The following is a 56518-nucleotide window of genomic DNA, read 5'->3' on the forward strand; positions in this document are numbered from 1 at the left end:
GTTGTACCAGATTTCTATATATTCAAACACAATTAACGCTGCCTGCTCTTTATTGATGAATTTATGCTGATACACGCACTCTGTTTTCAGCGATTTAAAAAAACTCTCAGCAACTGCATTATCCCAACAATTGCCTTTGCGGCTCATACTCCTACTGACCAATGGATTGGCGTCTAAAAGGCCCTTAAAATCGCTACTGGCATATTGAACACCTCTGTCTGAATGAAATATTAACGCTTCTGTTACAGGTCTGTTCTTTTCTGCCATTTTCCAGGCAGGTATAATAGTGTCAATAGTTTTCATAGTCGTGCTTAACGCCCAGCCAATGACTTGTCTGTCTCCCAGATCCAGCACTATCGTCAGGTAGAGCCAGCCCTGCTTTGTTTTAATGTAAGTAATGTCTGACACCCATGCTATACTTATATTTACTGGATTAAATTGCCTGTTAAGTTTATTTTCAACAACCGGGTATGTATGTTTGGAATCAGTAGTAACCTTGAATTTTTTCTTCACGATGCTCCTAATCTTAGCTTTCTTCATCAGTCTTGCAGCTCTGGGCCTGGATATTTTTATTCCCTGACGATTCAGTTCCTTCGTAATCCTGGGGCTACCATATCTTTTGTCGCTATCCTGATAAGCTTTCAGGATTTGTTCCGTAAGGTTTTGATTTTCAACACACCTAACAGACAAAGGACTCTTTAACCAGGAATAAAAACCACTTCGGCTTACTTCAAAGACCTGACACATCTTCCCAATGGGAAATAACGGGTGATGTTCTTTTATGAACCCGAATATTTGCCATCGTTCCTGGAGAAGATGCTTACAGCCTTTTTTAGTATATCACGTTCCAGCTGAGTTTCCCGAAGTTCTCTCTTCAATCGGGCCAGCTCTTGCTCTGCTGCGCTTAAAACAACATTACCATTCCCTGGAAAACTGCTCTCCTGTTTCACTGAAAATTCTCGCCTCCAGCGATACAATAACGATGGTGGAATATCCAATTCTTTTGCAAGAACTGCCAGGTCGCTACGTTTGTTACTTAGTTCAACGCTCATCAGCTTGAACTTCTTGTCATATGACTTTCTTTCTCGTGACATAATGTTAAGGTATTGTTTTTTCTCTTAACTTCCTGTCCTCTCAAATGTAGCAACTTCAATTTACGAGATATAGCTATAGCGCTTGTTAGTATTTGTGAATTGTTAATTGATCCTAAAAAATAGGAAGAAATTAAATGCAGTACTGCACTATACTGGAATTTAGTCTGTCGGCGATTCGATTAAAAACATATGCAATTATTGCTGTTAATAGGGCAGCCCCCAAAAGAAGATTGCGAAATTATTTAACGACATAGATAATGCTTGGGGTTAGGAATAAGGTTAGCTAATATAGTTTCATCCTGAATGTGGGTATTTATTAACTAATGTAGATTCTGCGATTTATTTTTATTCGACCACCATACCCAAACGAGAAAGCCGCAAACACTTTATTGTAAAGTGTTTGCGGCTTTCTATCTGTAGCGAGATCGATAGATATGTCTAACCGGTTTACACAGGCTGTAATTAAATTTAACAATATATAATCGATCAGCAATTCAGCAACTATCTTAAACTGCTAATAAGTATTCTTCAAATTGTGTCATATCAGCAAATTGGAGTTCCCTTAACTCACTGTTAAGTTCTCTCCTATTATTCTGATTATATTGGGTGCGGGATACTGCGTTTAATATATCTACTATTTGTTTGTTCTCGTTTTCCAATTTAATATCTTTCTTTACATGAAGTTTCCAGTTGGTTTTGAGCCGATAAAACTCATCTGCAAAAGATCTAGACATAAAATCTACATCCGTAAAATCCAATATAATGGTTGATTGGGTAAAGCTACCTTGAAGAAAGTTAAATAGCTTTATCGCTTCATCCCTTGAATTCAATGTGGAGCCATCAATTTTCCTTATATCAATTCTAACGTAATCCATATTTATAATTTAATTAAAAATAATAAAAAGACCAAAAAAATAAAATTAATTTGATAATCAATTACTTAGCTCCAATAATCGGCGGCATTGAAACCTGAAATATTGGCAAATGGAATTCGCAATGTAACAATTGTCCCTAGCCAGGATAAATTATTAGGAATTACTCCAATACCAGAGTTCGTCAATGTTTCGATCAGTATAGCGGAACCTGAAAGCAACGAATATTTTCCTCTTAAGCCGTTGATTAGCATATTACGAGAAGTACTGATGCCGAACCCCCTATTTTCTGCATCTGGAAGATTTTTGGTACTGACACCAATAGAGGCTTTCTTTATTGCATCCCGATCTGTTGTTATACTGGTATTATTATTTATTTGATAAGAACCAAGAATACTAATCCCGCAATCCGCAATACAAACATCTAGATACCCGTTAGCTGAATAATATTGAGCCATTATATAGCCTCTGGCCTCCCTTGAATGATCCACGATATTGTTAACAGCTTCATCTATCAAATACATGACAGCTGTTTTAAGTTGTCCTGTTAGTTGAACCTGTGAGGTGAGAATATTATTTACAGCACTTAGAAAACTATCTCGGATTTCGGTATTGTTATTGAATCGGTCTGCAGGAAAATCGAGAATAGGGATGTAAGTCTTACTTCCATATTCATTCATCAATTGCAGATAATTGTCATTTGCAAGGTTTTCTGGTTGTAATCCAGAATAAAAATGAGTAAAATGCAGATAGCTTGATAGTCCGGTGTGCGTGGGTGGTGTAATTATGATCTCCCTGTTCTTGCGCTCTTGTTTTATCAATAAGAAAAAAGGAAGCAAAAAAAGAGGCGTTAAGAAGGTACAACAAGACATATCAAACGTAATCGCTTCTTGGGTGTCCAATCGTTTCACTTTTTCCAGAATAGAAAAAAAGTGTCGAAGACCATCACCAAAGTTGTCTGTAATTCTTCCAGGTAGCTTAATTTCTGCCATTTGATTAAAAAATTTTCGAATCAAAAGTTACAACTATTTAGATAGTTAAATACCAGATCTAATGGAGATAAATTAGAAAGGTGAAAGCTGGAGAAAGTCTAAACAATAAAAAATCGAAAGGCTTTCAAGCGCCTGCCTGAAAGCCTTTCGATCGTAGCGAGATCGGGAGTTGAACCCGAGACCTTTGGGTTATGAATCCAACGCTCTAACCACCTGAGCTACCTCGCCATTTCCCGTAACGGGAGTGCAAAGATAAAGGCTTCTAAATGAAAATTCAAAATGTTTTTCTATAATTTTTTTTCTTCATCTCCTCCGGAAGTCCATTTCCGTACTACTTCTGCGTCCACGGACTTAATGTGCAGGTCCCGCTGTGGATAAGGCAGATCAATACCGGCTTTATTGAGGGCATCATAAATGAAAGTGAGTACATCACTTTGCAGGGTGCCCGCATTGCCAAGGTCTGAGATCCAGAAATATACGCGGAAGTCAACGGAGTTATCACCAAACTGGTAAAGCTGTACGATCGGCGCCGGTACTGTAAGTACGCCTTCGCGGTTCACAAAAGCACTCAGGATGATGTCATTTACCTGCTGTATATTACTGCCGTAAGCCACGCCCAGTGTAAAGTCTACACGACGGGTACGGTCTCCCATGGTACGGTTGATGAGTTGTTGCGAAATAAGATCCCCATTGGGAACCACTACCACTGAGCCATCATAGGCGGATATCTTGCTGGAGCGTATACCTATCTCTTTCACTACACCACTGCGGGTTCCCAGCTCTATTACATCACCTACTTCTATGGGTTTTTCAAAGGCCAGAATGATGCCGGATACGAGGTTATTCACAATATTCTGAAGACCAAAGCCAATACCAACACCCAATGCGCCGATCACGATCGTGATCTTGTCCATTGGGATGCCGGATGCGGCAAAGGCCAGCAGGATGCCACCTGCGAGTACAGCCAGGCGCAGCAACAGCAGCGCAGATCCGAATTTGGTTTTCTTGGCGGGCTCGGTACTCTGACCAGTATTGCCAAACAGGTAAGCGATCGTCTGCGATGCAACGAACGCTATCCATATCATTAATATGAAAATGATAACGCTGCTGAAGGTGAAATCGGAAGTTCCCAGGTGATGTTTCTCCGACAGAACCTTGCCGAAGCCTTCATAGAGGAAGTCGTAGATATACATGTTGCGGGCGATGATGACCACCCAACCCGCTGTGCCCAGCACGGTCAGGAATGTTTTGAGCTTGCGCTGTACATCCTGGTAGTCCATGAAGGAAATGAATGTGCTGGAGTTCTTTTTGGCTTCCACCTGGAGGTATACCGCTTCAAGCATAATCTTGACAAAGACAAAAAGATTCATTGCCATAGCCGTGCTCACCACAGCAATGGAACCGAGTATCTTGGCGCCACCCATACTTGCCTGTAGCACCATCAGCAGCGAAAGTGCACTGGTAATGATGAATAGTTTTATCACCAGCCGGGTCCACTTAGGCTTCGCAAAAGTCGTGAGGGCTGTTTCTTTCAGCAGTTTTCTTCCAAGTATGAGACACAGGACAGCAGCGATCAGTAAGCCCCATTGTTCTGCGTAGGTAACTTCTATCAGCAGGTTGCTGACGCTGTAAACAAGCAGCAGTCCCATTAACATCAGCCAACTCCTGAACAGTGTTTTAGGTAGATGGGTATAGAAAACATAGGTCAGCGCGAGCATCGATAATGCCCAGGTGATCTCAGTATAAAGGATAGGATAACGGATGGATAATACAGATGATAAAGTGGTGATGAATATGACAGTGCATGCAATCGGAAACCGGTATACATAGCGGGCATGCTGTAGTATGGTTTCTCCTTCCTGTTCCGGATGATTGCGCCTGATCCGCCTGATATTGGTTCTTATCCACCAGGTAAATAATCCTGCCAGCAGTATCCATAGAATAAAAATAGGCCATTGTATGGCGAAGAAAACCGTTAGTACCTGTGCACTTTTATGTAGCGAATTTCTCAGGACCGGAAAAAACTCCAAAGGGTTAATGCTGTCCCGATGTGGTTTCCAGATGTACCGGTAGTCTTTTGAAAACATGTGCGGCGAAAACTGTTCCAGCCGGTAGTTCATGTCTTCCAGCAGGTTGGATACTTCGATATACCGGTTGGCTACCTGATTTTGCAGCAACCCTATCTTCACGAGGTTGGCCTTGTTGGCGCTATCCACGGCTCTGAATTTATGTACCAGTCGTGTAAGCTGACCTACATAAAAGCCATACAACTCACTTTCAGCAGGTATGGAACGCATGGCAGTATCCCGCCTGACACTGTGAATCGTATCATCAATCTTGACCAGTTTATCATAGTAGGAGAAAAGATCAGTCTGCCAGTAATCCAGCTGGCGTTGCAGCTGGTCCAGCATCACTTTATTGGTGTAGATATCATTGATGTTAGGTGTGCGGCTCAGTCCTGCGATATTATACTTCACAAGCTGGAGAGAGGTATCTACCAGCGGCATGCCGGCAACGATAATGCTGGTGTCGAAGCCGCGTTTAAGCGACGTCATTACATCATTCAGCATGAGTGTATAATTCTCAATGCGACTGATGAGTGCTGCTACTGCAGTATCGGACTTAATAATGTGTGTGGAGTCTTTGGCCAGCTGTGTGAGTCTCTTACTGATAGCGGCACTGTCTATAGCAACCATGTGGATGGTGTCAGCCGTTTTGGGTGTCTGTACTTTCGTGCTGTGCCGCTGTGCCTGCGTACTGATACACAGTAACAGCAGGATAGGCAGTAACAAACGTTTGTATCTCATTATAACCTGAATGGACATATGTATTTAAATATTGGCCAGGAAGAAAGATCTTACTTCAGCAACATTTTCTGTGCCTGAATGTTTCATAAGCATAAACTTTTATCTTCTTCACCCAACATATCTGATGGTTGAATATACGATATTCAAATCTTACTTATGAAAAGAGAGGAAATTGTTGCTGCATTGAGAAAAGATCTGGACCCCTGGGATATAGTAGTGATCGGCGGCGGCGCCACCGGACTGGGAGCCGCACTGGAAGCGGTTACCAGGGGGTATCGTACGTTGTTGCTGGAACAGGTCGATTTTGCAAAATCCACTTCCAGCAAAAGTACCAAGCTGGTACACGGGGGGGTACGCTATCTTGCGCAGGGCAATGTAGGGCTGGTAAGAGAGGCCAGCGTGGAGCGTGGCCGGCTGGCACATAATGCACCGCATCTGGTGCGTAATCTGTCTTTCGTGATCCCTACTTTCAGTCTCTGGGAAAATATAAAGTATACCGTCGGCCTCAAGATGTACGACTGGCTGGCTGGTAGCCTCAGCCTTGGCAGATCGGAGCATATCTCCCGCGAGGCCACCCTGCAGGAGCTGTCCACATTGAAACAGGATAAGCTCGCGGGCGGCGTACTGTACCATGATGGTCAGTTTGATGACAGCCGTCTGGCCATTAACCTTGCACAGACTATTGTTGACAAAGGAGGTACCGTCCTTAATTATATGCGTGTTACCCGGCTGGTGAAAGATGAAACCGGAAGTATCAGTGGTCTAACGGTAAAGGATACACTATTGGGGGGAGAGGAGCTGCACATCAATACCCGTGCGGTGATCAATGCTACCGGTGTTTTTGCAGATGATATTCTGGAGATGGATAATCCGCAGGCGCCTAAGTCGATCGCAGCCAGCCAGGGCATACACCTGGTGCTGGATAGTAGGTTCCTCCCCGGGCACAATGCGCTGATGATTCCATCCACCAGCGACGGGAGGGTATTGTTCGTGGTGCCCTGGCATAATAAAGTGGTGGTGGGCACAACGGATACCCCCATCAATCATATCAGCCTGGAACCACATGCATTGGAGGCAGAAATTGATTTTATCCTACGTACGGCGGGGGAATACCTGGTGCATGCCCCGCAGCGTAGCGATGTGCGCAGTGTTTGGGCTGGCCTCCGTCCGTTGGCGGCCGCCAAAGCAGAAGGCCATAAAACAAAGGAAATATCCCGTAGTCATAAAATAATCGTTTCCCGCTCCGGGCTGGTTACTATCATTGGTGGAAAATGGACTACCTACCGCCGCATGGCGGAAGATGTCATTTTGCAGCTGGAGAGGGCATTGCGATGGAAGGAAACAGTATCGGTTACACACCACCTGCGCATTCACGGAGCAGTAGATCGCGTCAATTGGGAAGACCCCTGGTATTTTTACGGTACTGATGCTATGCATATTCATCAGCTGGTAGCTACGGAACCGGAATTGCAGGAAGTGCTCAGTAAAGAGTATCATGTGCTGAAAGCCCAGGTTGTATGGGCGGTGAGAATGGAGATGGCCCGAAATATTGAGGATTTTCTGGCCCGCAGGGTGCGCCTCCTCTTCCTGGATGCGAGGGAGGCGCTTCGTATAGCCCCTGCCGTGGCTGCGATCATGGCGGCAGAACTGCAAAAGGATGAACAGTGGATAGCCGCACAGATAAGCAGTTTTACAGCAGAGGCCGAAATCTATTTATTAAAGAACTAAAGGCAGTTTACATCCATTTTACTTTTTCTGATAAAGGTTTCAGGCGTTTGCCTGCCTGCACCGGTTCATCAGTATAGCCCAGGTAGAAGAATCCCAGTACCTGATCTTCTTCACCCAATCCTAAATATTCTTTCATGGCCGGCTGGAAGGTCATTCCACCGGAGCCCCAGTAGGCGGCAATATTGCGGGCAGTAGCTGCCAGCCACATGTTTTCAACGGCGCAGGAAACAGCTGCGATCTCTTCTATTACAGGGATTTTCGGGTTGTCGCCCCGTTTCATGCAGATGGCAATTACATGGGATGCCAGGTTTCCCTGATCTTTCAGTTTATCGTAGTTGCCGGTTATGAATTTATCGGCCGGTGTAACGCGTTTGTACAGGTCGGCATGGTCAGTGCAGAATTGTTGCACTTTATCCCCGCTGTATACAACAAAGTACCAGGGTTCAGTGTAGCCGTGCGTGGGGGCCCAATCGGCAGCCTGTAGCAGCTGCTGTACTGTTTCATCAGCGATCTTCTGTCCGTTCATGCTGGTGGGCTTTACGGTGCGTCGCGCTGCTATTATTTTTTCCACTTCAGTGGTTGTTGTTGTCATCTCCATAACTATTATTGGTTATTTATGTTGTTATCCTCCGAGGGCAGTCTTCATGGCTGGAGGCAGTTTTACCACCTTACGGTTCTTATAATCGAAACATACCATGCCTGTTTTGGCCTCCGCAATGGTGATTGTCTGTCCGTCACGTTCTGCCGTGATCCGGTAGAATAGTTCAAAACCCAGGGCGTTGAATTCTCCGGCTGCTACTTCTATTTTAAAAATATCGCCATGAAAGCCTTCTCCTTTGTAGGTCATGGCTACATCGATCATAATCAGGCTGGTGCTTTCATGATCCACTTCTTTGAAACCGATACTGGACAGATATTGTATGCGTGCTTCATGTAATAAAGATACCAATGCATCATTACCAACATGGCCGCCATAGTTAACATCCTGGATACGAACGGGAATACTGATGCTGAAAGGAAAAACTGCCGGTAAATCTATCTTAACTCTTGCCATTATGTTTTTTTAGATGGATGCTATTCGTTTATTTTCTTTTGCAGGAATCCGATGAATTTCTCGAATGCCCTGGCCCGATGGCTGTATTGATTCTTTTCGTTCAGCTCCATCTCAGCAAATGAGCGCTCTGCGCCATCCGGGAAGAATATGGGGTCGTAACCGAAGCCGTTGTCTCCATGTATTTCGGTACTGATGTGGCCCTTGCTGGTTCCTTCAAACTGGTATTCCTTTCCATCCAGGATAAGCGACACTACAGTACGGAATTGTGCGCCGCGATTGGTAGCCCCCTCCATTTCATGCAGCACTTTCGCAATGTTGTCGGCAGCTTCCTTCTGTTCTCCTGCATACCGGGCGGATAATACGCCTGGTGCGCCGTTGAGCGCTTCTATTTCGAGGCCGGTATCTTCCGCAAAACAGTTCTGGCCTGTCATCTGGTGGATAGTGGATGACTTTTCCGTTGCGTTGGCTTCCAGTGTGTTATGTGGTTCCGGTATGTCAATATCTATACCTGCTTCCTGTAGTGTGATGATTTCGAACTGATCTCCCAGCAGTGACCTGAACTCCTTCACCTTATTCTTATTGTTCGTAGCAAATATCAGTTTCATATAGTCGTTTAAGTGATGCGTTTATTGTATCAGATGCCTAATAATTGTTTCAGCCCTGCCCAGAGCTTTGCTTTCAGCAGTTTATCCGTACCTATCTGTTGTAAATCATCAGAGAGGAGGAGCGTGGTACTGTTTACGGTTACCAGCTGATAAGCAGGCACATCTGTAATGCCGAGTGCGGCGGGGGCCTCGCCGAAGATCACTGCCCGCTCAATTTTCATTGCTGACTGCCAATCGGGAAAGCCCAATTGAGGATAGGACGAGGTATTAATAAGGCATACATCCTGCATGCCTAGTTTACAGGCATTTAATATATTGGTGAGGAGGTTGAATAATTCCTCATTTAAATACGCTTCATTTTCATTTTGTATGAATAGCGCAATGTTTTTTTGATTTTCTCCTAAATATTTGACTTTAGGTACGGCTTTTTGCGGGGTTGCAACAGGGACGCTTTTTCCGGGAATGATCGGCTGGGTAAAGATTTTAGCCAGAAAGTACGGGTCAAATTCCAATTGCTGAAGCGACATGTTTATTTCGATTTATTTTAATATGAAAATCCCGCGTGGGGAAAAATCAGTTTATTTGCACAGTCGTTCTCCCTTGAGGACAGCGACGCACAGCGATGAAAGTGTAAAAATATTGAGATAAAATTGATTAACCATGATGGTAGCAGCAAAATCAACAGTTAAGGAAGAAGCTTTAGAGAAGATTAAGGTTACAAAAACCACGCGTAGCAGATTGAGCGAGGTGGATTTCAACAATCTTGTGTTTGGTAAGATGTATGCCGACCATATGCTGGTGGCAGACTTTGATGGGAAAGAGTGGAAGAATGCGCAGATACTCCCTTTTCAGAACTTCTCCGTAAGTCCGTCCAATGCCGCCTGGCATTATGGGCAGGCAATTTTTGAAGGTATCAAGGCATACAAAGATCCGCAGGGTAATCCCATGATCTTCCGCCCATATGATAACTACAGGCGCTTCAACACTTCCGCCCAGAGGATGGGAATGCCGGATGTACCGGAGTGGCTGTTTATCGGTGGCCTTGATATGTTGATTGATATGGACCGCGATTGGGTGCCTACCGGCCCTGGCTGTTCTCTTTATCTGCGTCCTTTTATGATTGCAGCCGATGAGTTTATTGGGGTAAGGCCCTCTGATACATACCGGTTTGCGGTTATCAATTCGCCTTCAGGTCCATATTTTAATAAGCCTATCCGGCTGTTGGTTCAGGATAAATATGTACGTGCTTTCCCTGGTGGCGTTGGCTATGCTAAAGCAGCAGGTAACTACGGTGGTACGATGTATCCTACCATGCAGGCCAGGAAGCAGGGCTACGACCAGATTCTGTGGGTTGATGGCTATGAGCACAAATACCTGCAGGAGTGCGGCACTATGAACGTGTTTGCAATCATTGGCAATACAGCGTTAACCCCAGACCTGACGCAGGGGACTATTCTGGAAGGGGTAACGAGGGCCAGCGTGATAGACCTGCTTCATGATATGGGTCTTACTGTAGAAGAAAGACCGGTTTCTATCGATGAGATTGTGGCAGCCTATAAAGATGGTACGCTCCGTGAGGTATTTGGTACGGGTACAGCGGCCAGCGTTGCTTATGTGGAAGCACTGGACTATAAAGACAACCAGCTTCGTCTTGACACTACTAAGTATGAAATAGGCGCAGAGGTGATCCGCCGTCTGGATGCCATTCGCACTGGTCGTGCTGATGATGAAAGGGGCTGGAACTATTTAGTTGGTGAAAAATAAGAGAATTATATATTAAGATAATCTTACTGACAGCGCCTGATAACAGGCGCTGTTTTTTTATGGTAGTTTCTTAGGAAAATTATACCTTTGCAGTCCCGGTTTTTGGTGCACCCCGTTATACAGGTGAAAACTATCGTTTTTCTGCTGCGACAGAGAACATTCCGGTAAAAAATATTTGAAACAATTTTTTTATTCACACATATAGTTTTACCTTTGCCCTCCCAAAATCCCATATGGGAAATTTGGATGTCATTGTAAACCGACATAAAAACTAGGTAAAGAATGCCTACTATACAACAATTAGTAAGAAAAGGAAGAGAAATTATCCGGGCTAAGTCTAAGTCCAGGGCGTTAGATAGCTGCCCTCAGCGTCGTGGTGTTTGTACACGTGTGTACACTACTACACCTAAAAAACCTAACTCCGCTTTGCGTAAAGTAGCAAAGGTGCGTTTGACCAATAAAGTTGAGGTGATCGCTTACATCCCTGGTGAAGGTCATAACCTGCAGGAGCACTCCATCGTACTGATCCGTGGTGGAAGGGTAAAAGACTTACCAGGTGTTCGTTACCACATCGTTCGCGGTTCTTTGGATACTGCCGGTGTGAAAGACAGAAAGCAGAGCCGTTCCAAATATGGTACTAAGAAGGAAAAGGCTAAAAAATAACAATTATAATAAGTCGTAATTTTCAATAAATGAGAAAGCAAGCTGCAAAAAAATTGCCTCTGGCTCCGGACCCAAGGTTTAATGACAAACTGGTTACCCGTTTTGTTAATAACGTAATGGAACAAGGAAAAAAGAGCATTGCCTATAAAATTTTCTACGATGCTATTGATAAGGTAAGCCAGGTAACCGGTGAAAACGGTTACGAGGTTTGGAGAAAAGCATTAAACAATGTTACTCCTGCTGTAGAGGTTAGAAGCCGTCGTATCGGTGGTGCTACCTTCCAGATTCCTGCTGAAGTACGTCCTGATAGGAAAATTTCTCTGAGCATTAAGTGGTTGGTTCGCTACGCGGGTGAAAGAAACGGCAAGAGCATGGCTGAGAAACTGGCGAATGAAATCGTTGCGGCAAGCAAAGGTGAAGGTGCAGCTTTCAAAAAGAAAGAAGACACTCACCGTATGGCTGAAGCCAACAAAGCTTTCTCTCACTTCAGAGTATAGTTCTAGCCGTAAGGCAACTCAATATATTTGGCGAACAGTTCCTGATCGGAACTGTTCGCCTTTTTATGCTTTGCCAGCTGACCTAACCAGCGTGATTCCCAGCATTTAAAGAAGGCGGATACCATTACGGCACCCGCCTTACGGACAGTTATAGTTGCTTCATGTCTCTCTATTTTACATTGACCAGTACCTTGATCTTACCGGTGTTTCCGCTGAACTCCTGGAGCGCTTTGCCAATCACCTGACCAGGTTTCACTTTATTCAGATCGGCCTTCATGGCGTAGCCAGCCTTGCTGGATGTCACCAGCAGATCTCCCCGGTGGATAACTCCATTTTCATCACAGACCTTGGTAGGAATCACACCTATTACCCCCATTGGTACCTTGGCAGACAAGTCCTTGTCAATGTCTTCTTCTGTGAGTAACACGCCCGGTTTGGTGGCATAAACACCCGCTACGAGAGCAGAATATGGCTCAGCTGATTTTTCTATCATCCGGTCGCCATCTGTGGCAATCACCAACACATCTCCCGGTTCGTAAGCATTGGCAGCGCCTTTTACATCAAAGGCTTCCGCCACGTCTGCACCGCTGTTTTGTGTACCACCATTGAAGAAACCTTTTCCGGTTGCATCTATGCGCGCCACATTAACAGTACCGGGGTTGCCAGCTTTGAATATGGCTATATTGGAGCTGGTATTATGTTGTTCTACCAGTATTACCGGGTTGGTGTTGGCACTGTTAAAGTTCACTATTCGTGCGGCCCTTCCGGTGCTAAAATTAGGAGTCCAGGCAAACAGGGCATTTCCATTTCCATCTACAGTAGTTTCCACTCCATCACCATTATTTGCGGCATTTGCGGTAATACCGTTGCCATTGCCGTTGGCCAGCGCTATCAACGCAGGGCCATTACCTCCCGGGTTGGAGGCGTAGAACAATCCTGCAAAACCACCAGTACCGGAAGACAAGCCATAAATCCCAGCGGTACCAAAGTTGGCAAATTGGGAGTTGACCTCGCCCTTCACAGCAGGAGAAGTTCCTGTTACCTTGTCTACTTTGAAATTACCGGCAATACCATTGCCTATGGTAGTTGCGGTGATGACATCACTTGTATTAGCGTCATTAAAAATATTGAAACGACCTGCCCGACCAGTAGCAAAGCTTGGAACCCAAGCATACAATGCATTCCCGGCGCCGTCTATATTGGCTTCTACTGCATTCCCGTCCTTACTTGCGTTGGCGGTGACAGCATTTCCATTGCCATCAGTTATAGCTACTAAAGCTGGCCCATTGCCACCCGTGTTGGAGGCATGGAATAGTCCGGCAAATCCCCCTGTGCCGGAGGATATGCCAAATATGCCCGCTGCACCAAAGTTGCCGAAGATCGTCTTCACTTCGCTTCTTACGCCAGCAGCCACGCTGTTGTTGTTATTTACAAGGAAAGATGCGGCATTGCCCTGGGTGTTATCGGGGATATTGCCGTTACCATTGGTTTCTACTTCAAAGGTGTTGCCGGCTGTATTGGTATTGTTGAAATTTTCAAATCTTCCGGCACGCCCCGTACTGCTATTAAGACCTACCTGACCGTATACGCCGATTCCTGTACCGCTGGTGTTGGTGGCAACAAAGCCGCGTACGCCATAGCCGCCACCGTCGTTACGACCTACTACAGCAGCTGCAATATCACTGGTGGTACGGCCTACCACTGCTTCTCCGCCGCCGGTATTATCGCCCACTATACCGGCAGATGTTGATGCAGAAGCGACCCCATGAACGCCGAAACCTGCACCGGCAGAACTAAACACACCTGCACCATTGCCCGTAGTAGAAACATTTACTGCGGTTCCATTACCTACTGTACTTACACTGAGGGCATTGTTGTTATTAGCATTGTTGAAAATAGAGATGCTGGCCGGAATACCGTTATTGGAAGTGGCTGTAAGCCCGGTTCCGGAGTTGCTGTTGGCATATACGCCAATGCCATTTGCACTGGCATTACCATAAACGCCCAGCCCGTTAGGGGTGACACCATATACCCCCCAGCCAGAACCATTTTGAGAGCCATATACACCGATGCCAAGTCCGCCGGTACCGTTATTGATGCCTCTTACTGCGGAAGAGAAACCTCCCGGGGTGGTAGAGGTTACGATGCCTCTGATAGCAGCGATATTGCTGGTTGCAGTGCCATTGGTGCCTTCCAGGGAGGTGCCGTCTCCGGCGTTATTGATAGAAAAAAGTGTAACGGCGTTATTCTCATTGGCCACAAATGGGAGTGTCAGCCCACCTCCTACGGCGCCTGCAGCCCATTGTACCCCGTCGAATTTTAAAACCTGGTTGGCCAGTGGGGCTGTGTTACTCACTGGAATTCCCTGTAGGCGTACTACTGCCGGAGCCGGATAAGTACCGCTGAGATCTCCGCCAGCAGGCCCATTGGGAGGTAATGCAGCCGGGATTACGCCTGGCGCCAATTTGCTGAGGGTTACAACGCCATCAGCAATAGACGGATTTGGGTAGGACCCGGTTAAATCGCCTCCGGCGGCAATTCCGTTAATGTTTCCAGCTGGTCCTACAGGCCCTTGTGGCCCGGCAGGCCCCACAGGCCCGATAGATCCTGCTGGTCCCATTGCTCCCGCAGGTCCGATAGGTCCTATAGGCCCAATTGGTCCTGCTGGTCCGGTTGGTCCGGTTGCACCAACTGACCCTTGGGGCCCTGCCGGCCCTGCTGGTCCCTGAGATCCCGGAGGGCCTTGTGGTCCGGCTGGGCCAGGGGTGCTGTTAGCTGCATACAGCGCAAAAGGAACGCTGGCAAGCTGGGACGTGCCCAGGGTTTGGAAGTTGTCCATCCCTACTGCCACTTCCACCTTTACGAACTGGTTGGCATTAGCCCAGGGGACTCCTGCAAATGTACCGGTTACAGGGCTTCCATTGCCTATCAGCAAGGTAAACAGGCCGAGCTGGTTGGTGGTTACATCATGTGTTTCCTGGTATTGTACTGGTCCTGCGTCTGAGCCACCCAATATGGATATTCTGACTTTCAGCGCCTGGTTGGCCAGTACGGTGCCGTTATTGTTGCGTGCTACTGCCTGGTAATTGATGCTTTTTAAGCCATTCTGACCATTGGCCAGTTGGAGCATCGTTACCAGGAAGATCATTGATAGAAAGTATCTCTTTTTCATAGATGCTGTCTTTAACGAGATAAACTGCGGTTACTGTTTTGTTTTTTTGGGGTTGGATTCCTTTTCCGGTGCCGCACCTCCCTGGTTGGCAGGTAGCGGAACTGCTTTTATCTCCGCTTTGGGGGTTTTCGCTGCTGCTTCCCCGGATGAGGCGTCTGATGGTATGGAAGAAGAATTGCCTTTGTTATTGGGAGCACGCAAGAGAGACTTGTTTTTGACTGCCTGCCCTTTGCCTGCTTTATAATCAGTGAAGATGCTTTCCTTTACAGAATTGCCGCGGAGCGTTGCCTCTTTCGGAGCGGCTTCCTGCTTGTGTAATCTGTTGTAATCCTGCTGTAGATCGGGGAAGAGCCGGTCCTTGGTTTTCTGCTGGGCATCGGTCTTGACAGCGAAGGCAGTCAGCAGGAGAACAGAGAGAATAAATAGTTTCATATGGGTGATTTTGAAAGTAAACAGAATTTGTCATGGCTTACCGGCTGTTATTACCGTTGATGTTATAAACCAGGGAGAACTTAAGTGTTCTGCGTTGTCTCAGACTGCCGTCTGTAGGCAGGAGATATGCTACGTCCAGCTGTAGGTTTGAGAAGCGGACACCAAGACCTGCTGAAAAATGCTGGCGGTATCCTTTGTTCGGATGCTCATAGAAATAACCTGTCCTGGCAAAAAATGCCTGTCTGTAGGTATATTCAACACCGGCTCCTACAGTGAATTCCCGGAGTTCCTCACTAAAGCCGCCGGGGGCATCTCCAAAAGAGGAAAAGATAGCATCCACAACACCTCTGTTGGGGTCTTTTCCTTTCAGGATCTGATTGGTTTCTATACCGTTCGAATCAAGTGCATAAAGCGGAGGGGTAGGTACCAGCAGCTTGTTGATATCGAGCGCAATGGTGAACTCATGTTCGTTGGTATGAACAAACGTATAGCCGCCACCGATACGGAGATTCATCGGAAGAAAACTCCTGCGGGTATTATCGTCTGTATACTGTAGTTTGGAACCGATATTGGTAAGGCTGATGCCAAAGCTGTAACGGTTGCCGAAATCCAGTTTGTCTACGCTGTTCTGGTAGTAGTAGCCAATATCACCGGCTACTGCTGATGCAGGTTTTTGCTGAAGACCGTTGAATGAGCCTTGTCCCAGCTGACTGCGTACATACCGGACGGAAATAGCCAGGGACATATGTTCTCCAAGTTTTCTGGCATAGGCTGCATCTACGGCAAATTCCCGTGGATTATAGTCTTGCAGTACTGTGCCGTTGTCGTCTCTGAACGTAACCTGCCCGTAGTTGAAGTATTTCATGGAAATACCTATCCCTTCTCTGTTCCGCCAGTTCTTGTAGGCAGATACGTAGGCCATGTTGGATTGATTGTTATTCAGCTCCCACATCCAGGGTGAATAACTGGCGCTTACACCCCAGTCGCCGGCAAATACAATTTTCGCTGCATTGGAAAAAAGCGAATTGGGATCGGGAGAGAGTCCTGTGGTGGCGTCTCCCATGCCACTGCTGCGGGCATCCGGATTGACCAGCAGAAAGCTCGCGCCGGTATTGGGCGGTTTTTGCATCCCTTTCTGCGCCGCCAGGGGCAGAAAGGCAAGCAGAAGGCCTGAAAGGATGATGGTAAAATTATACCGTTTCATGTTGTCAGCTTTTCTGATTTAGCAGGAGTGTTCCTGCGGAGTTATTGTACAATGAGTTTTTCGAAGAACACGAAGTAATTCACCTTGAGCATGATGGTGTAAATGCCTGCTGCAAAATGATTTACAGGTAATACCACCACGGTTTTTCCGGCGCCCATCTGTTTGTACTGGCTGAAAAGCGTTTGCCCGGCCGTGTTGATAACCTCGATGGTTACGGCTGCATCAGAGAGCAGGTCAAACTGGATTTTGGTGCTGGTGGCTGCCGGATTGGGGAAGATGATATATCCTTTTACAGGATTCACTCCCGGCGGGAGTTTGGGCAACTCTTCCGGTTGCTGAAAACCCTGGGTGAGGAGTGTCCGTCCGTCGGTGATGGTTGTGATAACAGGTTCTCCAATGGTATACTGTATCCTGGCATTACTTAATGTTCCGCTGCCTCCACCGGAGGCCATAACCTGCCGGTTCAGGATCAACTGGGCGCTGGCAGCAGTGCATAAGAATATCAGCACTGATAGCACCAGCAGACATTTGGGGGTAGATGATCTCATATATAACGGTTGATAGATAATACACTCGTATCAGATGTCAGACTGGGGTTACTCCCGAATGATCAGTCAGATGGAGCAGCTCAACGACGATTAGGATAATGACTACAGCAGTGTGTACAGTTTCGCTACATGTGATCTGTTGGGGAGTAAACAAAAACAATCTGTTGATTCTGGTATTAAATCTTCAGGAACCAGCCTAAATACACTTAATTGACAATCTGCGCTCTTGGGGTTGGCAAGGTTATACTGAAAGGTGTTATTGACCGCTAATTTGACAGAATTATTGCTGAATTAAAATGCAGAGTTTCTTTTTGGCAGGATTTAATGAACATTTGGTAGATACCGGGCTAAAATTGGTTACGATGGGGATACTTATATTTGTATTGTCTAATGTATTGAAACGCCCGTGTTCGTTAATAAGAAATAACATTTTGGCAATGTAACCAGGTTTTATTTATTGTTAAAAATAAATTACCTTTGCCCCCCAAATTGCATTATTTAGTCATTTTACTATTATGGCAGACTTAAGATTTCAAAGGAACTTTGGTATAGCTGCGCACATTGATGCGGGTAAGACCACTACCACAGAGCGTATCCTGTATTATACAGGAAAATCCCACAAGATTGGTGAGGTGCACGAGGGTGCTGCTACCATGGACTGGATGGCACAGGAGCAGGAAAGAGGTATTACCATTACATCTGCTGCTACTACCTGTTTCTGGAATTTCCCGACATCACAGGGCAAAGCTCAGGCTGATACCAAACAATATAAATTCAACATCATCGATACTCCGGGTCACGTGGACTTTACCGTAGAGGTAGAGCGTTCACTGCGTGTACTGGATGGTCTGGTGGCACTGTTCTGCGCTGTATCCGGCGTTGAGCCTCAGTCTGAAACCGTTTGGCGTCAGGCGAACCGCTACCGTGTGCCCCGTATCGGTTTCGTAAATAAAATGGACCGTTCCGGTGCAGACTTCCTGAACGTGGTAAAACAGGTAAAGGAAATGCTGGGTGCTAATCCTGTTCCCCTGACCCTGCCTATCGGTGCTGAAGACACCTTCAAGGGCGTGGTTGACCTGATCACCATGAAAGGTATCATCTGGGATGAAGAGGGTAAAGGTGCTACTTACCAGGAAGTTGAAATTCCTGCCGATATGAAAGAAGAGGCAGAAGAGTGGAGAGCTAAACTGGTTGAAGCGGTAGCTGAATATGATGATACGCTGATGGAGAAATTCTTCGAAGATCCCAACTCTATCTCTGAGGATGAGATCCACGAAGCTATCCGTAAAGCTACCATCGATATCGCCATCATTCCGATGATGTGTGGTTCTTCCTTCAAAAACAAAGGTGTTCAGAAAATGCTGGATGCGGTATGCCGCTACCTGCCTTCTCCAATGGACATCGAGGCAGTAAAAGGTACCAATCCTGATACTGGCGAAGAAATTGAGCGTAAACCAGATGCAAAAGAACCATTTGCTGCACTGGCGTTCAAGATCATGACTGATCCTTTCGTAGGTCGTCTGGCGTTCTTCCGCGCTTACTCCGGTCACCTGGATGCAGGTTCTTACGTACTGAACACACGTACCGGCAGAAACGAGCGTATCAGCCGTATCATGCAGATGCACGCTAACAAACAGAACCCTATCGATTTCATCGAAGCTGGTGATATCGGTGCGGCTGTTGGTTTTAAAGATATTAAAACCGGTGATACCCTGTGTAACGAAGATCATCCAATCGTATTGGAATCTATGACCTTCCCTGAGCCGGTTATCCACATCGCTATTGAGCCTAAAACTCAGGCAGATGTTGATAAAATGGGTATGGCTATCGCTAAACTGGTAGAAGAAGATCCTACCCTGAAGGCGAAAACTGACGAAGAAACCGGTCAGACCGTATTGAGCGGTATGGGTGAGCTTCACCTTGAAATCATCGTTGACCGTATGCGTCGCGAGTTCAAAGTGGAAGTAAACCAGGGTGCTCCTCAGGTAGCTTACAAAGAAGCCCTGACTGCTAAAGTTGAACACCGTGAAACGTTCAAGAAACAAACTGGTGGTAAAGGTAAATTTGCCGATATCCAGGTTGAAGTTGGACCTGCTGATGCTGAATGGCTGAAAGAAAACGACGGTAAAGCATTCCAGTTCATCAACGATATCTTCGGAGGTTCTATTCCAAAAGAATTCATCCCTGCAGTTCAGAAAGGTTTTGAAGCTTCTATGAACCAGGGTGTATTGGCCAACTTCCCGCTGGTGAATCTGAAAGTACGTCTGTTTGATGGTGGTTTCCACGCGGTTGACTCCGATGCTATGTCATTTGAGCTTTGCGCTAAACAGGCGTTCCGTGAGGCAGCTCGTAAAGCCAAACCAGTACTGCTCGAACCAATCATGAAAGTGGAAGTACAGACTCCTGATCAGTACATGGGTGATGTTACAGGTGACCTGAACCGTCGTCGTGGTATGCTGGAAGGTATGGACTCCAGGAATGGTGTACAGGTTATCAAAGCAAAAGTTCCGTTGAGCGAAATGTTCGGTTACGTAACTCAGCTGCGTTCCCTGTCTTCTGGCCGTGCTACTTCTATCATGGAGTTCTCTCACTACTCTCCGGCTCCGAACAACGTGGCTGAAGAAGTGATCGCTAAAGTGAAGGGTAAAGTAAACGCTTAATCTTAGCTTCTTAATAATACAGAAAGGTTGCCCCCGCTGTAGCGGGGGCAACCTTTTTTCATGTGTTTGGTACAAGGTCCTGTTATTCAGGACCTTTTTTTATATAGGCAGTAGAGGGATTATCATTTTCATGCGTCACTATTTTAGAAATTCGGATTTAACCTGTGTGTTTACTGATAGCTGACTGAATATGTACGTAGAATTATTACAAGCACCTCCTGCAACTGTTAAATATGAATCGCTGGAGCAGGTTACACTGACTCCAGGCCTGGACCTGATTCTGCCCTGTTGGAACCCTTCAGGGGCGTGGGTGGAATCGCTGGTCAGGCATTATGCAGAGGTTACTGCGCTCATGGGGCCGGTGCCGGTTCAATTGATCCTGGTGAATGACGGGTCTACCCGGAATTTTACGGAGGAGCAGATGGCTTTGCTCAGGGATGTTATCCCGGGTATTGCTATTGTCAGCTATGAACAAAACCGCGGCAAGGGGTATGCTGTACGCGAAGGGGTGAAACAGTCGAAATATGCTTTCCAGGTATATACAGACCTGGATTTCCCGTTTGGCGTGGAGGCTGTGAAAAAAACCTACGACCAGCTGCAGCAGGGAATTGACGTGGTAGCAGGAGAGAGGGGGGCGGCCTACTTGAAGGAATTGCCGCGCAAGCGTCGTATCATTACCCGGATCAGTCGCATGATGAACAGGACACTGCTCCGTTTAAAAGTAGATGATGCACAAGCCGGTCTAAAGGGTTTTAATGCCCATGGAAGGAGTGTGCTCCTCAATACCCGCGTTGATGGTTTCCTCTACGATAGTGAGTTTTTATACCATGCCGGTAAAAAGCCACATCTGAAAATAGGCGTTATTTCAGTATTTTGCCGCCCCGGTATCCGGTTCTCCTCTTTCAGGGTAAAACTCCTGATGAAAGAACTGAGGAATTATGTCCGGATAATCACCAGTGCAAACGCCGCTTAACTTATTTATGAAGCAGGAGAACAGGATTCTGATCAGTGTAGATGTAGAAGAATTTGATATACCGGAGGAATTTGGCCAGCAGGTGCCTTTACAGGAGAAGCTGGAAATCTCGAGAAAGGGGCTCCAGGCAACCCTGGACCTTTTTGAGAAATACCAGGTCAGAGCCACTTTTTTTATCACCGCATACTGGGCACAGCATTATCCTGAACTGATCAGAAAGATGGCCGCCCAACATGAGATTGCTTCTCATGCTTATTATCACAGTTCTTTTACAGATGCAGACCTTGAAGGGTCAAGGCTGGCACTGCAGGAGATAAGCGGGCAACAGATCCGCGGTTTCCGCATGCCGCGGCTCCGCAAGGTGAACATGACCGCTCTCAGAGATGCAGGTTATATTTATGATGCCTCAGTTAACCCAACCTGGCTGCCGGGTCGTTATAATAACTGGCATCTTCCACGGACTATGTACCAGGAAAATGATGTCTGGATCATACCATCGTCTGTTTCTCCGATCGTAAGATACCCGGTATTCTGGCTGAGTGTAAAAAATGCACCGTTGTGGATAACCCGCCACTTCTCCAGAGCTATTCTGAGAAAGGATAAGTATCTGTCTTTCTATTTTCATCCCTGGGAGCTGGTAAATATCCAGGAATATGCTTTACCGGCATATATCAAGCGTATCTGTGGCACGCGGATGCAGGACAAACTGGAAGGCTTTTTGAGATTTTTACAACAACAGGGGCAGTTCTGTGCTCACATTGACATGCTGCAGTAAAAATTTCAGCAAACAACATAGGAACCACAGGTGTTATAGTTTTTGTACCGGGGAAAATTGGTATCGAGAGGATGCTTGTAGCCGGTGACCAGAATCTTTTTATATTTTTTTTAACAAAAGGGCTCTTATTAAGTTCATTTTCAGTAGTTTTGCGACAATATAACAGTAACGGTTATATGTTGTGATTGTTTGAGTACTATAAGTATAATTCCCATTATCCCCCTGCCTTTTTTAAAAGCTCATTAATCCTTTGGCTAAAGCCGGCTATAGATGCAAAACGCAAACGCCCTTGTGTTTTGTTGTAGCTGTTATTTGTTCATTCAGCATGCTATTTGTTAAAACTAAAAAACAGACTATGAAAAAAATTCGTCTATTAACCCTGGTTGCATTGGGAGTTTTGTTTGGCTCTGTCGCAAACGCACAAATTCAGAAAGGCAACCTGATGGTTGGCGCTGATCTTACTAACATCAATTTCACTTTTCAGAAGCAAGGCAATGCATTTGATTTCAACCTCTCCCCCAAAATTGGTTGGTTCATTATGGACGGTCTTGCGATCGGTGGGTATGTTAATTTTGGTGTGAACACTACAAAGAATAAAGACACCGATGTAAAAACATCCAGCACAAATTATGGTGTAGGTGCATTTGCCCGTTATTTCTTTGAGGATAAGAACATCAGGAAACTTGAATTCTCCAAGAGAGTGCGCTTCTTTGCAGAAGCCAATGCGGGTATTGCAGGTACAAACCCGGCGAGCGGGGCTTCTACCAATGGTTTTAATGCTGGTATAGGACCCGGTATTGCTTATTTTATTACACCGAATGTGGGCCTCGAAGGATTGCTGAAATATGATCTGACTGTAGGTGGAGGTAACTCTACCACTGCAAACAGAATTGGTCTGCACGTGGGTTTCCAGATCTATCTCCCGTCTGCAAAAGCTAAGCAGATCTACAGAGAAGAGAAGGGAAGAAAATAATTTTACTGGCAACAAGAAAAAGGGCGCTCCGGTAGCAATAGTAATTGCTGTCGGAGTTTTTTATTTGGACTCCTGTCGTATTTCAGCATGGTTGGTACAAAATATAATTCAATGATTATATGTGGGTGCCTGCATAAGTACGCTTGTTCAGCGGATTGAACAGCAATGATTTTCATTCTGGTAAATGAACAAAATGAACGGTTGTTATTCTCTCAATAGCCTTTAATTTTAAATCCGACATCAACAATGATGCTTTTGTTTAACGGAGCATTATTAGCGAGACAACCAAAATGGGATTGCCGAAAACCATGTAACAGAGTAGGCGCTTATTTGAAAAACCTTTGATTATGTCTGATTTGCTGAATCAATTGCTGGGTACAATTTTAGGCCTTATACGGTCTCTGCTGGGAGGTCTTTAATCTGACCTACCTTTAAGGGAAGAATTATTAGATAATAAGTTACTAGACTATCTTTCTCCCTTACGATCTTAATGCTCCTCTTCTGCTGTAAGCGGAAGAGGAGTTTTCATTTATACAATTAACAGACATCAGGATTAAAAAACTAAAGCAAACGTAGCCTTTAAAAAGTTCAAAGCGTGCTTCTACTCCCTTTGATAATCGAATGAGAGACGAAGGAGAGGTGGACTTGATGTCTGAATGAGCGGTGGGGCTCAGGATTGAACACCTTTTGTCTTTTAATAGCACAGTACGTTAGTGAAATGACGTAAACATGATAATTAAATAATGACGTTTATTTTATATGGATTATCGGCCGAAACTGTTCACAGTAAAGGACTGAATAAAATGATTAATGATCTCTAAAATGAATAAAATGAACGGGCTTAGTTTGAGATATTGCTTTTACTTTTATAATCAAATGGTTATTTCCTTCATTCCATTAACCGCTGGGATTGCCGAAAACCAGTAACGAATAGAGTAGGCACTTACCTGAAAAACCTTTATTTATGGATCTGCTGAATCAAATATTGGCGCTTATAGTAACGCTGCTGAATAGTGTGTTGGGCGGACTGGGTGGAATAACAGGGGGTATATAATTTACCTGCCTTAAAGAAGACGAACTAATAGAGTTACTAAAGACTCCCATACGACCTCAATTGACTCCTCCTGTTATAAACGGGAGGAGTTTTTAATGTAGGCTCTTCTTTAGTAGTATGGAATCCGAATTATAATTGATCACTTCGGTTTCGCGCAAAAGAATGGTGATTGATTGGAAACAATGTTTATACCATGCTTTAATCCGCTCACTTCCTGAAAGTTTATTTTCTCTTACAAATAATAGCTGGGATTGCCGAAAACCAGCAAGAAAAGAGTAGGCGCCACCAAGAAAACCATGTCTTATGGATTTACTGACTTCACTGCTGAACTTGCTTTTTGGGCTACTTAAAAATCTCTTGAATGGATTGGGTGGGGGCTTGCCCTTGTAGCGGTAGTTCAAATGAAATATTGGAATGGTATCAGGAGACTATCCCCGGGAGGGAGGTCTCTTTTTTCTGGGAGGAAACAGTATTTATTCCTCGGTGCTTCAAAAAAATTGGATTTTTTTGGTTTTGATTTTTGTTTTCCTATATTTGTCGGCACTAGAGCATGTTAACTTAAGCTAAGACTTAAAGCTCACAAAATGAATGTTTTCGGAGGCCAATTTTACTAACTCCCTGCTACATACCCCACTTATTTGTAGATGCGGCAAGGCTTTGCCGGTCATCTTTTTACATTTTTCCTGAGAATTATTTGCCAAATAGAAAAATGCGGGTTACCTTTGCCCTCCCAAATTGTAAATGGGAAAAAAAGAAGAAGTTCATTGCATATGTCTCAGAGAATAAGAATCAAGCTGAAGTCCTACGATCATAACCTGGTAGACAAGTCTGCTGAGAAGATCGTTAAAACCGTGCGTAACACGGGTGCCGTGGTAACAGGTCCTATTCCTTTACCAACAGAGAAGAAAATTTTTACGGTATTGCGTTCTCCGCACGTAAATAAGAAAGCGCGCGAGCAATTCCAGTTGTGTACTCACAAGCGTCTGTTGGACATTTACACGTCTTCTTCAAGGACGGTGGATGCTCTCAGTAAGCTGGATTTACCTTCTGGGGTAGAGGTTGAAATTAAAGCATAAGGACAACAGCAAGGCTGGGCAAAAGGCCCGCCTTTAATTGATTTATGGTTGTTGCTGTTTATCAGTATACAACAATTTTAACAAATTTAACATAGGTCGCGCCTTCTGGGCGGCCGCCCAATAAATGTATTTAAACCGCCCATCCTGGGGATAGCTAGAGATCCCCCAGGCGCTGGGTAAAATCATATAAAAAATGAAAGGTATTATTGGTAAAAAGATTGGTATGACCAGTATCTTCGAGCCTAATGGCAAGCAGGTTGCCTGCACCATTATCGAGGCTGGTCCCAACGTTGTAACACAGGTAAAGAGCCTGGAATCAGATGGTTACAATGCAATTCAGGTTTCTTTCGGTGAAAAGAAAGAGAAGCACACCACTAAAGCAGAAAGCAGTCACTTCGCGAAAGCAAGCACCTCTCCCAAACGTTTCGTAAAAGAATTCCGTAATCCGGATGTACAGAAAGCCCTCGGCGAAACTATCACTTGCGAGATTTTCTCAGAAGGTGAATCAATTGATGTAGTAGGCACTTCCAAAGGTAAAGGTTTCCAGGGTGTTGTAAAACGCCACGGTTTCTCTGGTGTGGGTGAAGCTACCCACGGTCAGCACGATAGAAGCAGGGCTCCTGGTTCTGTTGGTGGATCATCTTATCCTTCCCGCGTTTTCAAGGGTATGCGTATGGCTGGTCAGACAGGTAATGAAAGAGTGAAAGTGAAAGGTCTGAAGATCCTGAAAATATTCCCTGAAAAGAATTATATCCTGGTAAGTGGTTCCGTTCCCGGCCACAATGGTTCAATCGTTTTAATCCAGAAGTAACATGCAAGTTGATATTTTAAATATAGAAGGTAAGAAAACCGGAAGGTCTATTGAACTTCCCGAGGAGATCTTTGGTGTTGAGCCTAACAACCACGTTATTTACCTGGCTGTTAAACAATACCTCGCTGCTCAGCGTCAGGGTACTCACAAGGTGAAGACCAGAGCTGAAGTGAAAGGTGCTTCCCGTAAACTGCACAAACAGAAAGGTACTGGTGGTGCCCGTAAAGGTAACATCCGTAACCCGTTGTATAAAGGTGGTGGTACCATTTTCGGTCCCAAGCCGCACAGCTGGAGCATTAAGCTGAACAGAAAAGTGAAAGATCTGGCTAAGATCTCTGCGCTGTCTGTTAAAGCTAAGGAAAACAGCATCATCATTATAGAAGATCTGGCCCTGCAGGCTCCAAAAACCAAACAATTCGTTGGTATCTTAAAGAACCTGAACATCAATGTAGAAGGTAAAAAGACAATGTTCGTTACTCCTGAGTACGTTGACAATGTTTATCTGTCTTTAAGGAACATTCCTACTGTGGATGGCGCCGTGCTGAGTGATATCAATACTTATGACATCATGAACAGCAACTACATTGTGTTTACAGAAAGCGCTGCTAAAATCTTCACAGAAGAGCCAGCAGAAGCGTAGGATGTTAAAAACCAATTAAATAACAAAGCTAACAGCTAACAGCTAACAGCTATAAGCTATAAAGAGATGAAACTTTCAGACGTTTTAATCAAACCGGTAGTATCCGAAAAGGTGAATAAAGCCACCGAAAAATTCAACCGCTACTACTTCATTGTTGACAAAAAAGCCAACAAACTGGAGATCAAGAAAGCAGTGGAAGAGTTTTACGGTGTATCTGTTGCGGAAGTAAATACTGCCGTAATGCCAGGTAAAGCTAAATTCCGCTTTACTAAAGCCGGTTTCATTGCTGGTAAGAAGCCTGCTTATAAGAAGGCGATCATTACCCTCGCATCTGGCGAAACTATAGATCTGTATGCTAACATGTAGTGCCGTTCTGGCCTAAACAGCCGGGATGTGGATGTATATACAGATCACGATTAATATTTATCAATAACATTTAACTTTTTAGGAAGTAATGGCACTGAAGAAGTACAAACCGATGACAGCTGGTACCCGTTGGAAAATAGGCAACGCTTACGCTGAGCTGACCACGGATACCCCTGAAAAAAGCCTCCTGGAGCCTGCAAAGAGATCCGGTGGTAGAAACGCACAAGGTAGAATGTCGATGCGCTACATCGGTGGCGGTCACAAGAAATCCTACCGTGTGATTGATTTCAAACGCGAAAAGGTAAACATTCCTGCTACAGTTAAGACGATCGAGTACGATCCTAACCGTAGTGCATTTATCGCACTGGTAAGTTATGCAGATGGTGAGAAACGTTACATCATTGCTCCCCAGGGTCTGCAGGTAGGTAGCACTGTAATCAGTGGTATTGACGTAGCTCCTGAAGTAGGTAACGCACTCCCGCTGAAAAATATGCCACTGGGTACTGTTGTGCACAACATTGAGTTGCAGCCTGGTAAAGGTGGTGCTATCGCAAGAAGCGCCGGCGCTTATGCACAGCTGTCCAACAAGGAAGAAAAATATGCAGTATTGAAAATGCCTTCCGGCGAACTGCGTAAAGTATTAAACAGTTGTATGGCTACAGTTGGTACAGTTTCCAACTCAGATCACGCTCTGCAGTCTATCGGTAAAGCCGGTGCTAACCGTTGGAGAGGTATCCGCCCCCGCAACCGTGGTGTGGCAATGAACCCTGTGGATCACCCGATGGGTGGTGGTGAAGGTAAATCTTCAGGAGGCCATCCGAGATCAAGAACGGGTAAATATGCGAAAGGTCTGAAAACCAGAAAGCCGCATAAGAGCTCTGACAAACTGATCATCAGCAGGAAAAACGGTAAAAAATTATAATATTTCGGAATCCGGGCTCCGGAAGTAACACCCCGGAACCCGGAATTGGAAAAATCATAAATAAGAAGACATGGCTCGTTCCATAAAAAAAGGTCCTTACGTAGACCAGAAATTAGAAACCAAGGTTGAGAAAATGAATGCCGGCACCAAACGCACCGTTATTAAAACATGGAGCCGCCGTTCTACTATCACTCCTGATTTCGTTGGTCACACTTTCGCTGTTCACAATGGCAACAAATTTATTCCTGTTTATGTAACGGAATTCATGGTTGGTCATAAACTGGGCGAATTTGCACCTACACGTAACTTCAGAGGACACGCTAACAAGAAAATGTAAATTATAGTCTGAGGTTTGAGGTTTGAAGACAGGTTCAAGCCATGATCTCAAACTCCAGACGTCAGACACTAAATAATAAAAGAAATTAATAACAATGGAAGCAGTAGCTAAGCTGAATAATAATCCTACATCTACCCGCAAAATGCGTTTGCTGGCAGACTTAATCCGTGGTCTGGATGTGGAGAAGGCTTTGAATATTTTGAAATTCCATCCAAAGCACCCAAGCGTACCTTTAGAAAAACTGTTGGTATCTGCTATCGCAAACTGGAAAGTGAAGAACGAAGGTGCCAGGGTAGAAGACGCTAACCTGATTGTAAAAACCATTTTTGTTGATGGCGGCCGCACACTGAAAAGAATGCGTCCGGCTCCACAGGGAAGGGGTTACCGTATCCGCAAGAGAAGTAATCACGTTACGATTGTGGTGGATGCAAAAAATGCACAGTAGAAATTAAAACTATTAAACTAATAGACAAATAACCAGAACATGGGTCAGAAAACAAATCCTATTGGTAACAGGTTAGGTATCATCAGAGGATGGGACTCTAATTGGTATGGCAGCAAGAAAGATTTTGCTACCAAACTGATCGAAGATAACAAGATCAGAACTTATCTGAACGCCCGTATCAATAAAGGCGGTATCTCAAGAGTTGTGATCGAAAGAACTTTAGGTAAGTTGATTATCACTGTTCATACTTCTAAACCTGGTATCATCATAGGTAAAGGTGGTAACGAAGTTGACCGCATCAAGGAAGAGCTGAAGAAACTGACAGGTAAGGAAGATGTTCAGATCAACATTCTGGAAATCCGCCGTCCTGAAATGGATGCTAACATCGTTGCTGAAACAATCGCCAAACAAATTGAGAGCCGTATCAACTACAAACGCGCTATCAAAATGGCTATTGCTACTGCACTGAGAATGGGTGCTGAAGGTATCAAGATTAAAGTGAGCGGTCGTCTGGGTGGTGCTGAAATTGCGCGTGCGGAAGAAATGAAACAGGGCCGTGTTCCTTTGCATACTTACCGTATGGATATTGATTACGCTTCTCTGTTTGCTTAAACTGTTTATGGTAAGATCGGTATCAAAGTATGGATCTGTAAAGGTGAAGTACTGGGTAAACGTGATCTGAACCCTAACGTATTAACCGGCAAAGAAGGTGATAACCGTGGCGGTGGCCGTGAACATGGACATGGTGGCGAACGTCGCGATCATGGCGAACGCAGAGAACGTGGTGGTGAAAGAAGAGGCGGTGATAACCGTGGCGGTGGTCGCAGATAATCCCTGCGCCTGAAGCAATCATTAACAATTACTATTAACATTAACAAAATAGACGATGTTACAGCCAAAAAGAACGAAACACAGGAAGATGCACAAAGGCCGCATCAAAGGGAACGCTAAAAGAGGCGCTACCCTCTCCTTTGGTACATTCGGTCTTAAAGCATTAGAACCTAAGTGGATCACTGACAGGCAGATCGAAGCTGCCCGTGTGGCCCTGACAAGGCATATGAAACGTGAAGGTAACGTGTGGATCCGCATATTCCCTGACAAACCTATCACAGCTAAGCCTTTGGAAGTGAGGATGGGTAAAGGTAAAGGTGCTCCTGACCATTGGGCAGCAGTAGTTAAACCAGGTAGGATTTTATTTGAGGCAGACGGCGTTCCTTTACAGGTAGCGAAAGAAGCAATGGAACTCGCAGCGCAGAAACTGCCCATCAAAGTAAAATTTGTAACCAGCCGCGACTACGTTGCTTAATTACAGGTACATTATAACAACTATAAATCCGGGCAGCTACCATGGTAGCTTACCGATCCAAATTAAATACAAATGGCAAAAGAAAAGCTGGATCTGAAAGGCCTGAACGAACAGGAACTCCAGGAGAAAATCTCCGCTGAGCAACTGCGTCTGAAGAAGATGACATTCAGTCATGCAATCACGCCTATCGAGAATCCCATGAGCATCCGCTCTGTAAGACGCGATATTGCACGTATGCAAACTGAACTGCGCAGGAAACAACTGGGCTTCTAAGCATTAGTATAAAAATTTCAGACCTCCGTTAAAGAGGGTAAAATACTTTCAACAATGACGACCGAAAGAAAATTAAGAAAATCCAGGATAGGTGTGGTTTCCAGCAACAAAATGGATAAAACCATTACTGTAAAGGTGGAGCGTAAAGTGAAACACCCGATCTATGGTAAATTCGTTAAAAAAACTACCAAATTCATGGCGCACGACGAGAAAAACGAGTGCAGCATCGGCGATACCGTGAAAATCGCGGAAATCCGCCCTCTGAGCAAGAACAAATGCTGGAGATTGGTAGAAATAATCGAAAAAGTAAAATAATTTTTTATTTGTTTCAAGCTGCAGCCGGCAATCCTGGTTCCAGCCGCTGACTAAACAAACTCAAATCTCATTACGATGATACAACAAGAATCAAGGCTGAGCGTAGCTGATAACAGTGGTGCCAAGGAAGTACTTTGCATCCGTGTATTGGGTAACTCCGGCCAGGACTACGCTAAAGTAGGCGACAAGATCGTGGTTACTGTAAAGGATGCAATTCCTGGTGGTGGCGCGAAGAAAGGTATGGTTACTAAAGCCGTAATCGTAAGAACCAAAAACAAATTACGTCGTAAAGACGGTTCTTATATCCGTTTCGATGATAACGCGGTTGTACTGCTGAACAACTCAGACGAACCTCGCGGTACCCGTATTTTCGGTCCGGTTGCACGTGAGCTGAGAGACAAGGGCTATATGAAAATTATCTCCCTGGCTCCTGAGGTGTTATAAAATATTGTCGATTTTGGGATTTAGGGAGTTTTTGGATTTTGTGCCAAAAAATACCAAAATCCCAAAATTTGTAAATATTTCTTATCTTTGCAGCCCGTTTGCAAAACGAGAAAAAACATTAATCAAGCGAAACAACTGTTTCGCTTGGCGTTTATAAATAAATCAAAGTAATGAAAACTAGATTTAAGCCTAAATTCAACATTAAGAAGGGCGACCTGGTGGCGGTTATTGCCGGCGATGATAAGGACAGGACTAAAGCGCGTAAAGTGCTGGAAGTTCATCCTGAGAAAGGCCGTGTTCTTGTAGAAGGCGTGAACATTATTACCAAGCATACAAAGCCTACTGCTCAGAATACCAAAGGTGGTATTGTAAAGCAGGAAGCGCCTATTGCGATCTCCAACGTGATGCTGTGGGATGCTAAAGCTGGTAAACCTACCAGAGTAAGCAGACAGAAAGAAAATGGTAAAACTATTCGTATCGCTAAAAAATCAGGGGAGGTAATTAAATAATGGCAAACACTACATATACTCCGAGACTGCAGAAAAAATACAAGGATGAAGTTGCAGCTGCACTGATGAAGAAATTCAACTACAAAAGTGTAATGCAGGTTCCCCGCCTGGTAAAGATATGCCTGAACCAGGGTATCAACGGTGCTGTTGGTGATAAGAAACTGGTGGATATCGCAGTAGACGAAATGACCCGTATCTCCGGTCAGAAAGCTATCGCGACTATGTCTAAAAAGGATATCTCCAACTTCAAACTCAGAAAGAACATGCCTATCGGTGCTCGCGTAACTCTCCGCAGTACAAATATGTATGACTTCCTGGATCGTCTGGTTTCTGTTTCCCTGCCTCGCGTACGCGACTTCAAAGGTGTAAACGAGAAAGCATTCGATGGTCGTGGTAACTACACCATGGGTATCACTGAACAGATCATCTTCCCTGAAATCGACATCGATAAAGTAACAAAAATGTCCGGTATGGATATCACTTTCGTTACTACGGCTAAAACCAACGAAGAAGCTTACGAGCTGCTGAAAGAAATGGGCATGCCGTTCAGGAACATGAAAAAAGATAATCAGTAAATCGAAACGATAATATAATTATGGCAAAAGAATCCGTAAAAGCCAGACAAAGGAAAAGAGAAGCTATGGTAGCCAAATTTGCTGAAAAGCGTGCTACCCTGAAAGCTGCCGGTGATTACACTGCACTGGACAAACTGCCTAAGAACGCTTCTCCTGTTCGTCTGAAAAACAGATGCCAGCTGACCGGTCGTCCTAAAGGCTACATGCGTCACTTCGGTATTTGCAGGAACATGTTCCGCGACCTGGCACTCGCAGGTAAAATCCCTGGTGTAACTAAAGCCAGCTGGTAATTAAAAGAGTCGGCCCGGAACCTGCTCAACGGCATTCCGGTCTCCGAAAGAAAGTTATTTGAGTCCCATCTTATTACGATTGGATATCGCATTGTAAACATTATCAAACTATTTCAAACAATGGTTACTGATCCAATAGCAGACTTCCTGACCAGAATCCGGAACGCGCAAATGGCCACCCACAGGATCGTGGAAATTCCGGCTTCTAAGCTGAAAAAACGTATTACAGAAATTCTGTACGACAAAGGTTATATCCTGAAATACAAATTTGAAGAGGATAACAAGCAAGGCGTAATCAAAATTGCGTTGAAGTATGACCCTCAGACCAAAGAGCCCGCTATCAAGGAATTGCAGCGCATTAGCCGTCCTGGTCTTCGCCAGTACGCTAAGCCTGAAGAGTTCAAGCGTGTGAAGAATGGCCTTGGCGTGGCTATCATCTCTACTTCCAAAGGTGTAATGACCGATAAGGAAGCGAAAGCACAGAACGTAGGTGGCGAAGTAGTTTGCTACGTATATTAATATATTCTGAATAACTGGTTGTTATCCGACCAGTTATTCGTCTTGAGGTTATCTGACAATTAAGCTTTCTATACGGCGCTGAACACGGATAACCTGTAAACAATATCATCAATAAACTTTAATCAGAAGTTATGTCACGTATAGGTAGAAGTCCTATTAAATTGGCTAGCGGTGTTACAGTTACTGTTTCCTCGGCCAATGAAGTAACCGTAAAAGGTCCTAAAGGTGAGCTGAAACAGAGCATCGACAGGGATATTCAGGTAGAGGTGAAGGACGGCGTTTTAACAGTAGTACGCCCAACTGACCAGATCCGTCACAAAGCGCTGCACGGTTTATACCGCGCATTGCTGGCTAATATGGTTCTGGGTGTAACAGAAGGCTTCAAGAAGCAGCTGGAACTTGTGGGTGTTGGTTATAAAGCGGCTCACAGCGGTCAGTTACTGGATCTGTCTCTGGGTTACTCTCACAATATTGTTATCGAAATTCCAAAAGAACTGAAGGTTAATACACTGACAGAAAAAGGTCAGAACCCTAAGATCATGCTGGAAGGTGTCGACAACCAGTTACTGGGTCAGGTTGCTGCTAAGATCCGCAGCCTGCGTAAACCAGAGCCTTACAAAGGTAAAGGTGTTCGCTACAGTGATGAAGTGGTACGTAAGAAAGCTGGTAAATCGGCTGGTAAATAAAAATTTTTAATTAGCTAGTCAGCCCGGCGCTGATTAGCTAATTTTAACAGTATCCCGGCAGCATCGGGATCATAAAACAAACTCAAAAATGAGCACAAAAGTTAACAGGAGACAGAAGATCCGTTACCGCATCCGTAAAAAGATTTCCGGTACTGCAAAAGCACCGAGGTTATCTGTATTTCGCAGTAACAGCGATATCTATGTGCAACTGATCGACGATACAAATGGTACGACACTGGCATCTGCTTCTTCCCGTGATAAGGATATCAAAGCGCAGGCCGGAACCAAATCTGAGAAATCCAAACTGGTTGGTAACGCAGTTGCTAAGAAAGCAGTTGCATTAGGTATCACCAGCTGCATTTTCGACAGAAGTGGTTATTTATACCATGGCCGCGTTAAAAGCGTAGCTGACGGCGCAAGAGAAGGTGGTCTCCAGTTCTAATCACAGGGGTCCGAATTTTTATAATTCTGAACAAGTAATTCTTATAAAATAAAATGGCAAAGAATTCATTCAATAAAGTAAAGGCCGGTGATCTGGAGCTGAAAGAGAAAGTTGTTGCGATCAACCGTGTTACCAAAACTACCAAAGGCGGTCGTACATTCAGTTTCTCCGCACTGGTTGTTGTAGGTAATGAGAACGGTGTGGTAGGACACGGTCTTGGCAAAGCTAAAGAAGTACAGCAAGCAATCACTAAAGGTATAGACGATGCTAAGAAGAATCTGATCAAGATTCCGGTAATGCACGGTACTATCCCTCACGATCAGTTTGCTAAAGAAGGCGCTGCCAAAGTATTGATCAAACCAGCTGCACACGGTACGGGCGTAATCGCCGGTGGTTCCATGCGTGCGGTTCTGGAAAGTGCAGGTATCACAGACGTTCTGGCTAAATCCCTGGGTTCTGCCAATCCGCATAACGTGGTAAAAGCTACTTTCAAAGCGTTGGGTATGCTGCGTGAGCCAATCAACGTGGCAAGAACCAGAAGCGTATCTCTGAAGAAAGTATTCAACGGTTAATTCTGTAGGAATTACTGCCGGCAGGAATATTTATCCGGGAGATTTTGAAACTCATTCATTCACAATTAAATTACTCCGCTTTCCGGCGGATAGGGATTTATGGCAAAGATTAAGATCACTCAAGTGAAAAGTGGTATCGACCGTCCTGAAAGGCAGAAACTGACCTTAAAGGCGCTGGGGCTGACTAAAATGCACGCTACTGTTGAAGTAGAAGCAACTCCTCAGATCCTGGGTATGGTTCGTAAAGTAGACCACCTGGTAAAGGTAGAAGAAGTGAAAGCTTAGTAATTAAGTAACACTGCTGTGGGATTGTCCTTTGATAATCTTACATTTACATTTGTATCTTTACTGAAGATATTTTTAACATTAAATGCGAGCGGTTAATTTCCGCGTAAGTAAAAACAATTAAATCATGAATCTGCATTCATTAAAGCCTGCTAAAGGCGCTGTACATAAGGAAAAACGTCTTGGACGTGGTGAGGCTTCCGGTAAAGGTGGAACTTCTACGAAAGGTAACAAAGGTATCCAGCAGCGTGCTGGTTACTCCAGCAAAAGAGGTTTCGAAGGGGGCCAGATGCCAATTCAGCGTCGTATGCCTAAGCGTGGCTTCAAAAATAATAACCGGGAAGAATATACAATCTTCAACCTGGGCCAGCTGGACCATTTAGTTGAAAAATACGGTCTGCAGGAATTCAATCTGGAGAATCTGTTCATGAACGGCCTGATCAACAGAACCGCCAAAGTTAAAGTTCTGGCTAACGGCGAACTGAAGAGCAAGGTTTCTGTTAAAGTGAACGCTATCAGTGAGAAAGCTAAACAGGCCATCGAAACAGCAGGTGGGTCAGTAGAACTGGTATAAGACTTTACGACTGAGGAGACGCCTACGGAGTAGTGCGTCTTTTCATATTTAATAGCGCTATTAAACCTTTATCTTCCTGTGAAGAAATTTATCGAAACGATTAAGAATATCTGGAGTATTGAAGATCTGCGTAATCGCATCTTAACCACCCTACTCCTGGTCCTCATTTACCGTGTTGGATCCTATATAGCTTTACCTGGAATTGATGCAAACGCCCTGTCCAACTTTGAGAAAAACTCTAACCAGGGGATTTTGGGGCTGTTTAACATGTTTGCAGGTGGATCGTTTTCAAGAGCCTCCATCTTTGCGCTGGGTATCATGCCCTACATTTCCGCATCAATTGCTATTCAGTTATTGACAATAGCAGTGCCTTATTTCCAGAAACTGCAGAAAGAAGGAGAAAGCGGCCGCAAGAAAATCAACCAGTATACCCGTATACTTACAGTGGTGGTTACTGGCTTCCAGGCAAGTGCTTACGTGGCTTACCTGCGTAATCAATCCGGTGGCGCTATTATCCCTGAATACGGTACTTTCTTTTTCTGGCTTTCGACCACCATCGTGCTTACGGCAGGTACCCTGTTTGTAATGTGGCTGGGTGAGAAGATCACAGATAAGGGAATTGGTAACGGTACTTCCATCATCATCATGATGGGTATCCTTGCCCGTCTGCCTCAGGCGTTGATCGCGGAATTCTACAGTAAGGTGGCTGGTGCTGGTGGGCCTATCCTCTTCCTGATTGAACTCGCAGTATTCATCCTGATTACAGTAGGTTTGATCCTTCTGGTTCAGGGTACACGCAAAATACCTGTAAACTATGCTAAACGCATCGTTGGCAACAAACAATATGGTGGTGTACGCCAGTTCATTCCGCTCAAAGTGAATGCAGCCGGTGTAATGCCTATTATCTTTGCCCAGGCTATCATGTTTATTCCTGCAACACTGATCGGTTTCGCTACTTCTTCCGAAAGCGCTTCCGGTTTTATCAGGATCTTCAGTGATCACACCAATGGATGGTACAACCTCATCTATGCGGTACTGGTAATTGTGTTCACATATTTTTACACTGCGTTGATTTTCAACCCGACTCAGATGGCGGATGAAATGAAACGTAATAACGGGTTCATTCCCGGAGTAAAGCCTGGTAAATCCACTGCTGATTACATTGGCGCTGTGATGGACCGTATCACCCTGCCCGGGGCATTTTTCCTGGCGCTGGTGGGTATACTTCCGGGCGTGGCTGCTGCCTTCAAGGTGAACAGTAACTTTGCTACTTTCTTCGGTGGTACTTCTCTGCTGATCATGGTAGGTGTTATCCTGGATACTTTGCAACAGATCGAAAGTCAGCTGCTGATGCGCCACTACGATGGTCTCATGAGCACAGGCCGGATCAAAGGCAGAACAGCACCGGCTAATGCATAAGTAATTGCCCGCTCTGGTGTGCAAAAACATTAAATAGCCACAAAAGCCCATGCTTTGGTGGCTATCTTTCTTTTATAGTTATGAGCGGCCTTTCCTGGCCTTCCCGGAACAGGGGGCCTGCTGCTAAAAGCTGATTTGAAATGATTCATTATAAGACGAAGGAAGAAATAGAGCTGATGCGTAAGAGTGCCCAGCTGTTGAGCGCAGCATTGGCAGAAGTAGCCAAAGCGCTGAAACCGGGCATGACCACGCTGGAAGTAGATGCAGTGGCGGACAAGTTCATCGTGGAGAATGGCGCAACGCCTTCTTTCAAAAACTATAAAGGATTTCCGAATGCCTGTTGCATTTCTGTGAATGAGGAAGTGGTGCATGGTATTCCTAACAAATACGTACTGAAAGACGGCGATATCCTCACGGTGGATGTTGGTGTTTATATGAACGGTTTTCATGCTGATAGTGCTTACACCTTTGCTATTGGCAATGTGGCTGAGAATGTACGCCGTCTCATGAGCGCAACAAAGGCAGCTTTGTATAAGGGCATTGAGAAAGCGGTGGTAGGTAACCGTATTGGTGATATTTCCTATGCTATCCAGGAGTATACTGAGAAGGAGCGCGGGTATGGTGTGGTAAGAGAGCTGGTAGGTCATGGCCTGGGCAGGCATCTGCATGAAGACCCACAGGTTCCCAACTATGGTAAAAGAGGTAGTGGCCCGGTGATGAAGGAAGGATTGGTGATTGCTATTGAACCAATGATTAACTTGCGCTCAAAGGATGTGGAGTATCTGGAGGATGGATGGACTGTAGCCAGCCGTGATAAGAGTCCTTCCGTGCATTATGAGCATACAGTTGCCGTAGGAAAAGCAAAAGCAGATATTTTGTCTTCTTTTACAGGAATTGAAGAGGCAGAGAAGAATAATCCCGAACTGAATACAAATTATTAAGTTATCGATAGATTATTTATATAATATTAGAGTGGATAGGGAGGAAAAGATTGGGTAAGGAAGCATAAAACTGGCAATAATAATAATAATCACGGGAAATTTTTCTATTTCAAAAGATAAATGCTATCTTTGCAGTCCTAAAAATTTTTATGGCAAAACAGGCACTCATTAAACAGGATGGAATTATATTAGAAGCCTTGTCGAACGCTATGTTCCGTGTAAAACTGGAAAACGGGCATGAGATTCTGGCCACCATTTCTGGAAAAATGAGAATGCACTACATACGCATTCTGCCAGGAGATAAGGTGGGAGTGGAGATGAGCCCGTACGATCTGTCAAGGGGCCGTATAATTTTCAGATACAAGTAAGAGGGGCAGGGATAAGCAGGGTTGGTATAACTTAACAAAAAATATAACCTTTTATAAAATAATAATCATGAAGGTAAGAGCTGCAATCAAAAAAAGAAGTGCGGATTGTAAAATAGTTCGTAGGAAAGGTGTTTTGTTGGTAATCAACAAAAAGAACCCTCGTTTCAAACAGCGCCAGGGTTAATCGGTTCCCCTTAACGGAATTTGATTTTTTAGTCAGAATCATAAAATCTAAAATATAAATATGGCACGTATAGCCGGTATAGATCTTCCTAAAAATAAAAGAGGAGAAATTGGCCTCACCTATATCTTCGGTATAGGCCGTTCTACCGCCCAATATATCCTGAACAAGGCGGAAATTGATGTTAGCAAGAAAGTGAAGGATTGGAATGATGATGAACAGTCTGCCATCCGTAACATTATCAACGGCGAGTTTAAGGTTGAGGGTCAGCTGCGTTCTGAAGTACAGATGAATATCAAGCGTCTGCTGGATATCGCTTGCTACCGCGGTCTGCGTCACAGGAAAGGCTTACCGCTTAGAGGTCAGCGTACACGTACCAACAGCCGTACCCGTAAAGGTAAGCGTAAGACAGTGGCTGGTAAGAAAAAAGCAACTAAGAAATAATAAATAAAATCCCAGGTTGAAATCCCATTTTCCGATTCAGAGGGGTTTCAAAGACAGTGATGGTCGATAATTTGGGATCTGGAATTTCATATTTGGAATTTAAATAATTATGGCAAAAGCAAATAATACAAAAACTGCTGCTAATAAGAAAAGGGTAGTAAAAGTAGACAACTACGGCGATGTACACATCTCCGCTAGCTTTAACAATATCATCGTGAGCATTACCAACAAGCATGGTCAGGTTATCTCCTGGTCTTCTGCTGGTAAAATGGGCTTCAGAGGTTCTAAAAAGAACACTCCGTATGCAGCTCAGCTGGCTGCACAGGATGCTGCTAAAGTTGCTATGGATGCCGGTCTGAAAAGAGCAGATGTTTTTGTAAAAGGCCCCGGTGCTGGTCGCGAAAGTGCTATCCGCGCTATCGCTAACTCAGGAATCGAAGTGAGCATGATTAAAGACGTTACGCCTTTACCACACAACGGTTGTCGTCCTCCTAAGAAAAGAAGAGTATAGGAATTCTATATAACATTTTCCAGATGCCTGATTTCGAGCGAAATCGGGTATCTGGAATTTGTAGTATATTATTTATAAATTGGGTGTATGATCAGGTTTTCAGATTTTTTGAAGAGCATACATCATTAACTAAAAAATCTAAGTAAATTTCAATCATGGCAAGGTATACAGGCCCAAAGACCAAGATTTCCAGAATTTTTGGCGAACCCATTTTAGGTAATGGTAAGTATTTAGGTAAAAACAGCAACCCTCCGGGTCAGCACGGCGCGAACCGCAAACGTAAACAGTTAGGTGAATACGCTCTGCAGCTGAGAGAAAAACAGAAAGCAAAATACACTTACGGTGTACTGGAGCGTCAGTTCCGCAACCTGTTTGACGAAGCTAACCGTAGAAAAGGCGTTACTGGTGAGGTATTGATCAAATTACTGGAAGCCCGTCTGGATAATACGGTTTTCCGTCTGGGTATCGCTCCTTCCCGTCCTGCCGCCCGTCAGCTGGTTTCTCACAAGCACATCACCGTTAACGGTATCGTGGTTAACACTCCTTCTTATCAGCTGAAACCAGGTGATGTTATCAGCCTGAAAAACAGGACTGCGAACAATACCGCACTGACCAGCGTTATACGTGGAAAAAATCCTAAATTCAGCTGGCTCGATTGGAATGAGAAAGAACTGAAAGGAGTATTCATTGCTTATCCTGAGAGAGAGAGCGTTCCTGAGAATATCAAGGAACAACTGATTGTGGAATTGTACTCTAAGTAATAAATATTAGTGCACCGCAATTGTGGTGCACTAACTTCATATTTAAACTCATAAATCTATCATATCAATGGCAATTTTAAATTTCCAGAAACCTGATAAGATCGTTTTGCAGAAGTCTACTGACTTTGAAGCTCAATTCGAATTCCGTCCATTAGAACCAGGTTATGCTGTGACTATCGGTAATGCGTTGCGTCGCGTACTGTTGTCTTCTTTGGAGGGCTATGCCATTGTGGGTATTAAGATTGAAGGTGCTGATCACGAATTCGCTACACTGAAAGGTGTTACTGAAGACGTTACTGAGATTATCCTGAATCTGAAACAGGTTCGTTTCAAGAAGATCTCTGAAAGCGATGTAACGAACGAAAAGATCACATTGTCCATCAAGGGTAAAACAGAATTCCGTGCGGACATGATCGAGAAAGCTACCAGTGCTTTCCAGATTATGAATCCTGAACTGTTGATCTGCACCCTGGACCCTTCAGCCAAGCTGGATATCGAACTGACTATCGGTAAAGGCCGTGGTTATGTTCCGGCAGAGGAAAACAAACCCAAGGATGCAGTATTCGGCTACATCGCCATTGACTCTATCTTTACTCCAATCAAAAACGTAAAGTATAGCATAGAAAATACCCGTGTGGAACAAAAAACCGACTATGAGAAACTCATCATGGAGGTTGTTACAGACGGTACTATACATCCAGAAGAAGCTGTTAAACAGGCTTCCCGTATCCTGATCCAGCACCTGATGATCATCACTGATGAGAACATCAGCTTTGATACCAAAGACACTGAGAAGGAAGATGTGGTAGACGAACAAACACTGCAGCTGCGTAAGATACTGAAAACACCGCTGGAAGATCTCGATCTCAGCGTACGTGCATTCAACTGTCTGAAAGCCGCTAAAATCAACTCCCTGAGCGAACTGGTACAGTACGAACAGGAAGAACTGATGAAATTCAGAAACTTCGGTCAGAAGTCCCTGAGCGAAATTGAACAGGTATTAGGTGAAAGAGGTCTGCACTTCGGTATGGATCTGTCTAAACTGAAACTGGAAGAGGAATAATTTTTTACAGGTTTTAGCCTTCAGCGTTTAGCTGGCTGCTAAAACCTGATTTTTTATCATAAGTACCTTGCAATTCCTGACACGGTGCAAGGGTAAAACAACAAATGTCATGCGTCACGGAGTTAAATTAAACAAATTAAGCAGAACTGCTTCCCACCGCCAAGCCTTGATGTCTAATCTGGCTTGCGAATTGATCAGCCACAAACGTATCACCACTACTCTCGCTAAGGCGAAAGCTCTGCGTGTATATGTTGAACCGCTGCTCACAAGAGGTAAAAACGATTCTACTCACAACCGCAGGATCGTGTTCAGCTACCTGCAGGACAAAGAAGCTATCAAGGAACTGTTCGGTGTGATCAGTGAGAAAATAGCTAACCGCCCTGGTGGTTACACTCGTATCATTAAACTTGGTAAACGTGTGGGCGATAATGCAGAAGTTGCACTGATTGAACTGGTTGATTTCAACGAAATCTACGGTACATCTACAGATAAAACTCCTGCTAAGAAAACCCGTCGTGCTGGTGGTGCCAAGAAAAAAGCTGGAGCTGATGAAGCTAAAGCTGCTGACACTACAACAACTGAAGAAAAATCAGCAGAGTAGTCTGAGATTACGATACAAGGGAAGGACAACGCAAAGCGTTGTCCTTTTTTTATATATTTAAATGTATAAATTTCGTAATATTATGCTGTGATCCTATAATTGTCTTCCTATGAAATACCTTGTGTGTGATGGGTGTGCCCACGCTAACCCAATTAAATCTGAATACCTCACTTTTTGCAGCGCCTGCGGTAAAAAGCTACCGCATAATTTTATGGAATGGCGTCTGCGTAGTCCGCTGGCATCCTTTGCGGAGTACCAACAGGTGGTAGGTATCTCCATTAAAGAGAAAAAACCTAATGCAGCAGCTGTCTGGATGAAAAGACAATTCCAGCCCGTCAACCGGGGAAAGCTGATTCTCTTCTTTTCCATTGTCATTCTACTAATGGCTACTGCTGGTTCACTTTTTGGTAAACGTGCTGTATACTCGCTTTTTTATGCAAAGGCTCCCAAGAACTATTTGTACAATAACTGGCACACAGCAACTATTGGCAGACAGGCCCTGGAAATAAGCACACCGGTGAAATTGTGGATTCACGACCAGCCACTTGAGAAAGAAGAAGCCAACATGACCGAGTATGCTAAAAGTTATCGGAATGAGGACGGCAACGGTATTCTGATCACTGTAAATATGAGGAGCTATCGACAGGATATAACGAATAACCTGGCTACTGCTGTGGAAGCCTCACATCACATCCTGCAGAACAGCCGGGAAGTAACGGACATTCATTGCAAATCAGTGCCGGTATTAATCTCCGGTATGCAAGGGGTATTAGAGGAAGGTAGCTATCTTTATAAAGGTGCCATCAAACTTGCTTTCTGTAACCTGATGATGGTACGGGAAAGCAGCCGCTGGCAGATTTATATCAGTTACCGGGATGATGATGAAGTCGGGCAACAGGTGGCCAGAAGGGTATTGAAATCTGTAAAAATTAAATAGCTGCGGTGACTGGTAAAAAAAATCTGTATTTAACTGTTGCATTTCATAACTTTGCACGGTTTTTTATCCGAACCTTCAGGGCTGCAAACCCTTGAAGGTTTTTTTTAAAATATTAAACAAGAACAGATACCAGAAATGCCTCAGACAAGAACCATCCAACCTGCCATACTGCTGTTAGACGACGGTACGGTTTTTCAGGGAAAAGCTTTTGGAAAAATTGGCACTGCCGCCGGTGAATTGGCTTTCAATACCGGTATGACGGGTTACCAGGAAGTGTTTACTGACCCTTCTTACAAAGGACAGGTACTTATCATGAACAACTGCTATATCGGGAACTACGGGACCAAAAAAGAGGACGTAGAAAGCAACAGTGTAAAGATCAGTGGTCTGATTGCTAAAAACATTGCCCGTAATTACTCCAGGAAAATGGCGGACGAGTCACTGGAGAAATTCCTGACAGACAATAACCTGGTAGCTATTTATGATGTGGATACCCGTGCACTGGTATCTCATATCCGTAGCAAGGGCGCCATGAACTGTATCATCTCTTCCGAAATACTGGATGTAGAGCAGCTGAAGGCAGAGCTTGCGAAGGTGCCTTCTATGGAAGGGCTCGCGCTGAGCCAGGAAGTATCTACCCAGGAAGCCTATTTTGTAGGTGATCCGGCTGCCGAGATCCGTATCGCAGTAATGGATAATGGGGTGAAAAGGAATATGTTGAAATGTCTTTCTGAAAAAGGTGCTTACCTGAAGGTATTTCCTACAGATACTAAGTTTGAGGTATGCGAAGAATTCAAGCCCCATGCATACTTTATTTCCAATGGTCCTGGTGATCCGGCACCGTTGAAGTATGCTGTTGATACTGTAAAGCAGATCCTGGCTGCAGAGAAGCCTATGTTTGGTATCTGTCTCGGCCATCAGCTCCTGGCGCTGGCTAATGATATCCCTACTTATAAAATGCACCACGGTCATCGCGGTTTGAATCACCCGGTGAAGAACCTGAAGACAGGTTTATGTGAAATCACTACACAGAACCACGGATTCGCCGTGGATGCAGCAGCAGTTGCTGCCAGCGAAAATGTGGAAGTAACGCACATCAACCTGAATGATAACACTGTGGAAGGCATCCGTATCAAAAATAAACCGGCATTTTCGGTGCAATATCACCCGGAAAGTACACCTGGTCCTTATGATTCGCGTTATCTGTTTGATGACTTTTTTGAATTGATCAAGGCACATAAGCCGGCTGGCGTATAATTATCGCTTCAACATACTGTTTTATAAACTGAGACGGTCCCGAGGAATCGGGACCGTTGCATTTTAAAATTCCACGTTATGAAAACAAACGAAATTGCTATGCAACAAGGCGATAGCTTTTCCGCCGTTTTATTACATAACAATATTATAAAAAAAAGATGTGTTATTGTGAAATCAGTTGCTGAAAATTTTGAGTGAAGTGAACTGAGCGGGGAATATGTACCGTTAGAAGAGGAAAATACTGAGATATAAACAAAAAAATACGGCTCTGTGATCAGAGCCGTTTGCCTTTATAAATTCCACGTTATGAAAAACTGATACAAAAATACGATATTTTGCTAAAACGTTTTAGTTATTCTTAGACTTTTTACAGATGACTGATAAATCATCCCTGTAAATTCAATTCAAAGGTCGCATCAAAAACACGTTCTCCGAAATTCTACAGGTTAAATTTTTCTTAAACAAGTTTAGATTTTGCAAGCTATCGTATATGTAAATATTTTTATATTCTGTTTATTTTCGTCTTTGTTCGATTTGTTGAATCAAATATACAAAATAAAATATCAAAAAAGCAACATGGTTCATTTAAAAAATGGCTTTTTGATTAAAATATGATATATAAAATTATTTATAATGTATTATTTAATCTCTTTGTCGATGGTGAATTTTATTTTACACGGCCAGGATATACTTCCAGCGCTTTTTCCAGACATACCATAGCCTGGCTGATATCAGCGGTATTCAGTACATAAGCCAGTCTGACTTCATTCTTACCTAAACCAGGGGTAGCATAAAAACCGGTAGCCGGCGCCATCATCACCGTCTGTTTTTCATATTCAAAGGATTCCAGTATCCACTGGCAGAATTTATCTGAATCATCAATTGGCAGTCGTGCAATAGCATAGAAAGCACCACCTGGATTTGGACAGAACACACCCGGAATAGCATTCAGCCTGCTTACGAGCAGATCACGACGGCTCTGGTATTCGGCTTTTATAGCATCGAAGTAATCAGCAGGCAAATCTACTGCGGCTTCGCCGGTAATTTGTGCGAAAGAGGGAGGGCTGAGGCGAGCCTGTGCAAACTTCATCGTTGCATCCAGCACTTCCTGGTTTTTTGTTACAAATGCACCAATACGGCCTCCACATGCGCTGTAACGCTTGGAGATTGTATCCATCAATATCACGTTCTGCTCCATTCCTTCCAGGTTCATGGCAGAGAAATGCTGGCCGGTGTAGCAAAATTCGCGGTAGGCTTCATCTGAGAAAAGGAACAGGTTGTGCTTCAGACAGAGCTGCTTCAATACTTCCATTTCTTCGTGGCTGTACAGATAACCAGTGGGGTTATTCGGGTTACAGATCATGATAGCCCTGGTACGGGGAGTGATTGCTTTTTCAAAATCCGCCATTGCAGGCAGTGCGAATCCTGTTTCTATGCTGGACGTAATGGTCTTTATCTTCACTTCTGCCTCCACAGCAAAACCATTGTAATTGGCATAGAATGGTTCAGGAATAATCACTTCATCTCCCGGATCAAGGCAGGCCATAAGTGCAAAGAGAATAGCTTCAGAGCCACCAGTGGTAACAATGATCTGGTTATGATTTAAGGAGATATTGAATCTTTCGTAATAGGTCACCAGTTTCCGGCGGTAACTTTCATTACCAGCACTGTGACTGTATTCCAGCACTTTGAAGTCGGAATGGCGCACTGCATCCAGCACAGGCTTGGGCGTTTCAATATCAGGCTGACCAATATTCAGGTGATATACCCGGTTTCCTTTTTTCTTGGCTGCTTCTGCGAAAGGAACTAGTTTTCTTATGGGAGAGGGCGGCATTTGCACGCCTCTCTGGCTGATAGTAGGCATAAAATTGTTTTGATTCTTTTGCGATGCAAAGATAGGACTACATGGTGCAACAAAAAAACCTTGCAGCATACGCTGCAAGGTTTTATATAAGTAAGATAAATCGGTCTTAGTTGTTTCCAACTGTACCAGTCAGGTGCAGTTCTTTGTCTTGATCAACACCTTTGAATTTAACCCAGATGGTTTTGTTCTGCTGGCCCATACCGTTTGCACTGTAACTTGCGGTGATCTTACCTTTTTTACCAGGCAGAATAGGCTCCTGAGTCCATTTAGGTGTAGTGCAGCCACAGCTTGCGCGGGCAGCTTCAATCAAAACAGGTTCTTTGGAAATGTTAGTAAATTCAAAATCAACAGTTACTGGTTTATTGAGCTCTGTTTTTCCGAAATCAACGGTTTCTTTTGCAAACTTAACTTTAGAATCAGCTGGATTAGGTTGTGACTGAGCCCACAGCGCTGTGGTGAGCAACATGCTCGCAAATAGGGATAAGATAAACTTTCTCATTTTCATATGATGGTTTTTAAAAGCTAGGTTAAAAAAAATAAATTTCTTTCTTGCTGTAAACAAATTTACGGCCAAAAAGTATTAGTTACCTTACAATTTATTAAAATCTTATTAAAATAAATCAGATTATTTTAAAAGGGTGACTGACTGCCATTTTTCAACTGTATAATTAACCTTACTTTTGTACTTTAACCATGAGGCACATGATAGAAAATAACGAACTATCTATGAATATAGAAAGCCGGTTGTCATTCGAAGAATTCCGCAAGGAAGTGTTAAATGATTACAGGTTGGCCTGCATAAGCAGAGAGGTGAGTTTGCTGGCTCGTAGGGAAGTGCTTACGGGGAAAGCAAAATTTGGCATTTTTGGAGATGGTAAAGAAATAGCGCAGATCGCAATGTCAAAGTACTTCAAGCCTGGGGATTTTCGTTCCGGTTACTACCGTGACCAGACCATTGCATTTGCCACTGGTATTGCTAATCCTGAGCAGTTCTTTTCTCAGTTATATGCCGATCCCAACCAGGAGCATGATCCTTTCTCCGGCGGCCGTCAGATGAACTCTCACTTTGCAACACCTAATCTCGATAAAGACGGTAACTGGCTTAATCTTGCGCAGATGAAAAACACTGCGGCAGATATGGCGCCTACTGCGGCTCAGATGCCGCGAGCACTGGGACTTGCCTATGCTTCAAAGATGTTCCGTGAAACGGAAGAACTTCACCAGTTTAAAGACCTGTCAGACAACGGTAACGAAATCTGCTTCGCCACTATCGGTGACGCCTCTACGTCGGAAGGACATTTCTGGGAAACCATGAATGCTGCAGGTGTTTTACAGGTGCCCCTGGCTGTATTTGTATGGGATGATGGCTATGGTATTTCTGTTCCTCGTAAATATCAAACAACAAAAAACTCTATCAGTGCCGCACTCGAAGGCTTCCGTAAAACCGACGGTACCAACGGCTTTGATATATATAATGTAAAAGGTTGGGATTATGCCGGCATGTGTGAGGTGTTTGAAAACGCTATCCGTAAAATACGCGAAACGCATGTTCCTGCACTGTTTCATGTAGAGGAGATCACACAGCCGCAGGGTCACTCCACCAGCGGTTCTCACGAACGTTACAAAAACAAGGAAAGACTTTCCTGGGAAAAAGAATTTGACTGCAACCTGAAGATGCGCTCCTGGATTCTTGAGAATGCATTGAGTGAAGAAGATACGCTTCACGAAATAGAAGCCGCAGCCAAAGTGACCGCACAAGAGGCTCGCAGGTCTGCATGGGAAAAATATATCGCTCCTATCAGAGAACAGGTGCAGGCTTTTTCTGCTGTAGCTGCACAAACTGCAACAGTTGCCGGCGCTGATGTACAGGAGATCAACAAAGTTATTAATGAGCTGCAGTCTAATCGTGAGCCGCAGCGTCGTGATATTCTTAAAGCAGCTGCCACCATTCTCTTCAAGCACAGGCCGATTAAATCAGAGCCTGCTATTCGGGCTTTGCAGGAGTATTACAACAAGTATCAACAGGAAGAAAAAGAAAACTATAATACCAACCTTTATGCTACCGGCATAAATGCTGTTGGCAATGTACCTGTGGTACCTGCTGTTTACGAAGAGGAAGGCATTACGCTCAACGGTTACGAGATACTGAATAAATATTTTGATCAACTGTTTACCAACAATCCCAGGGTTTTTGCCTTTGGCGAAGATGTGGGAAAGATTGGCGATGTGAACCAGGGCTTTGCCGGACTTCAGCAGAAGCACGGACAAAATCGTATAACCGATACCGGTATACGGGAGCTCACGATCATGGGGCAGGGAATTGGTATGGCACTTAGGGGATTGAGGCCTATTGCGGAAATACAATACCTCGATTACCTGCTATATGGTCTTCAGCCATTATCTGATGACGTAGCCTCCCTGCAATACCGCACTAAAGGAATTCAGTGCTGTCCTATAATTGTGCGCACACGCGGACATCGCCTGGAAGGTATCTGGCACAGCGGGTCTCCGATGGGCATGATCATCAGCTCCCTGCGCGGCATGTACGTATGTGTACCCCGAAATATGGTGCAGGCAGCCGGTATGTACAATACGCTGCTTCAGGCCAATGAACCGGCTATTGTGATAGAGTCGCTCAATGGCTACCGTCTCAAGGAAAAGCTGCCGGCCAATCTTGAAACATTTACCGTGCCCCTGGGTATTCCTGAAGTACTGAAGGAAGGTACCGATGTTACATTGGTTACTTATGGCTCTATGACACGTATTGTGGAGGAAGCCATGGTAACGCTGGAGGAGATGGGTATTTCCTGTGAACTGATAGATGTGCAGACCTTACTGCCTTTTGATATAAATCATACCATTGTACAGTCACTGCGCAAGACTAACCGTATTCTCTTCATTGATGAAGATGTACCGGGAGGTGGCACTGCTTACATGTTCCAGCAGGTAATGGAAGTGCAGGGTGGTTACCGCTGGCTGGATGTGTCTCCCCGTACGTTGAGTGCACAGGCACATCGCCCGGCATACGGTTCCGACGGAGACTATTTCTCCAAGCCCAACACAGAAGATGTTGTGAAAATTGTTGTGGAGATGATGGAAGAATAACAGACACTATTTGCTTAATAGGCGAGGCCACCGTAAATGCATAGATCTGCATATGCGGTGGCCTCTTTTTTAACATTAAGCAGTTATTGCAGGCTTAGTAGTGCTATTATGGCGCTGCAAAGGTGTATGGATTTTCCGATGTTATGAACTGCTGACGCATGAGTTAATAATTATTTAATTAATTAATCGGCTAATTTTAGAGGGACAAATTAAACCATACGAACCGATGAAGAATATAGTTGTATTGGACGGATATGCTTTGAATCCCGGAGACCTCGATTGGGAGCCATTAACAGCGATAGGTAATGTGAAGATATATGACCGCACACCCGAGCATGAAGTGGCAGCACGTGCAGCCGGAGCACAGATCGTGCTGACCAACAAAGCAATTCTAAGTGCCACAACAATAGCGCAATTACCAGAGCTGGAGTACATAGGTGTGATGGCCACTGGCTATAACGTGGTGGACATCGCTGCTGCGAAAGCCAGAGGGATACCAGTTACCAATGTTCCTGCATATGGTACAGCTTCTGTAGCACAGCAAACATTTGCCCTGGTACTGGAATTATGCAATCACACGGGGTTACATGCAGACAGTGTACGGGCAGGAGAGTGGAGCAGGTGTAAGGACTTTAGTTATTGGAAAGCGGCGCTGATCGAGCTGGATCAGCTTACATTGGGTATTGTAGGGCTGGGAGAGATAGGAAGAGCCGTAGCGCGTATTGCACTTGCTTTCGGAATGAAAGTGATTGCATATCACCATCACCCGGAACGGGACAAAATGGAAGGAGTAACTTTTGTAGATCTTGCAACCTGTTTCAGGGAAGCAGACATTGTATCCTTGCATTGCCCGCTGAATACCAACAACAGGGAGTTTGTAAATATAGATCTGCTGCGGACGATGAAGAAGACAGCTTTATTAATAAACACCAGCAGGGGACCGCTGATACGCGAACAGGATCTTGCGGAAGCGCTGAAAGCAGGTGTGATTGCGGGCGCAGGACTGGATGTATTGTCTGCCGAGCCTCCCGCAGAGAATAATCCGTTGCTTACGGCACCCAATGCTATTATCACGCCTCACATAGCATGGGCTACAAGAGCTGCCAGGAAAAGACTGCAACAGACTGCTATAGAGAACGTAAAGACGTTCCTCAATGGCACTGTTATTAACAACGTAGTGCGCTAGAAATCTTACTACCATTGGTATACAGTGTATTTCATATGTGATTTTGTTAACAATATAGGAATGAATAAAATGAATGAAGGCACAACGCCAATGATTTGTTTATTTTGATTAAATGTATAAAGTACCCTCATCAAAGAGGGATAAAGCCAATATTTTATTCTGTTGTTTTCAAATCAACCATAATGAAATCACGAATTCTTTTGGTAGAGGATGATGAGTTTTTTGCGAAAGTGCTGAAAAGACAACTGGAACGGGCTAACTACGACGTGGTATATGCACCCGACGGACAGATCGGATGGGAGAAATTCCAGGAAACAATATTTGATCTCTGTATACTAGATATAATCATGCCGCGCAAAGATGGCTTTGCTTTGGCCGAAGATATACGGGCGGTTGATTTTAACATCCCAATCGTATTCACCTCTTCCCGCTATCTGGAGAGGGACAGGCTCGACGGATTTGATGCCGGCGCAGACGACTACCTGGTAAAGCCTTTCAGTACTGAAGAGCTGATCAGCAGGGTGGAAGTGTATATCAACAGAAGCCGTTTGCTGCGCAGCGAAAAGCGTATCATTTTTACAATCGGTAACCTTGTCTTCGATTATTCGCAACTGCAACTTAGGCATAAAGACTCGGAAGAATACACGCGCATAGCGCCAAGAGAGGCGGAGTTACTACGTTTTCTGTGTGAGAATTCCAATAAGAAGTTGAAAAGGGAGCAGATACAGCTTAGTATCTGGGGCCAGGAAGGCTACCTGGCAAGACGTGTAATGGACGTATACCTGAGTAGATTGCGTAAGCATATCTCTATAGATCCTGCTATCAGAATAGAATCATTTCAAGGCAAGGGCGTGATGCTCGTAATCAATGAGCTGGACCGCACACATGTAATTGCCAAAGTATAGTATAATTTCCAAGTAAACTGGACCATATCCCATGAAAACGCCCCCGCTATTGAAGCGGGGGCGTAATTTTATGATCCGGATCTGAATAATTACTTCAGATTATGGAATACCTGTTGTACGTCGTCGTCCTGTTCCAGGCGGTCTATCAGTTCCAGTACCTCTTTAGCCTGTTCTTCATTCAGTTCAACGGTAGTGGTAGGAATGCGCTTCAGCTCTGAGCTGATCACTTCCAGGCCTTTATCTTCCAACGCTTTCGACATATTACCGAATTCAGTGAAAGTTACGCGGACGATGATGTTACCTTCGCTGTCTTCCCCGATTTCATCCAAACCAAAGTCTATCAGTTCCAGTTCCAGCTCCTCGAGGTTCTGACCTTCGTTCTTTACTTTAAACTCACCTACGCGATTGAACAGAAAACCTACAGAGCCACTGGTTCCAAGGCTTCCACCGCCTTTATTGAAGTGCATGCGTACGTTGGCTACGGTTCTGGTGGTATTATCAGTTGCTGTATCAACAATTACTGCCACACCGTGGGGGGCATAGCCTTCATATACCGCTTCTTCATAATCGGTTTTATCTTTACCCATAGCACGTTTGATGGCTGCATCCACGCGATCTTTAGGCATATTCACACCTTTGGCGTTCTGGACACAGCGACGCAGGGCGGGGTTATTATCGGGATCAGGACCACCTTGCTTAACGGCAATAGCTATTTCTTTACCTATTCTGGAGAAATTTTTAGCCATTTTGTCCCAGCGGGCAAACATGGTTGATTTTCTTACTTCAAATATTCTTCCCATTGTAAGCGGTATATAATTTTCAGTTACTTTATTATTTGAGAGTGCAAAAATAAGCTAAATAAAAGTGATGGAAAAGCAAAAGGTGAAAAGAGGGAACGATTACCGGCTCACTCCTTTCACCTTTGACAGTGTATTACTAAGAAAAACTATTCTAACAATTTACGGGCTTTACTGTGTTTTACACTGTAGCCGAAGTAGACGATGAAACCGATACCCAGCCATACGAACAAACGAGCCCAGTTTTCGACGCCAAGGCTGATGATCATGGTGAGGCAGATAACAGCGCCGAGTATAGGAACAACCGGTACCCAGGGTGTTTTGAATTCCCGTGGAGCATTCGGGTTGTTCTTACGCATTACTATCACACCAACACATACCAGCACAAATGCGAAGAGGGTACCGATACTGGTCATTTCACCCACCACATTGTCCGGGATGAAGGCCGCGAAGATAGACACAAATCCAAAAAACATCCACTGAGAGCGGTAGGGAGTGCGGTATTTAGGATGCAATTTGGAGAACACTGCAGGTACCAGTCCGTCGTTACTCATAGAGTAGAACACCCTTGTCTGACCCAGCAGCATCACCAGGATTACGGAAGAGAAACCAGCCAGGATAGCCACAGTGATAAAAAGAGACAACCACTGGTAGCCAGGCATATAGGTATCAATTGCATAAGCAACAGAAGCTTCGCCGCCTGCTTTCAGGAAGTCCTGGAAGGGGGCAATACCCGTAAGTACATATGAAAAGAGGATATAAAGCAAAGTACAGATACCGAGAGACACCAGGATGCCGATAGGCATATTCTTTTTTGGATTCTTGGTTTCCTGCGCAGCGGTAGATACGGCGTCGAAGCCAATGAAAGCAAAGAATACCACGCCGGCACCGCGCAGTACGCCCGCCCATCCATGATTCCAGAAATGAGAATAGTCAACGATCTGACCGTTATGCATTTTCACAGATCCTGCATCAGCAGGGATGGTGAAAGGAGTGTGATGAGCAGGGTTTATGAACTTCCAGCCAAGGAAGATGAACATCAGCACAATGGCCACTTTGGTGATTACGATAATGTTGTTAACAATCGCGGAACCCTGTGTGCCTCTGATTAGGAGAACAGTAAGTGCCAGCAGGATGAAGAGGGAAGGAATGTTCATAATGCCCTGAACACCTGCATCGGATGTTTCAAACGGGCTGTGACACCACTCATAGGGTATCGTTATATGGAAAACTGCAGTTAGTAGCTTGTTGAGATACTGAGACCATCCGATAGCCACAGTAGCGGCTCCCAGCGCATATTCCAGCACAAGGTCCCATCCGATGATCCAGGCAATGAATTCTCCCAGTGTGGCATAGGAGTATGTATAGGCGCTACCGGCAATAGGTATCATGGATGCAAATTCTGCATAGCATAATCCGGCGAGTGCGCAGCCTATAGCTGCGATGATAAAAGAGATAGTTACTGCCGGTCCAGCATGTTGGCCTGCTGCGGCAGCGGTTCTTACAAATAAACCCGCACCAATGATGGCGCCTATACCCAGGGCTATCAGTGAACCTGCGCCAAGTGTACGCTTAAGTCCTTTCTCAGAGTCGGCAGCTTCAGACAATAATACAGAGAGTTGTTTCTTAGCAAAAAGTTTGCTCATACGCAATGGTATTGGTGGTTGATGTTTTAAGGTAGTTTAGCTTTTGTTGATTTTTTAGTTGATCGTCTAACGAGATGTTAATCGTCAAATATAATATCTAAAATCAATAACCCCAGTTTTATTTTGTGTACAAAAGCCGAATTGTACCGCCAGAACCTTATTTTTGGGAAATTTTTATGGTTGCAACGCAGATTATTTTAATATAAAAACAAGAAGAAAACAACCTAGAGCTGCATGAAGAAATCATCGAACCTGTTGACGTTATTTATTTTCATCGCCATGTTATTGGGTATCGGCGTAGGATACGGCGTATACTCCGCTTACCATATTCCTGGCGAAATGCTTCCGGGCGCCACTCCTGGTACCTATGTTCCAGGGAGTGTAAAGGTAAGCGACACTCAGCAGGGGTTTGCTGATAAGATCTCTATTCTTACAGACATATTTCTTCGTCTTGTGAAAATGATTATTGCGCCGCTGGTGTTTTCCACATTGGTGGTAGGTGTGGCCAAGATGGGTGATATTAAGGCCGTTGGCCGCATCGGCGGAAAGACAATGCTGTGGTTTATCAGTGCAACCTTTGTATCATTGTTCCTGGGCCTATTGCTGGTGAATATTCTGAAGCCGGGTGTTTCGCTCAATCTGCCCCTGCCGGATACGCATGCATCTTCCGGTATCGCCAAAGCGGATATGACCCTGAAAGGGTTTTTCCATCACGTGGTGCCGGACAGTGTTATAGATGCGATGGCACATAATGAGATTCTTCAGATTGTGATATTTGCTATTTTCTTTGGAGTTGCAGCGGCTTCTATCGGAGAGAAAGCGTTGCCTGTGGTAAAGCTGATGGATAGTGTTGCACATATTATGCTGAAAGTAACAGGCTTTGTCATGAACTTCGCGCCTTTCGCAGTTTTCGGGGCTATGGCCGCGATCATTGCCACCAAAGGTCCAGGTGTGTTGCTCACATATGGAAAGTTCATTGTACAGTTTTATGCAGGCCTGATCAGCTTATGGATCGTGCTGGGGCTTGTAGGGTGGTTGATTCTGGGCAAGCCTGTGTTCAGGTTACTGGCAGGCATTAAAGATCCGCTGTTGCTGGCGTTCGGTACGGCCAGCAGTGAGGCTGCCTACCCACGTACAATGGCAGAACTGGAAAGGTTTGGCTGTGATAACCGCATTGTAAGCTTTGTATTACCGCTGGGTTATTCTTTTAACCTGGATGGTTCCATGATGTATATGACGTTTGCCAGCCTGTTTATTGCGCAGGCTTATGGCATGCACCTTCATATTGATCAGCAGATCACCATGTTGCTGGTACTGATGATCACCAGTAAAGGAATTGCAGGCGTACCGCGTGCTTCCCTGGTGGTAATTGCTGGCACGCTATCTATGTTCCATATTCCGGAAGCGGGCCTGTTGCTCCTGCTGGGTGTGGATCACCTGTTGGATATGGGCCGCTCTGCTACCAACGTGATCGGTAACGCAATGGCCACCGCAGTAGTTTCCAAATGGGAGAACAAACTGGGAACCGGTGAGTCCATTGAAGTCTGACTTAACAAATACATAACAGATAAATTCTTATTTTACCGATTCAGAAAGAGTTTCAAGCATGGACCAGATTTTAGAGTTTTTTAAGCACCTCATTAATCCATCATGGATTATTGAACATGGGGGCCTGTATTTGCTGTTAGCAATCATTTTTGCAGAAACCGGGTTATTCATCGGTTTCTTCCTTCCTGGCGACTCCCTGCTGTTTGTAGCCGGCATCTACAGTGAAGATCTTTGCCGTAGTTTCTTCAACGTGCCATTTGTGGTGATTATGTTGTTGATCGCAATTGCCGGTGTACTGGGGAATATGGTGGGATTCTGGTTCGGTCTGAAGTCTGGACCGATAATGTTTAAGAAGAAAGATACCTTTTTCTTTAAACAAAGACACTTGCACCAGGCGCACGATTTCTTCGTGAAATACGGCGGCGGGGCTATCTTCTTTGCGCGCTTCCTTCCTATTATCCGCACGTTTGCCCCTATCGTTGCTGGTATCGTGCAGATGGATCGTAAGAAATTCATGTTGTACAATATCATCGGTTCATTTGCATGGGTGTTCTCTATGATGTTGGCAGGGCATTATCTCGACAAACTGTTCCCCACGCTTAAAAATCACCTCGAGCTGATCATTCTTGTTATAGTGTTGATCACCACGCTGCCGGTTATCATCAAGCTGATCAGCGGAAAAGTCAAATCCACACCGCATACCGGAGAGGAGACAGAATCATCTAAAATCACTGATTCTACCTTATAAAAATAAATTTTTGCAAAAAGGGCCATTATGGCCCTTTTTTATTTTATTTCACGTTATTATTTTATCAACCAGAAAAACTATTATGAAAACCGACAGCCGTTCCGTCTCTATTTTCAATATAGCGGTGATAGTGGCCTCCCTGGGCTATTTTGTAGATATCTATGATCTTTTGCTTTTCACTATTGTGAGAGTGCCCAGCCTGAAAGAACTGGGATTGCCCCAAAGCGAAATTGATTCCGGTGCTGGTTTGTTGCTGATTAATGTTCAGATGGTGGGGCTGCTGGTAGGTGGTATTGTGTGGGGGATTGTTGGTGATAAGAAAGGCCGCCTGAGTGTACTATTTGGTTCTATTCTCATTTATTCCGTTGCCAATATTGCGAATGGTTTTGTGCATAGTATCAATGGATACCTGCTGTGGCGCTTTGTTGCAGGCTTTGGGTTGGCCGGCGAACTGGGGGCGGGTATTACGCTGGTGTCTGAGATACTGCCAAAGGAAAAGCGCGGTTACGGTACCATGATAGTGGCTACAGTAGGCGTTTCCGGCGCAGTGGCTGCTAACCTGATCGCCAAACTGGTGGGCGACTGGAGGATATGTTATTTCATAGGAGGCGGACTCGGACTGGCTTTGCTGATACTGAGGATCAGTGTGATGGAGTCGCAAATGTTCAATGCTGTGAAGAATACCGCTACTTCGAGAGGCAGTTTCCTCGCATTATTCACTGATTCAGGACGTTTTGTAAGGTATCTGAAATGCATGCTACTGGGGGCTCCTACGTGGTTTGTAGTAGGAATATTGATTGCTTTTTCCAACAAGTTTGCAATAGAAATGCATGTCAATGGCACTATTAACCCGGGGGATGCCATTGCATTCTGTTATGCGGGCCTTACGCTGGGCGACTTCACCACAGGGCTTGTGAGCCAGCTATGGAGAAGCCGCCGTAAGGTAATGTTATTGTTCCTCGCGCTTACCGGTGTAATGGTA

At 44.6% G+C, this 56518-nt stretch carries 64 protein-coding genes and 1 tRNA gene (1 of these 65 cut by a window edge); 46 read left to right on the plus strand and 19 right to left on the minus strand.

The window, feature by feature from the left end; translation table 11 throughout:
• The 6 genes from VM802_RS25010 to VM802_RS25035 all read right to left on the minus strand — a co-directional run.
• On the minus strand, positions 1–795 hold a 795-nt coding region (locus VM802_RS25010), incomplete at its 3' end, for an IS3 family transposase (RefSeq protein WP_325535966.1).
• Positions 780–1094, minus strand: a complete 315-nt coding sequence (locus tag VM802_RS25015) for a transposase (RefSeq protein WP_325535807.1) — start codon at positions 1092–1094, stop codon at positions 780–782. The genes VM802_RS25010 and VM802_RS25015, both read right to left, overlap by 16 nt.
• Before the next feature lie 506 nt (positions 1095–1600).
• Complete coding sequence (locus VM802_RS25020; RefSeq protein ID WP_325535809.1) at positions 1601–1969, minus strand: hypothetical protein; 369 nt, start codon at positions 1967–1969, stop codon at positions 1601–1603.
• Positions 1970–2034: 65 nt separating this feature from the next.
• Positions 2035–2958 carry a hypothetical protein gene (locus tag VM802_RS25025; RefSeq protein ID WP_325535811.1) on the minus strand — a complete coding sequence of 308 codons (924 nt, stop codon included), beginning with the start codon at positions 2956–2958 and terminating at the stop codon, positions 2035–2037.
• Between the two features lie 154 nt (positions 2959–3112).
• Positions 3113–3186 (minus strand) — tRNA-Met (locus VM802_RS25030).
• 59 nt (positions 3187–3245) lie between these two features.
• Positions 3246–5765 carry a mechanosensitive ion channel family protein gene (locus tag VM802_RS25035; protein ID WP_325535813.1) on the minus strand — a complete coding sequence of 840 codons (2520 nt, stop codon included), beginning with the start codon at positions 5763–5765 and terminating at the stop codon, positions 3246–3248.
• A 156-nt stretch (positions 5766–5921) separates the two neighbouring features.
• Here VM802_RS25035 and VM802_RS25040 point away from each other — a divergent pair, with 156 nt between their 5' ends.
• Positions 5922–7493 carry a glycerol-3-phosphate dehydrogenase/oxidase gene (locus VM802_RS25040; RefSeq protein WP_325535816.1) on the plus strand — a complete coding sequence of 524 codons (1572 nt, stop codon included), beginning with the start codon at positions 5922–5924 and terminating at the stop codon, positions 7491–7493.
• A 7-nt stretch (positions 7494–7500) separates the two neighbouring features.
• On the opposite strand, the gene VM802_RS25045 is transcribed toward VM802_RS25040, so the two are convergent.
• From VM802_RS25045 to VM802_RS25060, 4 genes are read right to left on the minus strand one after another with little or no spacing between them, the layout of a single operon-like run.
• Complete coding sequence (locus VM802_RS25045) at positions 7501–8085, minus strand: nitroreductase family protein (RefSeq protein WP_325535818.1); 585 nt, start codon at positions 8083–8085, stop codon at positions 7501–7503.
• Between the two features lie 30 nt (positions 8086–8115).
• Positions 8116–8547 (minus strand): acyl-CoA thioesterase, encoded by a 432-nt coding sequence (locus VM802_RS25050; protein ID WP_325535820.1) that lies wholly within the window; start codon positions 8545–8547, stop codon positions 8116–8118.
• Positions 8548–8567: 20 nt separating this feature from the next.
• Positions 8568–9152 carry an RdgB/HAM1 family non-canonical purine NTP pyrophosphatase gene (rdgB, locus tag VM802_RS25055; protein ID WP_325535822.1) on the minus strand — a complete coding sequence of 195 codons (585 nt, stop codon included), beginning with the start codon at positions 9150–9152 and terminating at the stop codon, positions 8568–8570.
• Positions 9153–9181: 29 nt separating this feature from the next.
• The gene (locus VM802_RS25060; RefSeq protein ID WP_325535824.1) at positions 9182–9442 is read right to left on the minus strand and encodes a hypothetical protein; all 261 of its coding nucleotides are present in this window, start codon (positions 9440–9442) and stop codon (positions 9182–9184) included.
• Between the two features lie 370 nt (positions 9443–9812).
• On the opposite strand from VM802_RS25060, the gene VM802_RS25065 reads away from it, so the two are divergent.
• From VM802_RS25065 to rpsG, 3 genes are all read left to right on the plus strand, one after another.
• On the plus strand, positions 9813–10916 hold the full coding sequence (locus tag VM802_RS25065) for a branched-chain amino acid aminotransferase (protein ID WP_325535826.1): 1104 nt from the start codon (positions 9813–9815) through the stop codon (positions 10914–10916).
• Between the two features lie 282 nt (positions 10917–11198).
• A complete protein-coding gene (gene rpsL, locus VM802_RS25070; RefSeq protein WP_012789278.1) occupies positions 11199–11579 on the plus strand; it encodes a 30S ribosomal protein S12 in 381 nt (126 codons plus the stop codon).
• A 29-nt stretch (positions 11580–11608) separates the two neighbouring features.
• Positions 11609–12076, plus strand: coding sequence for a 30S ribosomal protein S7 (gene rpsG, locus VM802_RS25075; protein WP_325535844.1), 468 nt, complete (start codon positions 11609–11611; stop codon positions 12074–12076).
• Positions 12077–12245: 169 nt separating this feature from the next.
• Here the strand turns inward: rpsG and VM802_RS25080 are convergent, their stop codons facing one another.
• The 4 genes from VM802_RS25080 to VM802_RS25095 are packed head-to-tail and all read right to left on the minus strand — an operon-like array spanning position 12246 to position 17432.
• The gene (locus VM802_RS25080; RefSeq protein ID WP_325535846.1) at positions 12246–15248 is read right to left on the minus strand and encodes a beta strand repeat-containing protein; all 3003 of its coding nucleotides are present in this window, start codon (positions 15246–15248) and stop codon (positions 12246–12248) included.
• Positions 15249–15278: 30 nt separating this feature from the next.
• Positions 15279–15680 (minus strand): hypothetical protein, encoded by a 402-nt coding sequence (locus VM802_RS25085; protein WP_325535848.1) that lies wholly within the window; start codon positions 15678–15680, stop codon positions 15279–15281.
• A gap of 37 nt (positions 15681–15717) precedes the next feature.
• The gene (gene porV / locus VM802_RS25090) at positions 15718–16884 is read right to left on the minus strand and encodes a type IX secretion system outer membrane channel protein PorV (RefSeq protein ID WP_325535850.1); all 1167 of its coding nucleotides are present in this window, start codon (positions 16882–16884) and stop codon (positions 15718–15720) included.
• Positions 16885–16925: 41 nt separating this feature from the next.
• The gene (locus VM802_RS25095) at positions 16926–17432 is read right to left on the minus strand and encodes a T9SS type A sorting domain-containing protein (protein ID WP_325535852.1); all 507 of its coding nucleotides are present in this window, start codon (positions 17430–17432) and stop codon (positions 16926–16928) included.
• Between the two features lie 515 nt (positions 17433–17947).
• Between VM802_RS25095 and fusA the strand changes: the two genes are divergently transcribed.
• The 12 genes from fusA to rpsC all read left to right on the plus strand — a co-directional run bounded on the left by fusA (position 17948) and on the right by rpsC (position 29076).
• Positions 17948–20092 carry an elongation factor G gene (gene fusA, locus VM802_RS25100; protein WP_325535854.1) on the plus strand — a complete coding sequence of 715 codons (2145 nt, stop codon included), beginning with the start codon at positions 17948–17950 and terminating at the stop codon, positions 20090–20092.
• Positions 20093–20282: 190 nt separating this feature from the next.
• The gene (locus VM802_RS25105; RefSeq protein WP_325535856.1) at positions 20283–21065 is read left to right on the plus strand and encodes a glycosyltransferase; all 783 of its coding nucleotides are present in this window, start codon (positions 20283–20285) and stop codon (positions 21063–21065) included.
• A gap of 7 nt (positions 21066–21072) precedes the next feature.
• On the plus strand, positions 21073–21840 hold the full coding sequence (locus VM802_RS25110; RefSeq protein WP_325535858.1) for a polysaccharide deacetylase family protein: 768 nt from the start codon (positions 21073–21075) through the stop codon (positions 21838–21840).
• 355 nt (positions 21841–22195) lie between these two features.
• Positions 22196–22813: an outer membrane beta-barrel protein gene (locus VM802_RS25115; RefSeq protein ID WP_325535860.1), complete on the plus strand. Its 618-nt coding sequence runs from the start codon at positions 22196–22198 to the stop codon at positions 22811–22813.
• 1698 nt (positions 22814–24511) lie between these two features.
• Entirely contained in the window at positions 24512–24943 is a 432-nt protein-coding gene (rpsJ, locus tag VM802_RS25120; protein ID WP_524537100.1) for a 30S ribosomal protein S10, read from the plus strand.
• A 193-nt stretch (positions 24944–25136) separates the two neighbouring features.
• Positions 25137–25754: a 50S ribosomal protein L3 gene (gene rplC / locus VM802_RS25125; RefSeq protein ID WP_325535862.1), complete on the plus strand. Its 618-nt coding sequence runs from the start codon at positions 25137–25139 to the stop codon at positions 25752–25754.
• Between the two features lies 1 nt (position 25755).
• Positions 25756–26394: a 50S ribosomal protein L4 gene (gene rplD, locus VM802_RS25130; protein ID WP_325535864.1), complete on the plus strand. Its 639-nt coding sequence runs from the start codon at positions 25756–25758 to the stop codon at positions 26392–26394.
• Between the two features lie 66 nt (positions 26395–26460).
• On the plus strand, positions 26461–26760 hold the full coding sequence (gene rplW / locus VM802_RS25135; RefSeq protein WP_325535866.1) for a 50S ribosomal protein L23: 300 nt from the start codon (positions 26461–26463) through the stop codon (positions 26758–26760).
• Between the two features lie 88 nt (positions 26761–26848).
• Complete coding sequence (gene rplB, locus VM802_RS25140; RefSeq protein WP_325535868.1) at positions 26849–27682, plus strand: 50S ribosomal protein L2; 834 nt, start codon at positions 26849–26851, stop codon at positions 27680–27682.
• Positions 27683–27752: 70 nt separating this feature from the next.
• On the plus strand, positions 27753–28019 hold the full coding sequence (rpsS, locus tag VM802_RS25145; RefSeq protein ID WP_325535870.1) for a 30S ribosomal protein S19: 267 nt from the start codon (positions 27753–27755) through the stop codon (positions 28017–28019).
• A gap of 94 nt (positions 28020–28113) precedes the next feature.
• The gene (gene rplV / locus VM802_RS25150) at positions 28114–28464 is read left to right on the plus strand and encodes a 50S ribosomal protein L22 (RefSeq protein ID WP_325535872.1); all 351 of its coding nucleotides are present in this window, start codon (positions 28114–28116) and stop codon (positions 28462–28464) included.
• A gap of 39 nt (positions 28465–28503) precedes the next feature.
• A complete protein-coding gene (rpsC, locus tag VM802_RS25155) occupies positions 28504–29076 on the plus strand; it encodes a 30S ribosomal protein S3 (RefSeq protein WP_524537101.1) in 573 nt (190 codons plus the stop codon).
• 81 nt (positions 29077–29157) lie between these two features.
• Here the strand turns inward: rpsC and VM802_RS32525 are convergent, their stop codons facing one another.
• Positions 29158–29313: a hypothetical protein gene (locus VM802_RS32525; RefSeq protein WP_325535874.1), complete on the minus strand. Its 156-nt coding sequence runs from the start codon at positions 29311–29313 to the stop codon at positions 29158–29160.
• 37 nt (positions 29314–29350) lie between these two features.
• Here VM802_RS32525 and rplP point away from each other — a divergent pair, with 37 nt between their 5' ends.
• From rplP to carA, 24 genes are all read left to right on the plus strand, one after another.
• Positions 29351–29770: a 50S ribosomal protein L16 gene (gene rplP, locus VM802_RS25165; protein WP_142685977.1), complete on the plus strand. Its 420-nt coding sequence runs from the start codon at positions 29351–29353 to the stop codon at positions 29768–29770.
• A gap of 72 nt (positions 29771–29842) precedes the next feature.
• Positions 29843–30043, plus strand: a complete 201-nt coding sequence (gene rpmC / locus VM802_RS25170) for a 50S ribosomal protein L29 (protein ID WP_325535877.1) — start codon at positions 29843–29845, stop codon at positions 30041–30043.
• A gap of 54 nt (positions 30044–30097) precedes the next feature.
• Positions 30098–30358, plus strand: coding sequence for a 30S ribosomal protein S17 (gene rpsQ / locus VM802_RS25175; protein WP_325535879.1), 261 nt, complete (start codon positions 30098–30100; stop codon positions 30356–30358).
• A gap of 75 nt (positions 30359–30433) precedes the next feature.
• On the plus strand, positions 30434–30802 hold the full coding sequence (gene rplN / locus VM802_RS25180) for a 50S ribosomal protein L14 (protein ID WP_078666984.1): 369 nt from the start codon (positions 30434–30436) through the stop codon (positions 30800–30802).
• 170 nt (positions 30803–30972) lie between these two features.
• Positions 30973–31311: a 50S ribosomal protein L24 gene (rplX, locus tag VM802_RS25185; RefSeq protein WP_325535882.1), complete on the plus strand. Its 339-nt coding sequence runs from the start codon at positions 30973–30975 to the stop codon at positions 31309–31311.
• Positions 31311–31886 (plus strand): 50S ribosomal protein L5, encoded by a 576-nt coding sequence (rplE, locus tag VM802_RS25190; protein ID WP_325535884.1) that lies wholly within the window; start codon positions 31311–31313, stop codon positions 31884–31886. Before rplX ends, rplE begins: the two co-directional genes overlap by 1 nt.
• 20 nt (positions 31887–31906) lie before the next feature.
• Positions 31907–32176: a 30S ribosomal protein S14 gene (rpsN, locus tag VM802_RS25195; protein ID WP_325535886.1), complete on the plus strand. Its 270-nt coding sequence runs from the start codon at positions 31907–31909 to the stop codon at positions 32174–32176.
• Between the two features lie 120 nt (positions 32177–32296).
• Positions 32297–32695: a 30S ribosomal protein S8 gene (gene rpsH / locus VM802_RS25200; protein WP_078666988.1), complete on the plus strand. Its 399-nt coding sequence runs from the start codon at positions 32297–32299 to the stop codon at positions 32693–32695.
• A gap of 131 nt (positions 32696–32826) precedes the next feature.
• Positions 32827–33381: a 50S ribosomal protein L6 gene (gene rplF, locus VM802_RS25205; RefSeq protein ID WP_325535889.1), complete on the plus strand. Its 555-nt coding sequence runs from the start codon at positions 32827–32829 to the stop codon at positions 33379–33381.
• An 88-nt stretch (positions 33382–33469) separates the two neighbouring features.
• Positions 33470–33823, plus strand: coding sequence for a 50S ribosomal protein L18 (rplR, locus tag VM802_RS25210; protein ID WP_325535891.1), 354 nt, complete (start codon positions 33470–33472; stop codon positions 33821–33823).
• 53 nt (positions 33824–33876) lie between these two features.
• Entirely contained in the window at positions 33877–34395 is a 519-nt protein-coding gene (rpsE, locus tag VM802_RS25215; RefSeq protein WP_325535893.1) for a 30S ribosomal protein S5, read from the plus strand.
• Between the two features lie 99 nt (positions 34396–34494).
• Positions 34495–34680: a 50S ribosomal protein L30 gene (rpmD, locus tag VM802_RS25220; protein ID WP_325535895.1), complete on the plus strand. Its 186-nt coding sequence runs from the start codon at positions 34495–34497 to the stop codon at positions 34678–34680.
• Between the two features lie 127 nt (positions 34681–34807).
• Positions 34808–35254 (plus strand): 50S ribosomal protein L15, encoded by a 447-nt coding sequence (rplO, locus tag VM802_RS25225; RefSeq protein WP_325535897.1) that lies wholly within the window; start codon positions 34808–34810, stop codon positions 35252–35254.
• A gap of 78 nt (positions 35255–35332) precedes the next feature.
• A complete protein-coding gene (secY, locus tag VM802_RS25230) occupies positions 35333–36673 on the plus strand; it encodes a preprotein translocase subunit SecY (RefSeq protein ID WP_325535899.1) in 1341 nt (446 codons plus the stop codon).
• Between the two features lie 140 nt (positions 36674–36813).
• On the plus strand, positions 36814–37614 hold the full coding sequence (gene map, locus VM802_RS25235; RefSeq protein WP_325535901.1) for a type I methionyl aminopeptidase: 801 nt from the start codon (positions 36814–36816) through the stop codon (positions 37612–37614).
• Positions 37615–37763: 149 nt separating this feature from the next.
• Positions 37764–37982, plus strand: a complete 219-nt coding sequence (gene infA / locus VM802_RS25240; RefSeq protein ID WP_012789309.1) for a translation initiation factor IF-1 — start codon at positions 37764–37766, stop codon at positions 37980–37982.
• Between the two features lie 67 nt (positions 37983–38049).
• Positions 38050–38166, plus strand: coding sequence for a 50S ribosomal protein L36 (gene rpmJ, locus VM802_RS25245; protein ID WP_073083232.1), 117 nt, complete (start codon positions 38050–38052; stop codon positions 38164–38166).
• A gap of 60 nt (positions 38167–38226) precedes the next feature.
• On the plus strand, positions 38227–38607 hold the full coding sequence (rpsM, locus tag VM802_RS25250) for a 30S ribosomal protein S13 (protein ID WP_325535913.1): 381 nt from the start codon (positions 38227–38229) through the stop codon (positions 38605–38607).
• A 109-nt stretch (positions 38608–38716) separates the two neighbouring features.
• Positions 38717–39118: a 30S ribosomal protein S11 gene (rpsK, locus tag VM802_RS25255; RefSeq protein ID WP_127044295.1), complete on the plus strand. Its 402-nt coding sequence runs from the start codon at positions 38717–38719 to the stop codon at positions 39116–39118.
• Positions 39119–39273: 155 nt separating this feature from the next.
• Positions 39274–39879 carry a 30S ribosomal protein S4 gene (gene rpsD / locus VM802_RS25260; protein WP_325535917.1) on the plus strand — a complete coding sequence of 202 codons (606 nt, stop codon included), beginning with the start codon at positions 39274–39276 and terminating at the stop codon, positions 39877–39879.
• Between the two features lie 67 nt (positions 39880–39946).
• The gene (locus VM802_RS25265; RefSeq protein ID WP_325535919.1) at positions 39947–40942 is read left to right on the plus strand and encodes a DNA-directed RNA polymerase subunit alpha; all 996 of its coding nucleotides are present in this window, start codon (positions 39947–39949) and stop codon (positions 40940–40942) included.
• Between the two features lie 109 nt (positions 40943–41051).
• On the plus strand, positions 41052–41543 hold the full coding sequence (gene rplQ, locus VM802_RS25270) for a 50S ribosomal protein L17 (protein WP_414647126.1): 492 nt from the start codon (positions 41052–41054) through the stop codon (positions 41541–41543).
• Positions 41544–41754: 211 nt separating this feature from the next.
• Positions 41755–42480: a hypothetical protein gene (locus VM802_RS25275; protein WP_325535921.1), complete on the plus strand. Its 726-nt coding sequence runs from the start codon at positions 41755–41757 to the stop codon at positions 42478–42480.
• Between the two features lie 135 nt (positions 42481–42615).
• Positions 42616–43737: a glutamine-hydrolyzing carbamoyl-phosphate synthase small subunit gene (carA, locus tag VM802_RS25280; protein WP_325535923.1), complete on the plus strand. Its 1122-nt coding sequence runs from the start codon at positions 42616–42618 to the stop codon at positions 43735–43737.
• A gap of 667 nt (positions 43738–44404) precedes the next feature.
• Here carA and VM802_RS25285 read toward each other — a convergent pair.
• Together VM802_RS25285 and VM802_RS25290 are read right to left on the minus strand one after the other, a co-directional pair.
• A complete protein-coding gene (locus VM802_RS25285; protein ID WP_325535925.1) occupies positions 44405–45601 on the minus strand; it encodes a pyridoxal phosphate-dependent aminotransferase in 1197 nt (398 codons plus the stop codon).
• A gap of 106 nt (positions 45602–45707) precedes the next feature.
• Positions 45708–46106, minus strand: coding sequence for a DUF1573 domain-containing protein (locus tag VM802_RS25290; RefSeq protein ID WP_325535927.1), 399 nt, complete (start codon positions 46104–46106; stop codon positions 45708–45710).
• Between the two features lie 197 nt (positions 46107–46303).
• Between VM802_RS25290 and VM802_RS25295 the strand changes: the two genes are divergently transcribed.
• The 3 genes from VM802_RS25295 (at position 46304) to VM802_RS25305 (ending at position 50797) form a co-directional block, all read left to right on the plus strand.
• A complete protein-coding gene (locus tag VM802_RS25295) occupies positions 46304–48706 on the plus strand; it encodes an alpha-ketoacid dehydrogenase subunit alpha/beta (protein ID WP_325535929.1) in 2403 nt (800 codons plus the stop codon).
• A gap of 226 nt (positions 48707–48932) precedes the next feature.
• The gene (locus tag VM802_RS25300; RefSeq protein ID WP_325535931.1) at positions 48933–49892 is read left to right on the plus strand and encodes a D-2-hydroxyacid dehydrogenase; all 960 of its coding nucleotides are present in this window, start codon (positions 48933–48935) and stop codon (positions 49890–49892) included.
• A 182-nt stretch (positions 49893–50074) separates the two neighbouring features.
• Entirely contained in the window at positions 50075–50797 is a 723-nt protein-coding gene (locus tag VM802_RS25305; protein ID WP_325535933.1) for a response regulator transcription factor, read from the plus strand.
• Positions 50798–50886: 89 nt separating this feature from the next.
• Here the strand turns inward: VM802_RS25305 and VM802_RS25310 are convergent, their stop codons facing one another.
• Entirely contained in the window at positions 50887–51597 is a 711-nt protein-coding gene (locus VM802_RS25310; RefSeq protein ID WP_325535935.1) for a YebC/PmpR family DNA-binding transcriptional regulator, read from the minus strand.
• Between the two features lie 146 nt (positions 51598–51743).
• On the minus strand, positions 51744–53240 hold the full coding sequence (locus tag VM802_RS25315; RefSeq protein ID WP_325535938.1) for an amino acid permease: 1497 nt from the start codon (positions 53238–53240) through the stop codon (positions 51744–51746).
• Between the two features lie 234 nt (positions 53241–53474).
• Between VM802_RS25315 and VM802_RS25320 the strand changes: the two genes are divergently transcribed.
• The 3 genes from VM802_RS25320 to VM802_RS25330 all read left to right on the plus strand — a co-directional run.
• A complete protein-coding gene (locus VM802_RS25320; protein WP_325535940.1) occupies positions 53475–54788 on the plus strand; it encodes a dicarboxylate/amino acid:cation symporter in 1314 nt (437 codons plus the stop codon).
• Between the two features lie 58 nt (positions 54789–54846).
• Positions 54847–55536, plus strand: a complete 690-nt coding sequence (locus VM802_RS25325; protein ID WP_325535942.1) for a DedA family protein — start codon at positions 54847–54849, stop codon at positions 55534–55536.
• 82 nt (positions 55537–55618) lie between these two features.
• Positions 55619–56518, plus strand: partial view of an MFS transporter gene (locus VM802_RS25330; RefSeq protein WP_325535944.1) — the 5' portion only. 336 nt of this gene lie beyond the right edge of the window; only the first 900 of its 1236 coding nucleotides appear in the window; it begins with the start codon at positions 55619–55621; the stop codon falls past the right edge of the window.

The sequence above is a fragment of the Chitinophaga sp. genome (genome assembly GCF_035538455.1).
Classification (GTDB): domain Bacteria; phylum Bacteroidota; class Bacteroidia; order Chitinophagales; family Chitinophagaceae; genus Chitinophaga.

What these genes read in the sequence shown, in the direction of transcription:
- rpmJ (WP_073083232.1), top strand. Translation starts at nt 38,050, where the DNA reads ATGAAGGTAAGAGCTGCAATCAAAAAAAGAAGTGCGGATTGTAAAATA.
- VM802_RS25080 (WP_325535846.1), bottom strand. Translation starts at nt 15,248, where the DNA reads ATGAAAAAGAGATACTTTCTATCAATGATCTTCCTGGTAACGATGCTC.
- VM802_RS25305 (WP_325535933.1), top strand. Translation starts at nt 50,075, where the DNA reads ATGAAATCACGAATTCTTTTGGTAGAGGATGATGAGTTTTTTGCGAAA.
- rplO (WP_325535897.1), top strand. Translation starts at nt 34,808, where the DNA reads ATGAATCTGCATTCATTAAAGCCTGCTAAAGGCGCTGTACATAAGGAA.
- rplV (WP_325535872.1), top strand. Translation starts at nt 28,114, where the DNA reads ATGGAAGCAGTAGCTAAGCTGAATAATAATCCTACATCTACCCGCAAA.
- VM802_RS25325 (WP_325535942.1), top strand. Translation starts at nt 54,847, where the DNA reads ATGGACCAGATTTTAGAGTTTTTTAAGCACCTCATTAATCCATCATGG.
- rpsN (WP_325535886.1), top strand. Translation starts at nt 31,907, where the DNA reads ATGGCAAAAGAATCCGTAAAAGCCAGACAAAGGAAAAGAGAAGCTATG.
- map (WP_325535901.1), top strand. Translation starts at nt 36,814, where the DNA reads ATGATTCATTATAAGACGAAGGAAGAAATAGAGCTGATGCGTAAGAGT.
- VM802_RS25105 (WP_325535856.1), top strand. Translation starts at nt 20,283, where the DNA reads ATGTACGTAGAATTATTACAAGCACCTCCTGCAACTGTTAAATATGAA.
- rplN (WP_078666984.1), top strand. Translation starts at nt 30,434, where the DNA reads ATGATACAACAAGAATCAAGGCTGAGCGTAGCTGATAACAGTGGTGCC.
- rpmD (WP_325535895.1), top strand. Translation starts at nt 34,495, where the DNA reads ATGGCAAAGATTAAGATCACTCAAGTGAAAAGTGGTATCGACCGTCCT.
- VM802_RS25285 (WP_325535925.1), bottom strand. Translation starts at nt 45,601, where the DNA reads ATGCCTACTATCAGCCAGAGAGGCGTGCAAATGCCGCCCTCTCCCATA.
- VM802_RS25060 (WP_325535824.1), bottom strand. Translation starts at nt 9,442, where the DNA reads ATGCAGGATGTATGCCTTATTAATACCTCGTCCTATCCTCAATTGGGC.
- rdgB (WP_325535822.1), bottom strand. Translation starts at nt 9,152, where the DNA reads ATGAAACTGATATTTGCTACGAACAATAAGAATAAGGTGAAGGAGTTC.
- rplE (WP_325535884.1), top strand. Translation starts at nt 31,311, where the DNA reads ATGGCAAACACTACATATACTCCGAGACTGCAGAAAAAATACAAGGAT.
- porV (WP_325535850.1), bottom strand. Translation starts at nt 16,884, where the DNA reads ATGAAACGGTATAATTTTACCATCATCCTTTCAGGCCTTCTGCTTGCC.
- infA (WP_012789309.1), top strand. Translation starts at nt 37,764, where the DNA reads ATGGCAAAACAGGCACTCATTAAACAGGATGGAATTATATTAGAAGCC.
- rpsD (WP_325535917.1), top strand. Translation starts at nt 39,274, where the DNA reads ATGGCAAGGTATACAGGCCCAAAGACCAAGATTTCCAGAATTTTTGGC.
- VM802_RS25300 (WP_325535931.1), top strand. Translation starts at nt 48,933, where the DNA reads ATGAAGAATATAGTTGTATTGGACGGATATGCTTTGAATCCCGGAGAC.
- fusA (WP_325535854.1), top strand. Translation starts at nt 17,948, where the DNA reads ATGGCAGACTTAAGATTTCAAAGGAACTTTGGTATAGCTGCGCACATT.
- VM802_RS25110 (WP_325535858.1), top strand. Translation starts at nt 21,073, where the DNA reads ATGAAGCAGGAGAACAGGATTCTGATCAGTGTAGATGTAGAAGAATTT.
- VM802_RS25290 (WP_325535927.1), bottom strand. Translation starts at nt 46,106, where the DNA reads ATGAAAATGAGAAAGTTTATCTTATCCCTATTTGCGAGCATGTTGCTC.
- VM802_RS25050 (WP_325535820.1), bottom strand. Translation starts at nt 8,547, where the DNA reads ATGGCAAGAGTTAAGATAGATTTACCGGCAGTTTTTCCTTTCAGCATC.
- VM802_RS25265 (WP_325535919.1), top strand. Translation starts at nt 39,947, where the DNA reads ATGGCAATTTTAAATTTCCAGAAACCTGATAAGATCGTTTTGCAGAAG.
- VM802_RS25035 (WP_325535813.1), bottom strand. Translation starts at nt 5,765, where the DNA reads ATGAGATACAAACGTTTGTTACTGCCTATCCTGCTGTTACTGTGTATC.
- rplB (WP_325535868.1), top strand. Translation starts at nt 26,849, where the DNA reads ATGGCACTGAAGAAGTACAAACCGATGACAGCTGGTACCCGTTGGAAA.
- VM802_RS25275 (WP_325535921.1), top strand. Translation starts at nt 41,755, where the DNA reads ATGGAATGGCGTCTGCGTAGTCCGCTGGCATCCTTTGCGGAGTACCAA.
- rpsQ (WP_325535879.1), top strand. Translation starts at nt 30,098, where the DNA reads ATGACGACCGAAAGAAAATTAAGAAAATCCAGGATAGGTGTGGTTTCC.
- VM802_RS25320 (WP_325535940.1), top strand. Translation starts at nt 53,475, where the DNA reads ATGAAGAAATCATCGAACCTGTTGACGTTATTTATTTTCATCGCCATG.
- VM802_RS25045 (WP_325535818.1), bottom strand. Translation starts at nt 8,085, where the DNA reads ATGACAACAACAACCACTGAAGTGGAAAAAATAATAGCAGCGCGACGC.
- VM802_RS25015 (WP_325535807.1), bottom strand. Translation starts at nt 1,094, where the DNA reads ATGTCACGAGAAAGAAAGTCATATGACAAGAAGTTCAAGCTGATGAGC.
- rpsJ (WP_524537100.1), top strand. Translation starts at nt 24,512, where the DNA reads ATGCGGCAAGGCTTTGCCGGTCATCTTTTTACATTTTTCCTGAGAATT.
- rplX (WP_325535882.1), top strand. Translation starts at nt 30,973, where the DNA reads ATGAAAACTAGATTTAAGCCTAAATTCAACATTAAGAAGGGCGACCTG.
- VM802_RS25310 (WP_325535935.1), bottom strand. Translation starts at nt 51,597, where the DNA reads ATGGGAAGAATATTTGAAGTAAGAAAATCAACCATGTTTGCCCGCTGG.
- rpsL (WP_012789278.1), top strand. Translation starts at nt 11,199, where the DNA reads ATGCCTACTATACAACAATTAGTAAGAAAAGGAAGAGAAATTATCCGG.
- VM802_RS25020 (WP_325535809.1), bottom strand. Translation starts at nt 1,969, where the DNA reads ATGGATTACGTTAGAATTGATATAAGGAAAATTGATGGCTCCACATTG.
- VM802_RS25295 (WP_325535929.1), top strand. Translation starts at nt 46,304, where the DNA reads ATGATAGAAAATAACGAACTATCTATGAATATAGAAAGCCGGTTGTCA.
- VM802_RS25085 (WP_325535848.1), bottom strand. Translation starts at nt 15,680, where the DNA reads ATGAAACTATTTATTCTCTCTGTTCTCCTGCTGACTGCCTTCGCTGTC.
- VM802_RS25040 (WP_325535816.1), top strand. Translation starts at nt 5,922, where the DNA reads ATGAAAAGAGAGGAAATTGTTGCTGCATTGAGAAAAGATCTGGACCCC.
- rpsK (WP_127044295.1), top strand. Translation starts at nt 38,717, where the DNA reads ATGGCAAAAGCAAATAATACAAAAACTGCTGCTAATAAGAAAAGGGTA.
- rplP (WP_142685977.1), top strand. Translation starts at nt 29,351, where the DNA reads ATGTTACAGCCAAAAAGAACGAAACACAGGAAGATGCACAAAGGCCGC.
- rplF (WP_325535889.1), top strand. Translation starts at nt 32,827, where the DNA reads ATGTCACGTATAGGTAGAAGTCCTATTAAATTGGCTAGCGGTGTTACA.
- rpsS (WP_325535870.1), top strand. Translation starts at nt 27,753, where the DNA reads ATGGCTCGTTCCATAAAAAAAGGTCCTTACGTAGACCAGAAATTAGAA.
- rplD (WP_325535864.1), top strand. Translation starts at nt 25,756, where the DNA reads ATGCAAGTTGATATTTTAAATATAGAAGGTAAGAAAACCGGAAGGTCT.
- rpsG (WP_325535844.1), top strand. Translation starts at nt 11,609, where the DNA reads ATGAGAAAGCAAGCTGCAAAAAAATTGCCTCTGGCTCCGGACCCAAGG.
- VM802_RS25065 (WP_325535826.1), top strand. Translation starts at nt 9,813, where the DNA reads ATGATGGTAGCAGCAAAATCAACAGTTAAGGAAGAAGCTTTAGAGAAG.
- VM802_RS25315 (WP_325535938.1), bottom strand. Translation starts at nt 53,240, where the DNA reads ATGAGCAAACTTTTTGCTAAGAAACAACTCTCTGTATTATTGTCTGAA.
- rpsH (WP_078666988.1), top strand. Translation starts at nt 32,297, where the DNA reads ATGGTTACTGATCCAATAGCAGACTTCCTGACCAGAATCCGGAACGCG.
- rpsE (WP_325535893.1), top strand. Translation starts at nt 33,877, where the DNA reads ATGGCAAAGAATTCATTCAATAAAGTAAAGGCCGGTGATCTGGAGCTG.
- rplR (WP_325535891.1), top strand. Translation starts at nt 33,470, where the DNA reads ATGAGCACAAAAGTTAACAGGAGACAGAAGATCCGTTACCGCATCCGT.
- rpmC (WP_325535877.1), top strand. Translation starts at nt 29,843, where the DNA reads ATGGCAAAAGAAAAGCTGGATCTGAAAGGCCTGAACGAACAGGAACTC.
- rplQ (WP_414647126.1), top strand. Translation starts at nt 41,052, where the DNA reads ATGCGTCACGGAGTTAAATTAAACAAATTAAGCAGAACTGCTTCCCAC.
- rpsM (WP_325535913.1), top strand. Translation starts at nt 38,227, where the DNA reads ATGGCACGTATAGCCGGTATAGATCTTCCTAAAAATAAAAGAGGAGAA.
- rplC (WP_325535862.1), top strand. Translation starts at nt 25,137, where the DNA reads ATGAAAGGTATTATTGGTAAAAAGATTGGTATGACCAGTATCTTCGAG.
- carA (WP_325535923.1), top strand. Translation starts at nt 42,616, where the DNA reads ATGCCTCAGACAAGAACCATCCAACCTGCCATACTGCTGTTAGACGAC.
- VM802_RS25095 (WP_325535852.1), bottom strand. Translation starts at nt 17,432, where the DNA reads ATGAGATCATCTACCCCCAAATGTCTGCTGGTGCTATCAGTGCTGATA.
- VM802_RS25115 (WP_325535860.1), top strand. Translation starts at nt 22,196, where the DNA reads ATGAAAAAAATTCGTCTATTAACCCTGGTTGCATTGGGAGTTTTGTTT.
- rpsC (WP_524537101.1), top strand. Translation starts at nt 28,504, where the DNA reads ATGGGTCAGAAAACAAATCCTATTGGTAACAGGTTAGGTATCATCAGA.
- VM802_RS25025 (WP_325535811.1), bottom strand. Translation starts at nt 2,958, where the DNA reads ATGGCAGAAATTAAGCTACCTGGAAGAATTACAGACAACTTTGGTGAT.
- rplW (WP_325535866.1), top strand. Translation starts at nt 26,461, where the DNA reads ATGAAACTTTCAGACGTTTTAATCAAACCGGTAGTATCCGAAAAGGTG.